The 55,582-nt window shown below is 68.6% G+C and carries 57 protein-coding genes and 2 pseudogenes (1 of these 59 running past the window's edge); 30 read left to right on the top strand and 29 right to left on the bottom strand.

Annotated elements, in window-relative coordinates:
* The 3 genes from N415_RS01140 to N415_RS01130 form a co-directional block, all read right to left on the bottom strand.
* A protein-coding gene (locus N415_RS01140; RefSeq protein WP_068176105.1) for a GNAT family N-acyltransferase crosses the window boundary here: on the bottom strand, positions 1 to 664 show its 5' portion. 185 nt of this gene lie to the left of the window's left edge; the window shows 664 of its 849 coding nt (coding positions 1–664); the start codon lies at positions 662 to 664; the stop codon falls past the left edge of the window.
* Between the two features lie 246 nt (positions 665 to 910).
* Entirely contained in the window at positions 911 to 1,867 is a 957-nt protein-coding gene (locus N415_RS01135) for an electron transfer flavoprotein subunit alpha/FixB family protein (protein WP_068176102.1), read from the bottom strand.
* Positions 1,868 to 1,908: 41 nt separating this feature from the next.
* On the bottom strand, positions 1,909 to 2,709 hold the full coding sequence (locus N415_RS01130) for an electron transfer flavoprotein subunit beta/FixA family protein (RefSeq protein WP_068100173.1): 801 nt from the start codon (positions 2,707 to 2,709) through the stop codon (positions 1,909 to 1,911).
* 228 nt (positions 2,710 to 2,937) lie between these two features.
* On the opposite strand from N415_RS01130, the gene N415_RS01125 reads away from it, so the two are divergent.
* The 4 genes from N415_RS01125 (at position 2,938) to N415_RS01110 (ending at position 8,047) form a co-directional block, all read left to right on the top strand.
* Entirely contained in the window at positions 2,938 to 3,756 is an 819-nt protein-coding gene (locus tag N415_RS01125) for a class I SAM-dependent methyltransferase (protein ID WP_068176099.1), read from the top strand.
* 20 nt (positions 3,757 to 3,776) lie between these two features.
* Positions 3,777 to 5,339, top strand: coding sequence for a glycoside hydrolase family 57 protein (locus N415_RS01120; protein ID WP_068176097.1), 1,563 nt, complete (start codon positions 3,777 to 3,779; stop codon positions 5,337 to 5,339).
* A gap of 97 nt (positions 5,340 to 5,436) precedes the next feature.
* Positions 5,437 to 6,681, top strand: a complete 1,245-nt coding sequence (locus N415_RS01115) for a glycosyltransferase family 4 protein (protein ID WP_068176094.1) — start codon at positions 5,437 to 5,439, stop codon at positions 6,679 to 6,681.
* A 10-nt stretch (positions 6,682 to 6,691) separates the two neighbouring features.
* Entirely contained in the window at positions 6,692 to 8,047 is a 1,356-nt protein-coding gene (locus N415_RS01110; protein ID WP_068176089.1) for a TIGR01777 family oxidoreductase, read from the top strand.
* Between the two features lie 9 nt (positions 8,048 to 8,056).
* On the opposite strand, the gene N415_RS01105 is transcribed toward N415_RS01110, so the two are convergent.
* The gene (locus N415_RS01105) at positions 8,057 to 8,731 is read right to left on the bottom strand and encodes a phosphodiesterase (protein WP_068176225.1); all 675 of its coding nucleotides are present in this window, start codon (positions 8,729 to 8,731) and stop codon (positions 8,057 to 8,059) included.
* A 352-nt stretch (positions 8,732 to 9,083) separates the two neighbouring features.
* Here N415_RS01105 and N415_RS01100 point away from each other — a divergent pair, with 352 nt between their 5' ends.
* From N415_RS01100 to N415_RS01050, 11 genes are all read left to right on the top strand, one after another.
* Positions 9,084 to 9,521 (top strand): STAS domain-containing protein, encoded by a 438-nt coding sequence (locus tag N415_RS01100; protein WP_068176222.1) that lies wholly within the window; start codon positions 9,084 to 9,086, stop codon positions 9,519 to 9,521.
* Positions 9,522 to 9,768: 247 nt separating this feature from the next.
* Positions 9,769 to 10,845, top strand: a complete 1,077-nt coding sequence (locus tag N415_RS01095; protein ID WP_068176220.1) for a polyprenyl synthetase family protein — start codon at positions 9,769 to 9,771, stop codon at positions 10,843 to 10,845.
* Positions 10,842 to 12,371, top strand: coding sequence for a phytoene desaturase family protein (crtI, locus tag N415_RS01090; protein ID WP_068176217.1), 1,530 nt, complete (start codon positions 10,842 to 10,844; stop codon positions 12,369 to 12,371). The genes N415_RS01095 and crtI overlap by 4 nt, the downstream gene beginning before the upstream one ends.
* Positions 12,368 to 13,309 carry a phytoene/squalene synthase family protein gene (locus tag N415_RS01085; protein WP_068176088.1) on the top strand — a complete coding sequence of 314 codons (942 nt, stop codon included), beginning with the start codon at positions 12,368 to 12,370 and terminating at the stop codon, positions 13,307 to 13,309. The genes crtI and N415_RS01085 overlap by 4 nt, the downstream gene beginning before the upstream one ends.
* Positions 13,306 to 13,629: a lycopene cyclase domain-containing protein gene (locus tag N415_RS01080; RefSeq protein ID WP_068176212.1), complete on the top strand. Its 324-nt coding sequence runs from the start codon at positions 13,306 to 13,308 to the stop codon at positions 13,627 to 13,629. The genes N415_RS01085 and N415_RS01080 overlap by 4 nt, the downstream gene beginning before the upstream one ends.
* The gene (locus N415_RS01075) at positions 13,626 to 13,937 is read left to right on the top strand and encodes a lycopene cyclase domain-containing protein (protein ID WP_068176085.1); all 312 of its coding nucleotides are present in this window, start codon (positions 13,626 to 13,628) and stop codon (positions 13,935 to 13,937) included. The genes N415_RS01080 and N415_RS01075 overlap by 4 nt, the downstream gene beginning before the upstream one ends.
* A complete protein-coding gene (locus N415_RS01070) occupies positions 13,924 to 14,649 on the top strand; it encodes a class I SAM-dependent methyltransferase (protein WP_068176083.1) in 726 nt (241 codons plus the stop codon). Before N415_RS01075 ends, N415_RS01070 begins: the two co-directional genes overlap by 14 nt.
* Positions 14,646 to 16,154 carry an FAD-dependent oxidoreductase gene (locus N415_RS01065; RefSeq protein WP_068176079.1) on the top strand — a complete coding sequence of 503 codons (1,509 nt, stop codon included), beginning with the start codon at positions 14,646 to 14,648 and terminating at the stop codon, positions 16,152 to 16,154. Before N415_RS01070 ends, N415_RS01065 begins: the two co-directional genes overlap by 4 nt.
* The gene (locus tag N415_RS01060; protein WP_068176214.1) at positions 16,151 to 17,143 is read left to right on the top strand and encodes a DUF5914 domain-containing protein; all 993 of its coding nucleotides are present in this window, start codon (positions 16,151 to 16,153) and stop codon (positions 17,141 to 17,143) included. Before N415_RS01065 ends, N415_RS01060 begins: the two co-directional genes overlap by 4 nt.
* Positions 17,144 to 17,226: 83 nt before the next feature.
* Positions 17,227 to 17,622 (top strand): DUF2784 domain-containing protein, encoded by a 396-nt coding sequence (locus tag N415_RS01055; RefSeq protein ID WP_239645414.1) that lies wholly within the window; start codon positions 17,227 to 17,229, stop codon positions 17,620 to 17,622.
* A 52-nt stretch (positions 17,623 to 17,674) separates the two neighbouring features.
* On the top strand, positions 17,675 to 18,217 hold the full coding sequence (locus N415_RS01050; RefSeq protein WP_068176074.1) for a MarR family transcriptional regulator: 543 nt from the start codon (positions 17,675 to 17,677) through the stop codon (positions 18,215 to 18,217).
* Here the strand turns inward: N415_RS01050 and N415_RS01045 are convergent.
* From N415_RS01045 to N415_RS01030, 4 genes are read right to left on the bottom strand one after another with little or no spacing between them, the layout of a single operon-like run.
* Entirely contained in the window at positions 18,182 to 19,444 is a 1,263-nt protein-coding gene (locus tag N415_RS01045) for a glycosyltransferase (protein WP_068176071.1), read from the bottom strand. The genes N415_RS01050 and N415_RS01045 overlap by 36 nt on opposite strands.
* A gap of 10 nt (positions 19,445 to 19,454) precedes the next feature.
* Positions 19,455 to 20,480, bottom strand: a complete 1,026-nt coding sequence (gene fni, locus N415_RS01040) for a type 2 isopentenyl-diphosphate Delta-isomerase (protein WP_193376376.1) — start codon at positions 20,478 to 20,480, stop codon at positions 19,455 to 19,457.
* A gap of 17 nt (positions 20,481 to 20,497) precedes the next feature.
* Positions 20,498 to 21,001 (bottom strand): TspO/MBR family protein, encoded by a 504-nt coding sequence (locus tag N415_RS01035; RefSeq protein WP_068176065.1) that lies wholly within the window; start codon positions 20,999 to 21,001, stop codon positions 20,498 to 20,500.
* Between the two features lie 2 nt (positions 21,002 to 21,003).
* Positions 21,004 to 21,582, bottom strand: a complete 579-nt coding sequence (locus N415_RS01030; protein ID WP_068176061.1) for a heme-binding protein — start codon at positions 21,580 to 21,582, stop codon at positions 21,004 to 21,006.
* 202 nt (positions 21,583 to 21,784) lie between these two features.
* On the opposite strand from N415_RS01030, the gene N415_RS01025 reads away from it, so the two are divergent.
* Entirely contained in the window at positions 21,785 to 24,028 is a 2,244-nt protein-coding gene (locus tag N415_RS01025) for an MMPL family transporter (protein WP_068176057.1), read from the top strand.
* Here N415_RS01025 and N415_RS01020 read toward each other — a convergent pair.
* Positions 23,979 to 24,452 (bottom strand): MarR family winged helix-turn-helix transcriptional regulator, encoded by a 474-nt coding sequence (locus N415_RS01020; protein WP_068176054.1) that lies wholly within the window; start codon positions 24,450 to 24,452, stop codon positions 23,979 to 23,981. The two genes, N415_RS01025 and N415_RS01020, sit on opposite strands and share 50 nt — an antisense overlap.
* A gap of 92 nt (positions 24,453 to 24,544) precedes the next feature.
* Here N415_RS01020 and N415_RS30390 point away from each other — a divergent pair.
* From N415_RS30390 to N415_RS01005, 4 genes and pseudogenes are all read left to right on the top strand, one after another.
* Positions 24,545 to 24,694 (top strand): annotated as a pseudogene (locus tag N415_RS30390) (MMPL family transporter); the annotation flags it as partial.
* Positions 24,691 to 25,170, top strand: a complete 480-nt coding sequence (locus tag N415_RS01015) for a TspO/MBR family protein (protein ID WP_068176051.1) — start codon at positions 24,691 to 24,693, stop codon at positions 25,168 to 25,170. The pseudogene N415_RS30390 and the gene N415_RS01015, both read left to right, overlap by 4 nt.
* A 3-nt stretch (positions 25,171 to 25,173) precedes the next feature.
* Entirely contained in the window at positions 25,174 to 26,505 is a 1,332-nt protein-coding gene (locus N415_RS01010; protein WP_068176049.1) for a deoxyribodipyrimidine photo-lyase, read from the top strand.
* Between the two features lie 83 nt (positions 26,506 to 26,588).
* Positions 26,589 to 27,131, top strand: coding sequence for a DUF4333 domain-containing protein (locus N415_RS01005; protein WP_068176047.1), 543 nt, complete (start codon positions 26,589 to 26,591; stop codon positions 27,129 to 27,131).
* Positions 27,132 to 27,137: 6 nt separating this feature from the next.
* Here the strand turns inward: N415_RS01005 and N415_RS01000 are convergent, their stop codons facing one another.
* Positions 27,138 to 27,875, bottom strand: a complete 738-nt coding sequence (locus N415_RS01000) for an acyltransferase (RefSeq protein ID WP_068176044.1) — start codon at positions 27,873 to 27,875, stop codon at positions 27,138 to 27,140.
* Positions 27,876 to 28,015: 140 nt separating this feature from the next.
* On the opposite strand from N415_RS01000, the gene N415_RS00995 reads away from it, so the two are divergent.
* Together N415_RS00995 and N415_RS00990 are read left to right on the top strand one after the other, a co-directional pair.
* Positions 28,016 to 29,287 (top strand): PQQ-binding-like beta-propeller repeat protein, encoded by a 1,272-nt coding sequence (locus N415_RS00995; protein WP_161630262.1) that lies wholly within the window; start codon positions 28,016 to 28,018, stop codon positions 29,285 to 29,287.
* Positions 29,284 to 29,622 carry a hypothetical protein gene (locus N415_RS00990; RefSeq protein ID WP_068176040.1) on the top strand — a complete coding sequence of 113 codons (339 nt, stop codon included), beginning with the start codon at positions 29,284 to 29,286 and terminating at the stop codon, positions 29,620 to 29,622. Before N415_RS00995 ends, N415_RS00990 begins: the two co-directional genes overlap by 4 nt.
* Positions 29,623 to 29,705: 83 nt before the next feature.
* Here N415_RS00990 and N415_RS00985 read toward each other — a convergent pair whose 3' ends face one another.
* The 8 genes and pseudogenes from N415_RS00985 to ctaD all read right to left on the bottom strand — a co-directional run bounded on the left by N415_RS00985 (position 29,706) and on the right by ctaD (position 38,138).
* The gene (locus N415_RS00985; RefSeq protein WP_068176037.1) at positions 29,706 to 30,401 is read right to left on the bottom strand and encodes an esterase; all 696 of its coding nucleotides are present in this window, start codon (positions 30,399 to 30,401) and stop codon (positions 29,706 to 29,708) included.
* A gap of 57 nt (positions 30,402 to 30,458) precedes the next feature.
* On the bottom strand, positions 30,459 to 31,655 hold the full coding sequence (locus N415_RS00980) for a class I SAM-dependent methyltransferase (protein WP_239645413.1): 1,197 nt from the start codon (positions 31,653 to 31,655) through the stop codon (positions 30,459 to 30,461).
* Positions 31,656 to 31,694: 39 nt separating this feature from the next.
* Complete coding sequence (locus N415_RS00975) at positions 31,695 to 32,678, bottom strand: class I SAM-dependent methyltransferase (RefSeq protein ID WP_068176033.1); 984 nt, start codon at positions 32,676 to 32,678, stop codon at positions 31,695 to 31,697.
* A gap of 31 nt (positions 32,679 to 32,709) precedes the next feature.
* Positions 32,710 to 33,372 (bottom strand): annotated as a pseudogene (locus tag N415_RS00970) (enoyl-CoA hydratase); the annotation flags it as partial.
* Positions 33,369 to 34,202, bottom strand: coding sequence for an NUDIX hydrolase (locus N415_RS00965; protein WP_068176031.1), 834 nt, complete (start codon positions 34,200 to 34,202; stop codon positions 33,369 to 33,371). The pseudogene N415_RS00970 and the gene N415_RS00965, both read right to left, overlap by 4 nt.
* Positions 34,199 to 35,074, bottom strand: a complete 876-nt coding sequence (locus N415_RS00960) for an ABC transporter ATP-binding protein (protein ID WP_068176028.1) — start codon at positions 35,072 to 35,074, stop codon at positions 34,199 to 34,201. Before N415_RS00960 ends, N415_RS00965 begins: the two co-directional genes overlap by 4 nt.
* A gap of 52 nt (positions 35,075 to 35,126) precedes the next feature.
* Positions 35,127 to 36,362 (bottom strand): phosphoserine phosphatase SerB, encoded by a 1,236-nt coding sequence (gene serB, locus N415_RS00955; RefSeq protein WP_068176024.1) that lies wholly within the window; start codon positions 36,360 to 36,362, stop codon positions 35,127 to 35,129.
* Between the two features lie 15 nt (positions 36,363 to 36,377).
* The gene (gene ctaD / locus N415_RS00950; RefSeq protein ID WP_068176206.1) at positions 36,378 to 38,138 is read right to left on the bottom strand and encodes a cytochrome c oxidase subunit I; all 1,761 of its coding nucleotides are present in this window, start codon (positions 38,136 to 38,138) and stop codon (positions 36,378 to 36,380) included.
* A gap of 142 nt (positions 38,139 to 38,280) precedes the next feature.
* Between ctaD and N415_RS00945 the strand changes: the two genes are divergently transcribed.
* Both N415_RS00945 and N415_RS00940 read left to right on the top strand, forming a co-directional pair.
* On the top strand, positions 38,281 to 39,372 hold the full coding sequence (locus N415_RS00945) for an iron-siderophore ABC transporter substrate-binding protein (RefSeq protein WP_068176020.1): 1,092 nt from the start codon (positions 38,281 to 38,283) through the stop codon (positions 39,370 to 39,372).
* Between the two features lie 78 nt (positions 39,373 to 39,450).
* A complete protein-coding gene (locus N415_RS00940) occupies positions 39,451 to 40,491 on the top strand; it encodes an NAD(P)-dependent alcohol dehydrogenase (protein WP_068176017.1) in 1,041 nt (346 codons plus the stop codon).
* Here N415_RS00940 and N415_RS00935 read toward each other — a convergent pair.
* Together N415_RS00935 and N415_RS31245 are read right to left on the bottom strand one after the other, a co-directional pair.
* Positions 40,480 to 40,896 carry a DUF3349 domain-containing protein gene (locus N415_RS00935; RefSeq protein WP_068176204.1) on the bottom strand — a complete coding sequence of 139 codons (417 nt, stop codon included), beginning with the start codon at positions 40,894 to 40,896 and terminating at the stop codon, positions 40,480 to 40,482. The genes N415_RS00940 and N415_RS00935 overlap by 12 nt on opposite strands.
* Before the next feature lie 215 nt (positions 40,897 to 41,111).
* Positions 41,112 to 41,324, bottom strand: a complete 213-nt coding sequence (locus N415_RS31245; RefSeq protein WP_068176014.1) for a CsbD family protein — start codon at positions 41,322 to 41,324, stop codon at positions 41,112 to 41,114.
* A gap of 151 nt (positions 41,325 to 41,475) precedes the next feature.
* Between N415_RS31245 and N415_RS00925 the strand changes: the two genes are divergently transcribed.
* Entirely contained in the window at positions 41,476 to 41,712 is a 237-nt protein-coding gene (locus N415_RS00925; protein WP_068176010.1) for an ANTAR domain-containing protein, read from the top strand.
* 67 nt (positions 41,713 to 41,779) lie between these two features.
* Here the strand turns inward: N415_RS00925 and N415_RS00920 are convergent, their stop codons facing one another.
* From N415_RS00920 to N415_RS00905, 4 genes are all read right to left on the bottom strand, one after another.
* Positions 41,780 to 42,268 carry a hypothetical protein gene (locus N415_RS00920; protein WP_152531188.1) on the bottom strand — a complete coding sequence of 163 codons (489 nt, stop codon included), beginning with the start codon at positions 42,266 to 42,268 and terminating at the stop codon, positions 41,780 to 41,782.
* Positions 42,269 to 42,306: 38 nt separating this feature from the next.
* Positions 42,307 to 43,344, bottom strand: coding sequence for a GGDEF domain-containing protein (locus tag N415_RS31240; RefSeq protein WP_068176005.1), 1,038 nt, complete (start codon positions 43,342 to 43,344; stop codon positions 42,307 to 42,309).
* A gap of 296 nt (positions 43,345 to 43,640) precedes the next feature.
* The gene (gene nrdF, locus N415_RS00910; protein WP_170929045.1) at positions 43,641 to 44,615 is read right to left on the bottom strand and encodes a class 1b ribonucleoside-diphosphate reductase subunit beta; all 975 of its coding nucleotides are present in this window, start codon (positions 44,613 to 44,615) and stop codon (positions 43,641 to 43,643) included.
* Between the two features lie 112 nt (positions 44,616 to 44,727).
* Positions 44,728 to 45,342 (bottom strand): TetR/AcrR family transcriptional regulator, encoded by a 615-nt coding sequence (locus N415_RS00905; protein ID WP_081664994.1) that lies wholly within the window; start codon positions 45,340 to 45,342, stop codon positions 44,728 to 44,730.
* Positions 45,343 to 45,435: 93 nt separating this feature from the next.
* Here N415_RS00905 and N415_RS00900 point away from each other — a divergent pair, with 93 nt between their 5' ends.
* From N415_RS00900 to N415_RS00890, 3 genes are read left to right on the top strand one after another with little or no spacing between them, the layout of a single operon-like run.
* The gene (locus N415_RS00900; protein ID WP_068176002.1) at positions 45,436 to 47,016 is read left to right on the top strand and encodes an NAD(P)/FAD-dependent oxidoreductase; all 1,581 of its coding nucleotides are present in this window, start codon (positions 45,436 to 45,438) and stop codon (positions 47,014 to 47,016) included.
* Between the two features lie 33 nt (positions 47,017 to 47,049).
* On the top strand, positions 47,050 to 47,496 hold the full coding sequence (locus N415_RS00895) for an SRPBCC family protein (RefSeq protein ID WP_068176000.1): 447 nt from the start codon (positions 47,050 to 47,052) through the stop codon (positions 47,494 to 47,496).
* On the top strand, positions 47,480 to 48,028 hold the full coding sequence (locus N415_RS00890) for a TetR/AcrR family transcriptional regulator (protein WP_068175998.1): 549 nt from the start codon (positions 47,480 to 47,482) through the stop codon (positions 48,026 to 48,028). The genes N415_RS00895 and N415_RS00890 overlap by 17 nt, the downstream gene beginning before the upstream one ends.
* Here the strand turns inward: N415_RS00890 and N415_RS00885 are convergent.
* The gene (locus N415_RS00885; protein WP_068175995.1) at positions 48,000 to 48,572 is read right to left on the bottom strand and encodes a TetR/AcrR family transcriptional regulator; all 573 of its coding nucleotides are present in this window, start codon (positions 48,570 to 48,572) and stop codon (positions 48,000 to 48,002) included. The genes N415_RS00890 and N415_RS00885 overlap by 29 nt on opposite strands.
* A gap of 101 nt (positions 48,573 to 48,673) precedes the next feature.
* Between N415_RS00885 and N415_RS00880 the strand changes: the two genes are divergently transcribed.
* The gene (locus N415_RS00880; RefSeq protein WP_068176199.1) at positions 48,674 to 49,582 is read left to right on the top strand and encodes an SDR family NAD(P)-dependent oxidoreductase; all 909 of its coding nucleotides are present in this window, start codon (positions 48,674 to 48,676) and stop codon (positions 49,580 to 49,582) included.
* Here N415_RS00880 and N415_RS00875 read toward each other — a convergent pair.
* From N415_RS00875 to N415_RS32450, 3 genes are all read right to left on the bottom strand, one after another.
* Positions 49,544 to 51,085 carry an NAD(P)/FAD-dependent oxidoreductase gene (locus tag N415_RS00875; RefSeq protein WP_152531193.1) on the bottom strand — a complete coding sequence of 514 codons (1,542 nt, stop codon included), beginning with the start codon at positions 51,083 to 51,085 and terminating at the stop codon, positions 49,544 to 49,546. The genes N415_RS00880 and N415_RS00875 overlap by 39 nt on opposite strands.
* Before the next feature lie 127 nt (positions 51,086 to 51,212).
* Complete coding sequence (locus N415_RS00870) at positions 51,213 to 51,944, bottom strand: TetR/AcrR family transcriptional regulator (protein ID WP_152531186.1); 732 nt, start codon at positions 51,942 to 51,944, stop codon at positions 51,213 to 51,215.
* Between the two features lie 63 nt (positions 51,945 to 52,007).
* On the bottom strand, positions 52,008 to 52,985 hold the full coding sequence (locus N415_RS32450) for an AraC family transcriptional regulator (protein ID WP_068175990.1): 978 nt from the start codon (positions 52,983 to 52,985) through the stop codon (positions 52,008 to 52,010).
* A gap of 260 nt (positions 52,986 to 53,245) precedes the next feature.
* On the opposite strand from N415_RS32450, the gene N415_RS00860 reads away from it, so the two are divergent.
* Entirely contained in the window at positions 53,246 to 54,028 is a 783-nt protein-coding gene (locus N415_RS00860; RefSeq protein WP_068175987.1) for an alpha/beta hydrolase, read from the top strand.
* Positions 54,029 to 54,141: 113 nt separating this feature from the next.
* On the opposite strand, the gene N415_RS00855 is transcribed toward N415_RS00860, so the two are convergent.
* Complete coding sequence (locus N415_RS00855; protein WP_204366802.1) at positions 54,142 to 55,545, bottom strand: FAD-binding oxidoreductase; 1,404 nt, start codon at positions 55,543 to 55,545, stop codon at positions 54,142 to 54,144.
* Between the last annotated feature and the right edge of the window lie 37 nt (positions 55,546 to 55,582).

The raw sequence follows: 55,582 nt of genomic DNA, 5'->3' as shown, positions 1-55,582 counted from the left end.
CCGAGGGCCGCGGCGGCGCGGGGATGTCGTCGAGGGCCCGCCCGGCCACCCGGACGGGGCGGTGGGGGTGCACCCGGTACTCCGGCGGCGCGGCGTGGCGGTTCAGGATGAAGTCGCGCACCCCGCGCAGTTGGCTGCCGGGAGTGTCCCCGTCCGACTCGTCGCCGATCGGCACCGACACGCAGCCGGTCACGTAGTCGTAGCCGTAGCGGTCCAGGTAGGCCAGGATGCCTGCCCACATCAGCAGCACGACGCCACCGTTGCGGTGACCGTCGCGAACCACCGCACGTCCCATCTCCACCAACGACGGCCGCAGCGGGTCGAAGGCGCGGACGTCGAATTCCGTTGCGGTGTAAAGCCCTCCGGCCGCGATGGCTCCGGTGGGCGCCAGCATCCGGTAGCAACCCACCAGCTCGCCGGTGTCGTCGTCGCGCACCAGCAGGTGGTCGCAGTATTCGTCGAACCTGTCGACGTCGAGGCCCTCGGCACCGGCGGTCGGCAGGGCGAAACCCGGCGTGCTGGTGAATACGTCGTACCGGAGCCGCTGCGCCGCCTCGATCAAGGTGGGATCGGTGGACAGCAACAGCGAATAGCGCGGCCCGGCCGAGCTGGTCGCCGCGCCGTCCGGCGCGTCGGCGGCTATCAGGACAGAAGCAATGCTCATGGGAAACAACGTGGCGCAACCGATGAGCTAGTCGGCATCGACGCTGTGACGTGTCGGTGCACGTCAGATGACGAAATATCGCGAAATTTGGCCCTAATTGACCGCGCGGTTAACGGACGCAGGACCGCGGGTGCCGCCGCAGCGGCACGAATTACTCGTCACCGCAAGCGAAACGCCGGGCGTCATCCCGGGATCGCTTGCCGCGCTTAGGTTCTCGGCCGGGGATGGACCCGGCCGCGGGCGAAATCAGCCCTTGCGCGCCTTGATCGCGTCGGTCAGCTGCGGGGCGACCTTGAACAGGTCGCCCACCACGCCGTAGTCGGCGATCTCGAAGATCGGTGCCTCTTCGTCCTTGTTGACCGCGACGATGGTCTTCGAGGTCTGCATGCCCGCGCGGTGCTGGATCGCCCCGGAGATGCCCAGCGCGATGTAGAGCTGCGGCGACACCGTCTTGCCGGTCTGGCCGACCTGGAACTGGCCCGGGTAGTAGCCGGAGTCGACCGCGGCGCGCGACGCGCCGACGGCGGCACCCAGCGAGTCGGCCAGCGCCTCGACCACGCTGAAGTTCTCCGCGCTGCCGACGCCGCGACCGCCAGAGACCACGATGGTGGCCTCCGTCAGCTCCGGGCGGTCACCGGCAACCGCGGGCTCGCGAGAGGTGACCTTGGTGGCGTTCTCCGCGGGCGCGGGCACCTCGACGGTGACCTCTTCACCGGCGCCGGCCTGCGGCTCGGCGTCGACCGCACCGGCACGCACCGTGATGATCGGGGTGTCACCGTTGGCCTGCGCCTCGACGGTGAACGCGCCACCGAAGATGGAGTAGGTGGCCTTGTTGCCTTCCTTGACCTCGACCACGTCGACCAGCAGGCCGGAGCCGAGCCGGGCCGCGAGCCGGCCAGCGATCTCCTTGCCGTCGGCGTTGGCGGCCAGCAGCACGGCCGCCGGCGAACTGGATTCGGCAATCGACGCCAGCACGTCGATGACCGGGGTGAGCAGGTACTTGTCGACGTCGTCGGATTCGGCGACGTAGATCTTGGCGGCGCCCGCCTCCTTCAGGCCGTCGACCAGCGGCGCCGCCGTGCCCGGCGCGCCGACCACGACGGCGGAGGGCTCGCCCAGCACGCGGGCGGCGGTGATCAGTTCGGACGTGACCTTCTTCAGCGCGCCTTCGGCGTGCTCGACCAACACCAGTACTTCAGCCATGGGTTATTTCGCTCTTCTCGTCTGTGGGTTTCGTGCTCGTGCTAGATGATTTTCTGGGCGACCAGGTACTGCGCGACCTGGTTGCCGCCCTCGCCCTCGTCGGTGACCTTCTCGCCCGCGGTCTTCGGCGGCTTCGGCGTCGACGACAGCACGGTCGAGCCGGCGTTGGCCAGGCCCACCTCGTCGCTCTCGACGCCGATCTCGGCCAGGGTCAGCACCGTGACCTCTTTCTTCTTGGCGGCCATGATGCCCTTGAAGGACGGGAAGCGCGGCTCGTTGATCTTCTCCGTCACGCTGACCACCGCGGGCAGTGTCGCCTCAAGCGTGAACACGCCGTCGTCGGTCTCCCGTTCGCCGGTGACCTTGCCGCCCTCGATGGACAGCTTGCGCAGGTGGGTCAGCTGCGGCAGGCCGAGGTACTCGGCGATGACGGCCGGCACCGCGCCGCCCGTGCCGTCGGTGGCCTCGTTGCCCGCGATGACGAGCTCGGTGCCCTCGATGGTGCCCAGCGCGCGCGCCAGTGCCCAGGCGGTCTGGATCAAGTCCGAGCCGTGCATGCCGTCGTCCTTGAGGTGGACGGCCTTGTCGGCGCCCATCGAAAGGGCCTTGCGGATCGCCTCGGTGGCCCGCTCGGGCCCGGCGGTCAGCACGGTCACGGACCCGTCGACGCCGTCGGCGGTTTCCTTCTCCCTGATCTGCAGCGCCTCTTCCACGGCGCGCTCGTTGATCTCGTCCAGCACCGCGTCGGCGGCCTCGCGGTCCAGCGTGTAATCGCCGTCGGTGAGCTTGCGCTCCGACCAGGTGTCTGGGACCTGCTTGATCAGGACCACGATGTTCGTCATGAGTCTGGTTCGTCCTCCTCGAAGGGGTCACACAGCGCTCGACTGCGGACCTCGGCCACGCACATTAAAAGACTGCACGGCGTGTTACCGGCGGGTAACTTTGTGCGGTCTGCTCTCACACCATAGCGGGTCGTAGTGCAGGTTCTTTCGGCCCGTCTGTCCATCTCGGCCGGGGTGCCCACTTCGCCGGTTCGCGAATCGGACACTTCGCGTTAGCCTGCCTATTCAATGAGCGCATTCCTCCCCGACGTCCCCTCGGACGCGCCCGGCCCGCAGGCATCGGGCCCTGCAGCGGTCGACGCGGTATTGACGCTGACGGGCGAGCGCACCATCCCGGACCTGGACATCGAGAACTACTGGTTTCGCCGGCATCAGGTCGTCTACCAGCGGCTTGCGCCGCGCTGCGCGGGCCGGGAGGTGCTCGAGGCGGGCTGCGGCGAGGGTTACGGCGCCGACCTGATCGCGGCCTTCGCGCGCCGGGTCGTCGCGGTGGACTACGACGCGGCCGCGGTGGCCCACGTCCGCAACCGCTACCCCCGCGTCGAGGTCATGCAGGCCAACCTCGCGGAGCTGCCGCTGCCCGACGCGTCGACGGATGTTGTGGTGAACTTCCAAGTCATCGAGCACCTGTGGGATCAGCCACAATTCGTCGCCGAGTGCGCCCGGGTGCTGCGGCCTTCGGGGCTGCTGATGGTGTCCACCCCCAACCGGATCACGTTCTCACCCGGGCGCGATACCCCGGTCAACCCGTTCCACACCCGCGAACTCAACGCCGACGAGCTGACCGAGCTGCTCGTCGACGCGGGCTTCCGCGATGTCGCGGTCCGCGGGCTGTTTCACGGCCCGCGCCTGCGCGAAATGGACGCGCGCCACGGCGGGTCGATCATCGACGCGCAGATCCGGCGGGCGGTTGCAGACGCGCCGTGGCCGCCCGAACTGGCCGCCGACGTCGCCGCGGTCACCTGTGACGACTTCGACCTCCTCGACGCCGGCGACCGCGACATAGATGAAAGCCTGGACCTGATCGCGATCGCGGTGCGGCCGTGAGCGCCCCGCACGTTCCCGGCATGTTCACGCTGGTGCTGCACACCCACCTGCCGTGGCTGGCCCACCACGGCCGCTGGCCGGTCGGCGAGGAATGGCTCTACCAGTCCTGGGCGGCGGCCTACCTCCCGCTGCTGCGGGTGCTGCGCCCGCTGGCCGACGAGGATCGCCACCGCCTCGTCACGCTGGGCGTCACGCCGGTGGTCAACGCCCAGCTCGACGACCCGTACTGCCTCGACGGCATGCATCACTGGCTCGCGAACTGGCGGCTGCGGGCAACCGAAGCCGCCAGCGTGCGCACGGCCCGCGGCTCGAAGTCGGCGGACTACCAATCCTGCACCCCAGAAGCGTTGCGGGCCTTCGGAATTCGCGAATGCGCCGAGGCCGACCAGGCGCTGGACGACTACGCCACCCTGTGGCGGCACGGCGCCAGCCCGCTGCTACGCGCCCTGATCGACGCGGGCACGGTGGAGTTGCTCGGCGGCCCGTTGGCCCACCCGTTCCAGCCGCTGCTGAACCCGCGGCTGCGCGAGTTCGCGCTGCGCGAGGGCCTCGCCGATGCGCAGCAGCGCCTGGCACACTTCCCGACCGGCATCTGGGCCCCCGAATGCGCCTACGCCCCCGGCATGGAACACGACTACGCCGCCGCCGGGGTCACGCACTTCATGGTCGACGGCCCGTCACTGCACGGCGACACCGCCCTGGGCCGGCCCGTCGGCGACACCGACGTGGTCGCGTTCGGGCGCGACCTGCAGGTCAGCTACCGGGTGTGGTCGCCGAAATCCGGCTACCCCGGCCACGCCGCCTACCGCGACTTCCACACCTACGACCACCTGACCGGCCTCAAGCCGGCCCGGGTCACCGGGCGCAACGTGCCGTCGGAAGGCAAGGCGCCCTACGATCCCGAGCGCGCCGACCGCGCCGTCGACGCCCACGTCGCCGACTTCGTCGAGGTGGTCCGCAGCCGGCTGTGCAGCGAATCCGAGCGCATTGGGCGCCCCGCCCACGTCGTCGCCGCCTTCGACACCGAGCTGTTCGGCCACTGGTGGTACGAGGGCCCCACGTGGCTGGCGCGGGTGCTGCGGGCCCTGCCCGCCGCCGGCGTGCGCGTCGGCACGCTGAGCGACGCGATCGACGGCGGATTCGTCGGCGACGCGGTCGCGCTGCCGCCCAGCTCGTGGGGCTCGGGCAAGGACTGGCAGGTGTGGGCCGGCGAGAAGGTGGCCGACCTGGTGCAGCTCAACAACGAGGTGGTCGACACGGCGCTGAGCACGGTCGACAAGGCCTTGTCACAAACGGGGTCGCAGCCGGCGTCGCTGGACGGCCCAGTGCCCCGCGATCACGTCGCCGACCAGATCCTGCGCGAGACCCTGCTCACCGTGTCCAGCGACTGGCCGTTCATGGTCAGCAAGGACTCGGCCGCCGACTACGCCCGCTACCGCGCGCACCTGCACGCGCACGCCACCCGCGAGATCGCCGGCGCGCTGGCGTCGGGCCGGCGCGACACCGCGCAGCGGCTGGCCGACGGCTGGAACCGCGCCGACGGCCTGTTCGGTGCCCTGGATGCGCGTAGGCTGCCCCGGTGAGCGCCTCCCCTTGCCGCGAGGGTCCCCAAATGTACGGCGACACGCCGGTGTGTGCGGCATTTTGGGGCCCCTCGCGCCACCGAAGGGGGGCCCACGCGTGAAGATCCTGCTGGTGTCGTGGGAATACCCGCCGGTGGTGATCGGCGGGCTGGGGCGGCATGTGCATCACCTCTCGACCGCGCTGGCCGCCGCCGGCCACGACGTCGTCGTCCTGTCGCGCCGGCCGACGGGCACCGATCCCAGCACCCACCCGTCCTGCGACGAGATCAGCGAGGGCGTCCGCGTCATCGCGGCCGCACACGATCCGCACGAATTCACGTTCAGCAACGACATGATGGCCTGGACCCTGGCGATGGGTCACTCGATGATCCGCGCCGGGCTGTCGCTCAAGAAATACGGCAGCGACCGGCCGTGGCGTCCCGACGTCGTGCACGCGCACGACTGGCTGGTCGCCCACCCGGCCGTCGCCCTTGCCCAGTTCTACGACGCGCCAATAGTTTCCACGATTCACGCGACCGAGGCGGGCCGGCATTCGGGCTGGGTCAGCGGCGCGATCAGCCGACAGGTGCACGCGGTCGAGTCGTGGCTGGTGCGCGAATCCGATTCGCTGATCACGTGTTCGGCGTCGATGGCCGACGAGATCACCGAGCTGTTCGGTCCCGGCCTGGCCGAGATCACGGTGATCCGCAACGGCATTGACGCGGCGCGCTGGCCCTTCGCGCCCCGCCGGCCGCGCACCGGCCCGGCCGAGCTGCTCTACCTCGGGCGCCTGGAGTACGAGAAGGGCGTGCACGACGCCATCGCGGCACTGCCGCGGATCCGGCGCAGCCACCCGGGCACCACCCTGACCATCGCCGGGGAGGGCACCCAGCAGGACTGGCTGATCGAGCAGGCCCGTAAACACCGGGTGCTCAAGGCGATCCGCTTCGTCGGACACCTCGAGCACGCCGAGCTGCTCGCGCTGCTGCACCGGGCCGACGCGGCTGTGCTGCCCAGCCACTACGAGCCGTTCGGGCTCGTCGCCCTGGAGGCCGCGGCGGCCGGCACTCCGCTGGTGACCTCGAACATCGGCGGCCTCGGCGAGGCCGTGATCAACGGCCAGACCGGGGTGTCGTTCCCGCCCCGCGACGTGGCGGCGCTGGCCGCGGCCGTCCGCACCGTGCTCGACGATCCCGACGCCGCGCAGCGGCGGGCCCGCGCGGCCCGCGAACGGCTCACCTCCAACTTCGACTGGCGGACGGTGGCAACGGAGACCGCGCACGTCTACCTGGCGGCCAAGCGCGGCGAGCGGCAGCCGCAGCCGCGCCTGCCCATCGTGGAGCACGCACTGCCGGACCGCTAACGTTCGAGCGATGGGGCTGCAGTATTCGAGCGTCATCGACGCACCGCGCGACGAGGTGTTCGCCTGGCACGCCAGGCCGGGTGCCTTCAACCGGCTCTCGCCGCCGTGGCAGCCCATGCGCATCCTCACCGAGGCCGACTCGCTCGAGAACGGGCGCGCCACGCTCGCGCTGCCCGGGGGGCTGCGCTGGGTGGCCGAGCACCAAGCCGACTCCTATGATCCGCCAAGACGATTCGTCGACGCCATCGCCGGCGGCGGGCCGGCGGCCCTGCCGGCGCGGATCGCGGTGCGGTGGCGACACACCCATGACTTCGAGGATGTCGGCGGCAACCGCACCAAGGTCATCGACCGGGTCGACACGCCGGTGCCGGGGTCGTTGCTGCGTCCCATGTTCGCCTACCGGCACCGCCAGCTGGCCGACGACCTGGCCGCGCACCGGCTGGCCCGCGAGGCCGGTCTCGGCGCCGCAACCTTTGCCGTCACGGGGGCGTCGGGGCTGGTCGGTTCGGCACTGACCGCGTTCCTGCGCACGGGCGGCCACCGCGTCATCACGCTGGTCCGCAGGACTGCCGGCGGCGGCGACGAGCGTCGGTGGAATCCCGACGACCCGGATCCGAACCTGCTGGACGGGGTCGACGCGGTAATCCATCTCGCCGGCGCCTCGATCGCCGGCCGGTTCACCGACGCCCACCGAAATGCGATTCGCGACAGCAGGATCGGCCCGACCCGGCGATTGGCCGAACTGGTGGCCCGAACCCACCCCGCGCCCGCCGCATTCGTCTCGGCTTCGGCGATCGGGTTCTACGGCTACGACCGCGGCGACGAATCCCTGACCGAGGACAGCGATCGCGGGGACGGGTTCTTGGCGGACGTCGTCGCCGAGTGGGAGGACGCGACGGCGCCCGCGGAGGCGGCCGGTGCGCGGGTGGTGCGGGTGCGCACCGGCATCGTGCAGTCACCCCGCGGCGGCACCCTGAAGTTGATGCGTCCGCTGTTCGGCGCGGGATTGGGCGGACGGCTCGGCGACGGCCGGCAGTGGTTGTCCTGGATCGCGATCGACGATCTGGTCGACGTCTACCACCGTGCGGTGTGGGACACCGGCCTGTCGGGCGCGGTGAATGCCGTTGCGCCGCAACCCGTCCGCAACAGCGAGTACACCCGCACCCTCGCCCATGTCGTGCGCCGGCCGGCACTGCTGCCCGTGCCATCCCTGGGGCCGCGCCTGCTGTTGGGCGAGCAGGGCGCCCGCGAACTCGCGTGCGCCAGCCAGAAAGTGGTTCCCCACAAGCTCACGGCGGCCGGGCACCGGTTTCGTCAACCCGACCTCGACACCGCCCTGCGGCACCTGCTCGGGCGCGTCCGGTAGTTCAGGGCCTCACTCGGCGTCCCTGCCGTCGCGGCTGCGCCGGTAGGCGCGGCCCCGCAGATCGGCGAGCCAATCGGGGTAGAGGCTCACCCCGGGCGCGGTGTTGGCGACCGGATCGAACGACACGTCCGGCTCGGGGTCAAGGACGCCGGTCAAGCTCAGCCGCGCCAGTGGCGTGAAATCGCCCCGGCCGCAGGCCTGGTCAATCGCAAAGTCGATGCCGGTATTGCCGATGGCCTGCTCGACGGTGTCCAGCGACAGTCCAAAGCCATTGACATCACTGATGATTCGCGCCCTCAGCCACCAGACGCTGCCCTGATAGCGAAAGGGCATCAGGCTGGTCAGGGTCTGGCCGGACCAGGACGTGGTCGGGCGCAGCGCCACGGCCCGGGCCAGCACACCCGAACCCGCCGAGACCAGCAGGATGTCCCACGGTGACGCCGCCACCTGCTGGGGTGCGACGCGGAGCGCCAGGCCGATGAAGTCGGGCAGCACCCCTGGGGTGCCGGCGGCTTTGGAGATTCGGGCGACAACGCGGGAGGACGGGACGGGCAGGCCGTCGGCCGCGGGGGCGACACGTTCGAGCGAGCCCTCGGCGAGTACGCCGACCGGATGGAAAAACCGGCGACCGCGCAGTGCGGATCCCCATTGAAAGGGCTTGGCCAGAAGATCAGAAACGTCCACCGGCGCCGGGTTCCCGTTCTTGCCGGCGAGAAACCCCGGCCGCAAGGGGCCCGAAAGCGAACGGGAGGCGGATGCATCCCGGCCAGAAAACGAATGTTCAATGCAGGTTGCCGCGCCACGTCCCCCGTCCCACCTGGCCCGCGGGCCGGCCCCGAAAACCCGCACTCCCATTTCGCCACGGCTGTGCGCCGCGGCGGCTAGCATGTAAACCAGGTTGAGTTCACAGCTTCTTTTTCGAGCGCGGTGCACGGCGCACCTGCCGCTCCCCCTCACCAGCCGATTGGTGCACGAGATGACTGCTCACCGTTCCATGGATCTACCCCAGAACAAACAACCCGCCAGCTGCCGCTACATGGCCGACTTCGACGGCGCGCGGCTCTACGTTTATGCGCGCAGCCTGGGCACCGTCCTGCGCGTCGATGGCGAGATCGACGCGTCGAATGCCGACCAGTTCGCCCAGACGATCCGTCGTTTCTCCCGCCTGAAAACCCCGTTGATCCTCGACCTGAGCCAGCTGGAATTTTTGAGCCTCGACGGTTTCCGGGCGCTGCTGTCGCTCAACCACGAGCATCGCCAGGCGCGGGTGCACTGCAGCGTGGTCGCCGGCCCTGCGATGCGCCCGCTGCTGCACATCATCACCGACCACGGTTTGCAGGTGGTGGGATCGGTGGCCGAAGCCCTGCAGCTCCTCGACGACATCGTCAAGGCCAGGCGCCAGTTGCTCTCGGGCATCGTCGCGGATCGGCGACACCGGCACGAGCCGGCGCAACCCGCCGCCATCCCCTCCTGAGGCCATAACGGCGTCGGGCGACGCACCTCACCGCACGGGCTAGCGACAGCACAGCGCATGTCCGCCAGCACTGGCGTACCGCTCGATCATTCAGTAAGTTAATGTTTCAATAACTTAACTGAGCGGCGCCGGCCGAGTCGTTGGCCGTCGCCCGGTGTTTGTTTCGTCACCAGAGGGGTATCAACGCGTGAATCCGAGCCTTTCGAGCCGGCGGCTGACGGACGTTTCGTGGGAGGCGGTCGGCCCGATGTGCCTGCCCGACAAAGACCAATTGGACGCCTGGCGTACGAGTCTGCGGCGGGCGGTGCTGGATCAAGTCACCGGATTCGTCGCGGAGCGATGCCACGACGCCCTGGGTGACTGCGGGGTCGACGTGGCCGGCGACATCTTGCTGGAGTTCGTCAACGGCGGCAAGTGCCTGCGGTCGATGTTCATGTATCTGGGCTGGTTGTGCGGCCAACGGCCCAGCCATGCGGCACTGTCGGCTACCGCCAGCCTCGAGTTGCTGCACGCGTTTGCGCTGCTGCAAGACGATGTCATGGACAATTCGCCATCGCGGCGAGGGCGCCCGGCCGCGCACCTGCAATTCGCCACCTGGCATCGCCGCCGCGGACTGTCCGGCTCCTCACGGCGGTTCGGCGAATCGGCCGCCGTCCTGCTCGGCGATCTGTGTTTGATCTGGGCCGAGCAGATGCTGCGCGACAGCGGCCTCGAGCGCCACCACCTGCTCAAGGCGTGGCCACGCTACGACGCCATGCGTACCGAGCTGGCGGTGGGCCAGTTCGCCGACCTGGCAACCGATATGCGGGACCTACCGACGATGCAGGCCGTTCTGGAGGTGGCGCGGCGCAAGTCCGGTAACTACACCGTGCGCCGACCGCTGGAGATCGGCGCCGCGATGGCCGGGTGCGACGTCCGGGTGCTCGACGCGTTAGGCGACTACGGCACCGCCATCGGCGAAGCCTTCCAGCTGCGCGACGACATCCTGGGCATCTTCGGGTCGCCCGCGGTGACCGGGAAGCCCAACGGTGGGGACCTGATCGAGCGCAAGGCCACCAGCGTCGTGGTGGCCGCGCACGAGTTGGCCGACGCGTCGACCCGTCGGCAGTTTCGCCAATTCATGAGCGGTGATCGGCTCGACGATTCCGCACTGGACCAGTGGCGGAACCTCATCCTGGCCACCGGGGCGGTGCGGCTGATCGAAGAACTGATCGCCGATCGCGTCGAGGCGGCTCTCAAGGCATTGGACGGCAACATCGTCGACGGCGCGCTCACCGCCGCGCTCGTCGACATGGCGGCCCTGTGCACCCGGCGCGCCGCATGAGCATCCGCACGGTGTCCGGGCGCACCGACCACGTCGTCGTGGTCGGCGCGGGATTCGCGGGGCTTGCCGCCGCGCTGCACCTCGCCGGCCGAGGCCGTCAGGTCACCGTGGTTGAGCGCCAAGCCTGGCCCGGCGGCCGGGCAGGCCGGCGCGATGTCGACGGCTACCACATCGACACCGGCCCGACGGTGCTCACGATGCCCGACATCATCGACGAGGCGTTCGCCGCAGTGGGCGAAACCGCCTCGGACAGAGTCGAATTGCTCCCGGTCGACCCGGCCTACCGGGCGCTGTTCGCCGACGGCAGCGCCATCGACGTGCACACCGACGCCGACCGGATGGCCGCCGCGGTGAGCGAGTTCGCCGGACCACAGCAGGCCGACGGCTACCGGCGGCTGCGCGACTGGTTGAACCGGCTGTATCGCACGGAATTCGACGGCTTCATCGCCGCCAACTTCGACTCCCCGCTGTCGCTGCTGACTCCCCAGCTCGCGCGGTTGGCCGCACTCGGCGGGTTCCGCCGGTGGGACACGATGGTCAAGCGCCACATCAGCGATCCCCGGTTGCGCCGGGTGTTCACCTTCCAGTCGCTCTACGCCGGTGTCGCGCCGCAACACGCCCTGGCGGTGTATGCGGTGATCGCGTACATGGACACGGTCGCCGGGGTGTTCTTCCCGCGCGGGGGCGTGCGGGCGCTGCCAGATGCCCTGGCGGCCGCGGCCGCCGACGCCGGGGTGCGGTTCCGCTACGGGTCGACGGTCACCCGGCTGGAGCGCAGCGGACAGCGGATCACCGCCGTCCACACCGACCGGGATGCGCGCATCGACTGCGACGCGGTGGTACTGACGACCGAACTGCCGCAGGCGTACCGCCTGCTGGGCCGGCAACCGCGCCGGATCCTTCCACTGCGCGCGGCGCCCTCGGCGGTAGTGCTACACCTGGGCTGCCGCGCCGTGGCGTCGCAAAACGCCCACCACAGCATCCTTTTCGGCTCGGCGTGGGAGCAGACGTTCACCGACATCATCCGCGACGGCCGGCTGATGGCCGACCCCTCGCTGCTGGTGACCCGGCCGACGGCCGGCGACCCGAGTCTGGCCCCCGCCGGCCGCGATTTGCTCTACGTGCTGGCGCCGGCCCCCAACCTGTCGCGCGGTGAGATCGACTGGTCGGCCACCGGGGGCGCATACGCGGACTCCCTCCTCGACATCGTGCAGGACCGGCTCTTGCCGGGCGTGCGCGACGACGCCCAGCTGCTGCACGTCGACACCCCGGCCGACTGGGCCCGCCAGGGCATGGCGGCGGGCACGCCGTTCGCGTGGGCCCACACGTTCGCCCAGACCGGGCCCTTCCGGCCGGCGAACACCGTGCGCGGCATCGAGAACGCGGTGCTGGCCGGGTCGTCGACCCTGCCCGGGGTCGGCGTGCCGACCACGCTGATCTCCGGGCGGTTGGCCGCCGACCGCATCACCGGCGCCGCAACGCGGACGACGACCCGAACGCTCGACCTGAAAGCGGGATCGCGATGATCCGGACCGAATTGGACGCCGCCGGAATCGACGAAGACCGGCTGCGCGCGGCCTATCGGCGGTGCCGGCGGATCGCCGCCGAGAACGGCCGCACCTACTTCCTCGCCACCCGGTTGCTCGCCCCCGACCAGCGCCCGGCCGTGCACGCGTTGTACGGCTTCGCCCGCCACGCCGACGACATCCTCGACGAGCTCAACCCGGCCCTGGACGTCTCCGAGCGGGCGGACCGGCTGCAGCGGCTATCGGATCGCTTCTTCGACGGGGGCGACCACCACGACGAGCCCATCCTCGCTGCCGTCACCGACACCGCGCGTCGCTACGGGATTCCCGCGGACCTGTTCGCGGATTTTCTGGACTCCATGCGCATGGATCTCACCGTCACCGACTATCCCGACCGGGCGGCGTTGAACCGATACATGCGTGGCTCCGCGGAAGTCATTGGCCTGCAGATGCTTCCGGTGCTTGGGACCGCCGGCCCGGCCGTCACCGCCGACGACGCCGCGCCGTACGCGGCGGCGCTGGGCCGCGCGTTTCAGCTCACCAACTTCCTACGCGACGTCGACGAAGACTTGGCGCGGAACAGGATCTACCTGCCGACCGACGAACTCGCCGCCTTCGGCGTGGACCGCGACCTCATGATGTGGTGCCACGTGCACCGGCGCACCGACGCTAAAGTCCGCTCCGCCCTGGCGGCTCAGCACCAGATCACTCGCGAGATCTACCGTTTCGCCGCCGACGGGATCGCCCTGCTGGCGCCCCGGTCCCGGCCGTGCGTGGCGACCGCGTTGACGCTGTACTCCGAAATCCTGGATCGCATTGAGGCCAGCGATTTCTCGGTGTTCACGCAGCGGGCCACCGTCGGCACGGCGCGGCGGCTTCGGGTCGCCGGTGGCGCGCTGGTGCGGTCGTGGCGGGCCCGGATGAAGACCGCGTCATGAGCGACCGTTGGCAGTACCTGATCGTCCTGGGCCTGTGCCTCGCGATCACCGCGCCGCTCGAGCTGTTCGGCGCCGGTGTCTACCGCCAACCGCGCCGCCTGGCCCGCGCGGTCATTCCGGTCGCGGCGGTGTTCCTCGTCTGGGACGCGGTGGCCGTCGCCAACGGCGTGTGGACGTACAACTGCGAATACATCACCGGCCTGCACATTCCGTTCGGGGTGCCGATCGAGGAAGTGCTGTTCTTCCTGGTGATTCCGGTGTGCGCCGTGCTGACCTACAACGCGGTGACCACCATCCTCGAAAGGGGCAGACGCCGATGACCGGGCTCGGCTATACGGTGCCGGCCGTGGCGGCCGTCCTGGTCGTCGTCGCGCTGGAGTTTGCGCTGTTGCGCACCAACCTGTTTCGGCGGCCGGCCTACTGGGTGTCGATGGTGATCGTGCTCGGCTTTCAGGTTTTGGTCGACGGTTGGCTGACGAAACGCAGCGCCCCGATCGTGATCTACAACGAGCGGCACACCGGCGGTGTGCGGTTTCCGTTCGACATTCCCGTCGAGGACTTCTTGTTCGGCTTCGCGCTGGTCACCGCGGTGCTGCTGCTGTGGGAGCGACAACGTGCGCGCCGATAAGGCGGGTCTGCCCCGCAACGAGGTGCCCGGCGCCTTCGACGCCGGCGCCGCGGCATACGACCGGCTGGTCGGCGCCAACCCGTACTACCACGCGAACCTGGCGTTGTCGGCGCGCCGCATGCGGCTGCCCGGACGCGGCCGGGGCCTACGTCTGCTCGACGCGGGCTGCGGCACCGGCGCGTCGACGGCCGCGCTGCTGGCGGCGGCGCCCGAGGCGGAGATCGTCGCGGTTGACGCCGCGAACGGAATGCTCGATGTGGCACGGGCGAAGGCGTGGCCGCCGTCGGTGCGGTTCGTGCACGCGCGCGTCGAAGAACTGGAGGAATGCGGCGTCACCGGACCGTTCGACGGCATCCTGGCCGCCTACCTGCTGCGCAATCTCGCGGATCCGGACGGCCAGCTGCGAGCGTTTCGCGCCCTGCTCGCCCCCGGCGCGACACTGGCGATGCACGAATACTCGGTGCGCGATTCGATCGCGGCGAGGTTGGTCTGGCACGCGGTGTGTTGGGGCATCATCGTCCCCGCCGGCTGGTGGCATACCCGGGACACGGCGCTCTACCGGCACCTGTGGCGCAGCGTCCTCGCGTTCGACGGGGCGGCGCGGTTGCGGCGCCGGATGCGCGACGCCGGCTTCACCCGGGTGCGCAGCGAGACGATGCCGGGCTGGGAGCGCAACGTCGTCCACACGTTCCTCGGGGAGGCGCCGCGATGACCGACCGGAGACGGCGCGTTCACCCCGCCACAGCCGGCCTGGCCGACGCGGGCGCGCTGTCGTCGCGGCCGCGCGCCGTCGTGGTGGGCGCCGGGATCGCCGGCCTGACGGCCGCCACCGCGCTCGCCGAACGCGGCGTCTCGGTGGACGTCGTCGAACGCGAGGACTACCTGGGCGGCCGGGTGGGCGGCTGGACCGAACACCACGACGGCGCCGAGTTCGCGATGAACCGCGGATTCCACGCCTTCTTCCGCCAGTACTACAACCTGCGCGCGCTGCTCCGCCGGGTCGATCCGCGGCTGCGCATGCTCGCCCCGGTCAGCGACTACCCACTGATCGACGGCGCAGGACGGCGCGACACCTTTCGCGGACTGCCACGCACCCCGCCCTGGAACGCACTGGCATTCGCATTGCGCAGCCCGACATTTTCACTCGGCGACCTGGTGCGCATCAACGGCCGGGCCGCCGCGCCGCTGGCGGCGGTGTCGGTGCCCGACATCTACCGGCGGCTCGACCACATCGACGCGGAAACCTTCCTGAAGAGCATCAACTTTCCCGAGTCCGCGCGCCACCTGGCGTTCGAGGTGTTCTCCCGCAGCTTCTTCGCCGAGCCGGCACAATTGTCCGCCGCGGAGCTGGCGACCATGTTCCACATTTATTTCCTCGGTTCCAGCGAGGGCCTGATCTTCGACGTCGCCACCGCGAACTTTCAAGTGAGCCTGTGGAATCCGCTGGGGGACTACCTGCGCGAGCGGGGAGTTCGGATGCACCTCGGCACGCAAGCGTCCTGTGTCACGCCCGGAACCACGAAAACCTTTGACGTCCATACCGAGTCGGGCGATCGCTACGACGCGGACGCGGTGGTGCTGGCGCTCGACGTGGGCGGCCTGCAGCGCGTGGTGGCGGCGTCTGCCGGCCTTGGCGACGATCCGTGGCGCGCCCGGATACGCCGGTTGCGCACCGCGCCGTCCTTCGTGGTGCACCGGCTATGGCTGGAGAAGGCCGTCGATTCGGACCGGCCCGCTTTTCTCGGCACGGCCGGTCATCCGCCCGTCGACAACATCAGCGTGCTGGAGCGTTACGAACGGGAGGCCGCGGTGTGGGCACGCCAACACCGCGGGTCGGTCGTCGAATTGCACTCTTACGCGGCCAGTTCCCAATCCCCCGATCGGGCCGCGATCGGCCGGCTGCACCAGTTGTATCCCGAAACGGCCGGGGCCCGGGTCGCTTACGAACGCGTGCTGCGCCGCGACGACTGCCCCCTGTTCGCACCGGGAACCTTCCCGCAACGGCCGACGGTGGCCACCCCGCAGCCCGGGCTGGTGCTGGCCGGCGACGGGATCCGTGTCGACCTGCCGGTCGCGCTGATGGAACGGGCGGCCACCACCGGATGGTCGGCCGCCAACCAGCTGCTGGCATCGTGGGGCATTGCCGGCCACGCGCTGTGCACCGTCCCCACCCGCGGGCGGTCCGCGCTGCTGCGGTCACTGGCGCGGCCGCGATGAGCGTCGGCGACCGCTTGCGCCGGCGCTGGAAAGACTGGCCGGTCGGCGTAATCCCGCGTGTCTCATGGACACAGCAGCGCCCGACTTACCGCGACGCGCAGCCGGGCATCATCAACGCCGCGTTGGCGCGGTCGGGGCGCCGGGCGACCGGAAACTGGTTCGCGTTTGCCGCGAGCCGCGACGTGCGCACCGGTCACGCCCACGGGGCGCGGGTCGGCGGCATTGACCTGGTTGCCTGGCGCGACGAGCACGGCCGGCTGCTGGTCGGTCCCGCAACCTGCCCGCACCTGGGCGCCGACCTGGCGACCGGCCTGGTGCGCAAGGGCGTCCTGTACTGCCGATGGCACGGGCTGGCGCTCGACGGCAAAACATGCGAATTGCGTTGGCAGCCGTTTCCCAGCCACGACGACGGCGCGCTGGCGTGGGTGCGTCTCGATTCGGTTGGTGCAGAGGCTCCGACGGATCGGCCGGTCGTGGTGCCTAGGCCTTCCGTTGACACCTTGACGGCGGTCACCCGCGTGGTCGGTCGCTGCGAACCGTCCGACGTCCTCGCCAACCGGCTCGATCCCTGGCACGGTGCGTGGTTCCACCCCTACTCGTTCACCCGACTGGAGGTGCTCACCACCCCGACCGAGGAAGACGACCGCTTCCTGGTCTCGGTCACCTTCCGGATGGGTCGCCTCGGCGTGCCCGTCATCGCCGAATTCACCACCCCCGACGCGCGCACGGTCGTCATGCGCATCATCGAGGGCGAGGGGACGGGAAGTGTCGTCGAAACCCACGCGACGCCAATGGGTTTGGGACACGACGGCATGCCGCGCGTTGCCGTCCTGGAGGCCACTGTCGCGACGTCGCAACGCCCGGGTTTCAAGACGGCGCGCCGGGCGGCCCCGTTGATCACACCGCTGATGCGCTACGCCTCGAACCGGCTGTGGCGCGACGACCTGGCCTACGCCGAACGCCGGTATCGACTTCGCACGGGTGGCTAGCATGGACCTACCTCAGCACGGGCCGCCAGCGGAAGTCCGAACCGACGATGACGAAAGCGCATTTCGCCTGCTTTAAGTGCCTCGTGACGCTCAGCGTGGGCGCGCACTTCGCCTACCTCTGCTACGTGCCCTGCGGTGGTTTCCTCGCGCTGCGGTGGCCCCGCACCATCTGGCTGCACCTGGCGAGCGTGTGCTGGGGCGTGGCGGTCGTGACGCTGCCCGTGCCGTGTCCGCTGACTTCCCTGGAAGATTGGGCACGATTACGAGCCGGCATGACGCCACTGCCCAGCACCGGGTTCGTCGACCGTTACGTCGCGGGTGTGGTCTACCCGGCCGGCCGAACCGGTACCGTGCAGACCATCGCCTTCCTCGCCGCCGTGACGTCATGGATCGCCCTGGCGAAAAGGCGGCGGAACTCGAGAAGTGGTCATGCGACGGCTCGGGTAGGTTCTTTTCCGGCGCGCAGCACGTCGCGCTAGGTCCCCGACAGGGGCACGGATACGCTGGTGGTCTGATGAAGGATGCGGGTAGGTGAGCAAGCGCCGCGCGCAAGATCCGCCGCCCGGCCGGGCTGAGCTGGAAAGACAGTTGTCGGCCGACATGCGAGCGATCACGGCGCAATCGGATCGCATCGGCCGCCACTTCGCGCGCACGAACGAGGTCGGCAGCAGCGATTTTCACGCCCTCCTGCACATCATGGTCAGCGAGACCGCGGGAAAACCGTTGACCCTGGCCGAATTGCGGCAGCGCATGGACGTCTCCCCCGCGGCGATCACCTATCTCGTCGATCGGATGATCGAAGCGGGCCACATTCGGCGCGAGGCGGACCCTGAGGACCGACGAAAGTGGTTGCTGCGCTACGAGGAAAGCGGCATGACGCTGGCGCACGCTTTCTTCCGGCCGCTCGGTCTTCACCTCAGCAAGGCCATGGCGGACCTGAGCGACAAGGATTTGATCGCCGCTCATCGGGTTTTCACGGCGATGATCGGGGCGATGTCGACATTCGAGGATGAGCTTTCCGACCGGCCGGCCAGACCGTCAGCGGCCGCCCGGCGGCAAAAGGCCGCGCCGTAGCACCCCGTGCAGTAGCCGCTGTTCGATGAGGTCCGCACCACGGGCCACGCCGCCGGTCGCGGCGAAACCGGCGGCCACCCGGCGCGCGCCCGCCGCCATGGCCGTCGCCTCGCGCACGGCGAAGCGCAGGCGCGCCGCGGTCAGCCTCTTGGCCGGCAGTCGCGTCCCGCAGCGGGCCACCTGTACGCGGCGCGCCACTTCGGCCTGATCGCGGGCGAAGGGCACCGCGCAGACCGGGACACCCCGGCCCAGGGCCTTCACCGTGGTGCCCATCCCGCCGTGGGTGACGGCGCAGACCGCACGGTCGAGGACCGCGCCGTGGGGCGCAAAGCGGCACACCGTGGCGTTGGAGGTTTGCGGGAGCCCGTCGGGCACACCCGCGGGGAACGTCGCGACGACGTGGACCGGTTCAGCGGCCAACGCCTGCAAGGCGATTCGGCCCAGTTTGGCGTCGGCCTGTGCGATCGAGGAGGTGCTGACCAAAACGATGGGCCGGTCGATGCCGGTGATCCACTCCGGCGCGGCGGCGGGGGCGGGCTCGAACTCGCACGCACCGATGAAATGCACGTGGCCCCAATCGGGATGCGGATACTCGAACGGCTCGCCACCGACCGCCAGCATCAGCGGCGCGCGGCGCATCAGCCCATCCACCGACTTCACCCGCGGCAACCCGAGTTCCGCGCGGACGGCGTTGACCCGGGGCACGATCCGGCGGTCGAACAGGTGGCGCACGAATGGGCGCATGGACGCGTCTCGGACCATCCCGACCGGGCCGGGCAGCGGGCGCAGGCCAGGGCCGAACGGCGGCGCCGAGCGAGACCTCAGGTAGGGCGTGAACGGCGAAAACACCAGCCACGGAACGCTACTCGCCTCGGCCATCGCCATGGCTCCCCAGCAGTTCGCGTCGACCAACACCGCGTCGGGACGGACCCGCGCCAGCGCGCGACGAAGATCATCGACCTCGATCACCGCGCGTCGGCACAGCACCTCGATCGTCTCCTTGAGGACCCCTAACGCGTTGGGCGCCAGCCAATCCCGGCCCGCGATGGCCTCGATTCGCGAATCAACGGCCTCGGCGTCGATGCCGGCGGCGCGCAGGGCGGAAACCCCGCCGGCCAGGGTCAGCAGGTGAACTCGATGGCCCCGCCCGACCAACTCGGTCAACAGCGCCGCCATGGGGTACGCATGACCGAGCGCGGGCGATCCGTACGCCAGTATCACCGCCATGCCGTCGCCGCTACGAAAGAGGCGTCAGGCCAACGTCTCGCAGCGCCTTCACCTCCGCCGCGCCGCACCCGTGCAGGCAGATGCGGAACTCGTCGATGAATCGCTGCAGCCAGGCGGTCGCCGCGGCCGCCGACTCGATCGCCGCCGGCAACAGCGGCCGGGCGACGGCCACCACGTCGGCGCCCAGCGCCAGCGCCTTGGCCGCGTCCATGCCGGTCCGGATACCGCCCGAGGCGACCAGCGGGATCTCGGGCAGCGCCGCGCGCACCTCCCCAATCGCCTGCGCGGTGGGTATGCCCCAGTCCGCCAGGTCGGGGTAGCGCACTTCGCCGTACCGGACCAATTGCTCGACGCGCGACCACGAGGTGCCGCCGGCGCCGGCCACATCGATGGCCGCCACCGGCAGCTCCCCGGACGAGCGCAGCAGCTGGCCGATCGCGGCGCCGCCAATCCCGTGACCGACCTCCTTCAACAGCACCGGGTAGCCCAGCATGCCGGCCACGTCGTGCAACCGGTCCAGCGATCCGGCGAAGTCCGTGTCGCCATCGCGCTGGATGGCCTCCTGCAGCGGATTGGTATGCACCGCAAGCGCATTCGCCCCCACCCGGTCGAGAGCTCGAACGATGTCCGGCACCGCGTCCTTGGTGAACTGGGAAAGGCCGATGTTGCCCAGCAACAGCACGTCCGGCGCCATGTCGCGCACGGTGAAGCTGGAGGCGGCCTGCTCCCCCAGCGCGCTGTCCAGCATCACCCGCTGCGAGCCCAGCATCATTCCGATGCCGAGCCGTTGCGCGGCCGTGGCCAGGTTGCGGTTGATGGTGCCAGACAGCTTCGCCCCGCCGGTCATGGCGCCGATCAGAATCGGGGCCCGCAACCGCGCGCCGAGAAATTCGGTGCGCAGGTCGATGTCGGCAAGGTTGGTCTGGGTCAGGGCGTTGTAGGGCAGGGCGTAGCGTTCCAGGCCGGTCGTCAGGCCGTGATAGCCGACGTCGCCGTCGAGGCACACGTCGATGTGGCGGCGCTTGCGGGTGGCCATCTCGCCGCGGTCGGCCGTCACGGCGCGTCGATCCTGCGGCGGCGATTCAGCAGCCAGATGTGGGCGGACAGGGCGAAGGCGAACGCGCACCAGGCGGGATACGCCGACAGCCACACCGCGCGCCGCCCGCGCACGGCGATGGCGCGCCGGGTCAGGTCGGCGCTGCTCGCGGTCAGCGCGGCGTTCACCGCGACCGCAGCCCCGAGGTGGCGTCGATTGAAGAACACCCATGACCAGCCGGCATTCAGCAGGAGGTTGATCACCAGAGCACCGAGGTAGGAGCGGGCCGCCGGCGCGTTCCCGCCGTCGCGCAGCCGGTCGAGGGTGACCGCGGACACCGCCGCGATGTCGGCGTACAACGCCGGCCAGATGACGGGAAACACCGACCGCGGCGGCTGATAGGTGGGTTTGCGCAGTTGGCGGTACCACACCGACTGGGCCGCCGGGCGGGTCGCGAGGCCGCCCACCGTTGACGTCGCGATCACCGCCGCGGCGGAGGCAAGAAGTGTCGATGGGCGCATGGTCAGGCCGTCGGCTCCACCGGGACGGCAATCTCGTTGCGGCGCAGCGCCGGAACGGTCCAGGGCGGATCGTAGAACCAGGCGGTCGGCGTGTCGACGGCGGCGAATCCGGTCTCGCGCAGCGCGGTCAGCAATCTGGCGGTGTGCGCAGCGACGGCACGCCGGCTGCGGCTGCCCGTGAAGCGGTGCACCGCAACCGTCTCCGGCGGCACGGTCGCCAGCCTGACTTCTCCGTCGTCAGGCTGGGGCAGTGAGTCCAGCGTCTTTTCGGCAGGCATGAAAAATCGGATCACCCAACGGCGCTCGCCCGCCGCCTCCTGGGCCACCGGGGCGGTCATGGCGATCTTCTCGTGGACGCGGTTGCCACCGAATATGTAACCGGCGAGTCGGCGAAACCCGGCATAGCGGGCGGCCTCTTCGTCCGCGACGACGGTCGTCTCCGCGGCGATCCGGGCACCGTAGTGCCGGAGCTCGACATCCCGGGTCAGCGGCTCCGCGGTGTAGTCCGGCTCCTCGGTGCGGTGGCGGTAGCCGACCACCGACCCCGCCGCATCGATCACCCCGCCGATCATGGCTCCCATCGACCCGAACACACTGCTCACCTCGTTCCTTGCTTATCGGGTGGTACCCAGGCCCACGCCGGTCAATCCGCCATTTCCCGGCCGCCAGCCTAGTGCAACTTCCGAATTTATTTAAGTACTTGAATGGTTAAGAATCTTAACGTAATCTCGAGTAGGGAGCGCCGGCCCACGCCATTCAGCGCGGATCACCATGAGGCGGTAGATGCTAACGCGAATCGCCCGACTCGCCGTCACCGCGCCAAGACGGATCATCGGCATCACCGTCGTATTCGTGATTGCCGCAGCGGTTTTCGGCATACCGGCCGCATCCAGGCTGTCCGCCGGAGGATTTCTCGATCCGGCATCCGAATCGGCCCGCGCCGCCGCGACGCTGGCCGAGAAGTTCGACCAGGGCGGCATGGATTTGGTTCTGCTGGTGAGTTCGTCGGACGGCGCCAGAGACGGGGCCGCACAGGCCGTCGGCACCGACATTGTCCAGCAGCTTTCCCAATCGCCTTTCGTCGCACAGGTGACCTCACCCTGGGCCGCGCAGGCCAATCCGGGCTTGTTCAGCGCCGACGGAAAGACCGCGATGATCCTGGCGGCACTCAAGGGCGACGAAAACAGTGCACCCGACCACGCCCGGACGCTGGCGGAGCGTTTCACGCGCGACCATCAGGGCGTCACGGTGCGAGCGGGAGGGTCGGCGCTGGTTTATCAACAAGTCAACCAGCAGACCGAAAAAGACCTGCTGCGGATGGAAATGATCGCGATACCGCTGAGCTTCGTCGCGCTGGTGTGGGTCTTCGGCGGAATACTCGCGGCGGCACTGCCCGTGGCGGTGGGCGGAGTCGCGATCTTGGGTTCGCTCGCCATGCTGCGCGCGATCGCCCTGGTCACCAACGTGTCGATCTTCGCTCTCAACGTGACGGCGGCGTTGGGATTCGCCCTGGCCGTCGACTACACGTTGCTGATCATCAGCCGGTACCGGGACGAGCTGGCGCAGGGGGTAGGCCACGACGAGGCGCTGGTGAAGACCGTGACGACCGCCGGCCGCACCGTCCTGTTCTCGGCGATCACGGTGGCCCTGGCATTGGCCGCAACCGCGCTGTTCCCGATGTACTTCCTCAAGTCGTTCGCCTACGCCGGCACCGCGGTGGTCGCGTTTGCCGCCTTGGCGGCGACGGTCCTGGCGCCGGCGACGATCGCGTTGCTCGGTGACCGTCTGGACGCGCTCAACATGTGGACGCTGGGCCGCCGGCTCCTCCGGCGCCCCGCACCCCCGGCGCGGACCTTGGAACACAGCTCCTGGTATCGGATTGCCAAAGCGGTGATGCGGCAGGCAATCCCGGTCGGTCTGGCGATCAGCGCCGTCCTGCTCGCCCTCGGCGCACCGTTCCTGGGCGTCAGGTGGGGCTATCCGGACGATCGGGTACTGCCGACGTCCTCGTCGGCGCGGGCCGTGAGCGACCGAATCCGCAGCGACTTTCGCACCGGTAATGAGATCAAGGTTGTCCTGCCCGACGCAGCCGGCCTCACCACCAGCGACCTGGACGACTACACCATGCGGTTGTCCCTCGTTGCCGATGTCGCGGCGGTATCCGCGCCGACCGGCACCTTCGTCGCCGGGAAGCCGAGCGGCCCGCCGTCGGCCCCGACCGGAATGGCAACCGGCAGCGCCTATCTGACCATTGACAGCGCCGCGCCCCTTTACACCGAGGCGTCCGAGGCGCAATTGGACCGGCTGCACGCGATCGAACCGCCGCGAAACCAACCGGCGCGGTTCACCGGGATGGCCCAAACGAATCGTGATTGCGTGCGCGGCATTACGAGTCGCTTGCCGTTGGTGTTCGGATTCATTGCCGTCGTGACGCTGGTGCTGCTCTTCCTCCTCACCGGCAGCGTGCTGCTGCCGATCAAGGCGGTACTGCTCAACATGGTCTCGCTGACGGCCGCGTTCGGCGCCCTGGTGTGGATCTTTCAAGACGGGCACCTGGGCGCGGCCGGCACCACGCCGACCGGCACGCTGGCGGCGAACGTCCCGGTGCTGATGTTCTGCATCGCGTTCGGGCTGTCGATGGACTACGAAGTCTTCCTGCTTTCCCGGATCCGCGAGTACTGGCTGGACTCGCCCCGAACGCGCGCGGACAACGACGAAAGCATCGCGCTGGGGCTGGCGCGCACCGGCCGGGTGATCACCGCCGCGGCGTTGCTGATGTCGATCTCGTTCGCGGCCCTGACTTCCGCCGGGGTGTCCTTCATGCGCATGTTCGGACTGGGCCTGACCATCGCGGTCCTGGTCGACGCGACGCTGGTGCGGATGCTGCTGGTGCCGGCCTTCATGCACGTGCTCGGCGGCCGGAACTGGTGGGCGCCCGACTGGCTGGCGCGATGGCACCGTCGAACGTTCAGTGAGGTCAACTCAATTCGCTCTGAAAGTGGCGCATCGCGGCAATCAGCGCAGTGAAAACCCGGTGGGCCGCGGCCAAATCCTCGTCGGGCAGGTCGTTGAGCGCGGTTCGGGTGTGCAGTCCCAGTGGGGTGAAGAACGAGCGGGCGGTGTCCAGCCCGGGATCCGAGTAGCGCAGGATGACCTTTCGGCGGTCCTCGGCGTGGGTGTCGCGGCGGATGTGCCCGGAATTAATCATCCGCTCCACCAGGTAGGTGATCGCCGCTGCCGACAGGCCCATCTTCTGACGTAACTCGCCCGAGGTCAGCGGGGCTCCCGCCGTTTCGGCCACCAGAATATGCAGCAAGGCGCGAAAGTCGCTGGGGCCCAACTGGTGCGCCGCGGCGAAGACGCGACCCATCTGGTCGGATTCGGCGGTCAGGGCACGCGCGTCGGCCGCGATCAGCGCCTCGAGCCGAACACGGTCGGTGGTGGCTTCCATCAGAATCGCAGCATACCGCGCCAAACCAAGATTGTTAACTTGATTAATGGTTAAATCACTGAAATACTTGTAGCGTGAGTTGGGACGATCCGCTGACGCAGCTGGGCATCATCGTCGGCCTCGGCATCCTGCTCGACGCCTTCGTCGTGCGCACCCTGGTCATCCCCGCGCTGTTCACCCTCATCGGCGACCGCATCTGGTGGCCCACCGATCCCACCCAATCGAAAGGAAGCAGAGCGTGAAACCGTCGATCGTGGCCGCGACCACCCTCGCCGTCGCCGTTGCCGCCGGCACCGGAAGCGTCGCCAGCCCAAGCCGCGTGCCCGCCTGGTATTCCCGGCTTCGCAAGCCGCCCTATCAGCCGCCCGGCGTCGCCTTCCCCGTCGTCTGGACCGCGCTCTACACCGATATCGCGGCGACGTCCGCGGTGGTCATCGACCGGTTGCGCGCGTCCGGGCGGCACGACGAGGCGCGCCGCTACGCCGCGGCGCTCGGGCTGAACCTGTCGCTGAACGCCGGATGGAGCTGGCTGTTCTTCCGCTATCACAAGCTCGGCGCCTCCGCGCTCGGCGCCGCGGCGCTGGCAGTCAGCAGCGCCGACCTCGCGCGCCGGGCCGCGCAGGCGGACGGAAAGGCCGGCGCCGCCCTGGCCCCCTACCCGTTGTGGTGCGCCTTCGCCACCGCCCTGTCCACCCACATCTGGCGGCTCAACCGCTGAATCATGCCGACGCTGTTATGGTTTCGCCGCGACCTGCGGTTGCGCGATCACCCCGCACTGGCCGCCGCCGCCCAAAGCGGCGAGGAAGTGCTCGCCTGCTTCGTCCTCGATCCGAGGCTGGAGGCCTCGTCGGGGCGGCGCCGGCTGCAATTCCTGGGTGACTCGCTGCGCCGCCTGCGCGACGACCTCGACGGTCGGCTACTAATGACCCGCGGACGGCCCGAGACGTGGATCCCGCGCATTGCCAAGGAGATCGGCGCGTCGTCGGTGCACATCTCGGAGGATTTCGCGCCCTATGGAAGGCGCCGCGACCAACGTGTCGGCGCCGCACTGGATTCCGTGCCGTTGGTGGCGACGGGCTCGCCGTACCTGGTTTCACCCGGGCGCGTCACAAAGCAGGACGGCTCCCCCTATCAGGTGTTCACCCCGTTTCTGCGCCAGTGGCGCGACGTCGGCTGGCGGGCGCCGGCGAAATCGGGCGCCGCCTCCGCGCGCTGGCTCGATCCGGGGCGGCTGGGGATCGAGCAGTGCCAGATCCCCGACCCCGGCGCCGCGCTCGACGTGGCAGCGGGCGAGGCATCGGCACGCCGGCTCTGGAAGTCGTTCTTGGACAACGGATTACAGCGCTACGGGCAGGACCGCGACCGGCCGGACCGGGCGGGCACCAGCCGGATGTCGGCGTACCTGAAATTCGGCTGCATCCATCCCCGCACCATGGTCGCCGACCTCGACCTGCGTGATGCCGGCGCGCAAGCCTTCCTGCGGGAGTTGGCATTTCGCGACTTCTACGCCGACGTGCTGCATCACCGGCCGGCCAGCGCGTGGCACAACTGGAACGGCCGGTTCAACGACATCCCCACCGACACTGGGCCCGACGCCAAGCGCCGCTTCGAGGCCTGGAAGGCCGGCCAAACCGGGTTTCCCTTCGTCGACGCCGGGATGCGTCAGCTTCGCGAGACCGGCTTCATGCACAACCGGGTGCGGATGATCACCGCGTCGTTTCTGGTCAAGGACCTTCACCTGCCGTGGCAGTGGGGCGCCGAATGGTTCCTGGATCAGCTCGTCGACGGCGACATGGCCAACAACCAGCACGGCTGGCAGTGGTGCGCCGGATCGGGCACCGACGCGGCGCCGTACTTCCGGGTCTTCAACCCGACCACGCAGGGCGAGAAGTTCGATCCGTCCGGCGACTACATCCGGCGCTGGGTTCCAGAATTGCGCGGAGTCGACGACCCGCACCTGAGGAAAGGCGAACGGCCGCAGGGATACCCGGCACCGATCGTCGACCACGGAGCCGAACGCGCCGAAGCGTTGCGCCGCTATCACAGCATCTGAGCGATTCCTTGGACCCGAAGCTGGTTGGCATGCAATTATCAGCCGACTCACAGTTGTCGTCGATTTCGCCCACGGGAGGCGCCATGGCTCGCTCGATCGTTCGGACGTTGTTGGTGGCGGGCGCGGCCGTCGGGCTCATGGCCAGTGCCGGCGCCTGTTCGTGTTCGGTGTCTTCGAAGCACGCGGTGAGCAAGGGCGACGTCGCCAACCAGATCACCGCCAAGCTGACCGACGCCGCCGGCAACAAGCCCGAATCGGTCGACTGCCCGAACGACCTGCCGGCCTCGGTCGGCGCGCAGCTGAACTGCACGATGAAGGTCAAAGACCAGACCTTCAATGTCAACGTCACCGTGACCAGCGTCAACGGCAACGACGTCAAGTTCGACATGGTCGAGACGGTCGACAAGAACCAGGTCGCGAAAATCCTCAGCAACAAGCTGACCCAGCAAGTCGGCCGCAAGCCCGACTCCGTGACGTGCCCGGACAACCTGAAGGGCGTCGAGGGCGCGACGCTGCGCTGCGAGCTCACCGACGGCACGCAGAAGTACGGCATTGCCGTCACCGTCACCGGCGTCGACGCGGGCGACGTCAGCTTCGACTACAAGGTCGACGATCATCCCGAATAAAGCGGGCTAACGCGCCGCCTTCTTGCGTTCGATATCGGCCAGCGCGGCCGCCAGTTCGGCGCGCTGCGCGGCCGAGCTCTCCCAGGACAGCTGGCGGTTCTTGACCACCTTGGCCGGTGCGCCGACCGCGATCGAGTAATCGGGGATGACGCCGCGCACCACCGCGTGCGACCCCAGCACACAGCCGCGCCCGATGGAGGTGCCGCGCAGCACGGTGACCTTGACCCCGACCCAGGTGTCCGGCCCGATCCGGACCGGGGACTTGACGATGCCCTGATCCTTGATCGGCAGGTTGATGTCGTCCATCCGGTGATCGAAATCGCAGACATAGCACCAGTCGGCCATCAACACTGAATCGCCGAGCTCGATATCGAGGTAGGTGTTGATGACGTTGTCGCGGCCGAGCACCACCTTGTCGCCGAACCGCAGCGAGCCCTCGTGCGCGCGGATGGTGTTCTTGTCGCCGATGTGCACCCAGCGGCCGATCTCCATCTCCGACAGTTCCGGTGTCGCGTGGATCTCCACGCCCTTGCCCAAAAACACCATCCCGCGGGTGATGATGTGCGGGTTGGCCAGCTTGAATTTCAGCAGCCGCCAGTAGCGCACCAGGTACCACGGGGTGTAGGCCCGGTTGGCCAGCACCCACTTCAGCGAGGCCAGCGTGAGGAACTTGGCCTGGCGGGGGTCGCGCAGGTTCGATCCACGCCAGCGGCGGTGAAGCGGAGCATTCCACATGCTCGTCATGGCCGGAAAGCCTATCGGAGCCGTCAGGGGTTACCCTCACCTGTACTCGCTCGCTGCCCCCGCAACGTAGAAGGACTTGGAAACCCGAGGTGCTTGCCCGACATCTCCTGCGTGGGCTTCGGCGTGGCTCGTGCGCCGCCTTGGCGGCCGGGCTCGCGGTCGGGCTCGGCGGCTGCGGCAACACCGACTCGTGGGTGGACGCCTCGCCAGCGCAGGGCTGGCCGGCGCAATACGGCGACGCCGCCAACAGCAGCTACACCGCGACCGGCGGCGCGACCAAGCTGTCGCTGCAGTGGACGCGGTCGGTCAAGGGCAGCCTCGGGTCGGGCGCGGCGCTGAGCGCGCGCAGCTATCTCGCGCTGAACGCGCAGACCCCGGCCGGCTGTTCGCTGATGGAGTGGGAGGCCAATGACAACGGCCGCCAACGCTGGTGTGTGCGGCTGGTGCAGGGCGGCGGCTTCGCCGGCCCGCTGTTCGACGGCTTCGACAACCTGTACGTCGGCCAGCCGGGCACCTTCTTCTCGTTTCCGGTGACCCAGTGGACGCGGTGGCGCCAGCCTGTGATCGGGATGCCCACCACCCCAAGGTTTCTGGGCCACGGCCAGCTGCTCGTCACCACGCACCTGGGCCAGGTGCTGGTTTTCGACTCGCACCGCGGCGAGGTGGTCGGCAGCCCACTCGATCTGGTGGAGGGCGTCGACCCCACCGACGCGACCCGCGGGTTGGCCGATTGCGCGCCCGCCCGGCCGGGCTGCCCGGTCGCCGCGGCGCCGGCCTACTCACCGGTCAACGGGACCGCGGTGCTGGGCGTCTGGCAGCCCGGCGCCCCGGCCGCCGGGCTGGTCGGGCTGAGGTACCACCCGGGCCAGACGCCGCTCCTCACCCGGGACTGGACCAGCGACGCCGTCGGCGCCGGTGTCATCGCCAGCCCGGTGCTGTCCGCCGACGGCTCGACCGTCTACGTAAACGGCCGCGACCAACGGCTGTGGGCCCTGCACGCGGCCGACGGGAAACCGAAATGGTCTGCGCCACTTGGCTTTCTGGCGCAGACGCCGCCCGCGGTCACCCCGCAGGGGCTGATCGTGTCGGGCGGCGGCCCCGACACGCGGCTGGCGGCGTTCAAGGACGCCGGGGATCACGCCGACCCGGCGTGGCGCCGCGACGACGCGACGCCGCTGTCGTCGTCGAGCCTGGCCGGCGGCGGCGCCGGATATGTGGTCGTCGGCGGTCCACCCGCGGACGGCGCACCCGGGATGTCGGTGCTGGTGTTCGATCCGGGCAACGGGCACACGCTGGGCAGCTATCCGCTTCCGGCGGCCAGCGGGTATCCCGTCGGCGTGTCGGTGGGCAACGATCGCCGGGTGGTGGCCGCCACCAGCGACGGTCAGGTCTATGGATTCGGGCCGGCATGAGCGCGCGCAGCCGCCCCGCCGACGTCGTCGCGACCGTCGTCCTGCTCATCGTCCACGGATTCCTACTGGCGGCGACTTATGTGCTGCTGGGCCTGTTCGTAATGGGCACCGACCCGTGCGGCGCCGTCAAGTGCGGCGACCCCGCCTGGATCGACCGCGCCATGATGCTGGGGGTCTGGGGTGGCGCCGCCGTCCTGGTCGCCGACGTCGCCGTCGCGGTGGCCCTGCTCCTCCGGCGCCGAACGGCCTTTTTCGTCCCGATCGTCGGTTGTGTGGCGCAGGTCGGGCTGGCGATCGGCGCCGCGGCGATCGAGACGCTGGCCGGGCCCGTCTGAGCCGGCTACGCGTCTGAATGTGAATTCGCGGCTTTGCTTTGTGCGGCTGGGGCGGAGCTCGTCGGCGTGTTGCCGCCCAGGACTCACACGGCGAGCGGCGGGATGGCGCTGCGCGGCACCTGCGCCTGGGTGGGGCCGCCGAACGACGGCAGCATCTCGCCGGGGGCGAAGTAGAAGATCAGCTGGTCGTCGGTGATCGCGAAGTTCTGGTAGTGCGACGGGTCAAGCCCGGTCGACGGCAATATCACTGCGCCCAGCGGGTTTTGCCGGTTCAGGTCGCGCTGGACGATGGGAAAGATGCTGTCCAGCGGCGTCGTGCCCGGGGCGAACAGGTTGTCGAACGTGATCGGCTGTTTGGTCCCTAGGTTGTAGTTGAACGCCTTGTACCAGGTGGTCGGCCGGGAACCGCCCAGGTCCTGGAAGAACTTCAGCACGACGCTGCGGGTGTTGTGCGGCGGCTGTCCGGCGGTGTGTTGCTCGGTGGTGGCCTCCATTTGGTATGGCTGGTCGCGCGTGCCGGACCCCTGCGCGACGTTGACGAACCCGTCGCGGTTCTGCGTGATGTAGTCGACCAGCGCCTGCTCGTCGGGGTAGTCGGCGGGGAACGTCATGTTCAGCATGTAGGTGGGGCCGGTGGCGTGCACCTGACACATCTGGCCGGCCTCCACGGTGCCGCCCAGGCTGGCGCACGACGCCGGTTCTCCGCCCGCCGGCCAGCCCGCCGGGACCATAAAAGCCACCGCGGCAGCCAGCACCGCGGCCGCTATCAGGTAACGCATCGTGAATTGTCCTCGCGGATTTAGGGCGGGGCGCCTACCAGGTGTGACGCAGCCAGCCTACCGGGACGCCCGGCAGACGAAGGCCGTCGCACGGCCGGCGGCCCCGGCGCCGATGCGCGTGATGATTACCGATAGCGGCCGGTCTCCGCGCGGACGCAGCCGGCGCCGCAGCGCGTCGGGGTCGACGCGCACCCCGCGGACCAGGATCTCGAGCGGCCCGCAGCCCAGCGCCGCCAGGGCCTGCCGCAGCCGGCGCTCGTCGAACGCCAGCTGCTCGAGCACCTCGAAACCCCGGACCCCCGGCGGCAGCCGATCCCCGGACAGGTACGCGATGTCGGGGTCGAGTTGCCACAGCCCGTGCCGGGCGGCGTAGTGGCGCACCAGACCGGCCCGCACGACGGCTCCGTCGGGGTCGACGATCCACCGCCCGGGCGGGCCCACCGGGCAGTCGTCCGGTTCGGCGTCGGTCAGCTGTTCCCCGCGATCGAGGACGCTCGCCCGCCGGCGCACCCCCGCCCGCGACAGCCCGGCCGACCACAGGCACGCTTCCCGCACCGACCCCTGATACGACGTCACCTCGATTTCGCCTACGAAACCGAGACGGCTCAGTTCGTCGAAATCTATTCCGGGGGCGCACTTTACGACGAGGTCGCGGTCGGCGTAGGTGTCCAGCACCCGGCCCAGGGCGGGTGCGTAGTCGTCGACGCGCATCTGCCGCCGTCCCCCGAGGCGGCGCGCCGGGTCGACCAGCACCACCGCGTCGCGGGTCACCGGGTGCAGCGCGTCGGCGCGGCACAGGGCGGTCGCCGCGCCCAGGTTGTGCCGCGCCATCGCGAGGCGCACCGCGTCGGTGTCGCTGCCCACCGCGCGCACGCCCGCGGCGCGCAGCGCGGCCAGCTCGGTGCCGATCGAACAGGTCGCGTCGTGCACCGTCACGCCCGCCTGGGCCAGCCGCGACGCCCGGTGCAACGCCACCGGCGCGGCGGTGGCCTGCTGCAGCGCTTCGTCGGTGAACAGCCAGCCGGAGACCTCCAGCTGCCCGAGTTTGTCCAAGGCGCGCCGGCGCAGCAGCGTCGTCTCGACCAGCACCGGCGCCCGGTCGCCGAAGCGGGTGCGCACGGCCGCGATGTCCGCGACCCGCGTCGCGTCGGTCAGCTCGAATTCGGCGACGGCGGCCAGCGCCGCGGCACCCGGTTCCGAGCGCAGGTAGCTGACGTCGTCGGTGCTGATTCTGATCGCCCGACTCCTCCTCACGCCGCTGCGCGGCCTGCATCGTCGCCGGGCGGCGCCCACTCAGGAGGGTTTGACCCCGGTGACCATCACGTTGTAGAACCAGCCCTTCGGCACCACGTGCCGCCACACGTTGGCGTCCACCCAGCTCAGCGTCTTCCACCCGTTGAAGGCGAATTTCGCCCAGCCCCAGCCCAGCCGCCCCGGCGGGACCGCGCACTCGAACGTGCGAAGCGGCCAGCCCAGCATCGCGGCGGTGAACTCGACGGTGGCGGTCCGGACGTCGACGGCGCCGGCGCCCTCCGCCATCCGCTCCAGGTCTTCCGGCGCGAACGTGTGCAGGTCGACGAGCGCCTCCAGCGCCGCCGCGCGCGACGACTCGTCCAGCTCGGTCTGCGGGCGCCGCCAGCCGCCCAGGCCGGGCAACCGGGTGACGTTGGTGACGACCCGCCAGGTCAGCGTCGAGAGGGCACGGGCGTAGACCTCGCCGGCATTGCTCGGCTCACCGGCGAAGACGAACCGGCCGCCGGGACGCAGCACCCGGACCACCTCGCGCAGCGAGAGCTCGACGTCGGGGATGTGGTGCAGCACCGCGTGGCCGACGACCAGGTCGAAGGTGTTGTCCTCGTACGGGATGCCCTCGGCGTCGGCGACGCGGCCGTCGATGTCCAGGCCCAGCGATTTGCCGTTGCGGGTCGCTACCTTGACCATGCCGGGCGACAGGTCGGTGACCGACCCGCGCCGCGCCACCCCGGACTGGATCAGGTTGAGCAGGAAAAAGCCTGTCCCGCAACCTAATTCGAGCGCCCGATCGTAGGGCAGCTCCCTGAGCACCTGGTCCGGCACGGTGGCGTCGAAGCAGTCCCGGGCGTACTCGACGCACCGCTGGTCATAGGAGATCGACCATTTCTCGTCGTAGTTCTCCGCTTCCCAGTCGTGGTAGAGAACCTGGGCCAGCTTGCTGTCATGCCGCGCCGCCTCCACCTGCTCGGCGGTGGCATGCGGGTTGGGAACGGCGTCGCCTGAGATCCCGGTACTCGTCGTCATGCAGGGCAGCCTAATCGGCGTCGGGTAACCGATCGAAAACGGCGTTGATTCTGGCCTTGGCCACAGCGATCGCCTGCGCCGGCCCGTCGAGGAAGCGGCGCGCCCACGCCGCCGCGGCGTCGTAGACGTCGTCGGGGGCCACCATCTCGTCGATCAGGCCCAGCGCCAGGGCCTCCTCGGCGTCGAAGAAGCGACCGCTGAACACCAGCTCCTTGGCGCGGCTCGCGCCGGTGACGCGGGCCAGCCGGGTCATCGCCCCGCCGCCGGGGACCAGGCCGGCCAGGATCTCGGTGGCGCCGAACTTGACGTTGTCGCCGCTGACCCGCCAGTCGGCGACCAGGGCCAGGGCCAGGCCGGCGCCCAGCGCGTAGCCGGTGATCGCGGCCACGGTCGGCTTGGGGATCGCCGCGACGGCGTCCAGGGCTTCCTGCCGCACCCGGGCCGCGGTCTCGGCCTCGGCCGCGGTCAGCGTTTGCAGCTCGGGCTCGTCGTCGCCGGCGGAGAAGATTTCGTGGCCGCCGAACAGGATCACGACGGCGACGTCGTCGCGGCGCCCCAGCTCCTCGGCCGCGGACACGATCTCGCGGTAGACCTGCCGCGTCATCGCGTTGGTGGGCGGCCGCGACAGCAGCAACATCGCCAGGCCGGCGTCGCGCGACCCGTCGCTGACCACGACGCTGACGAATTCCCTCAATGCCGCCACCCCATGCCGCCCGCCTCGCGGGCCTGGTGGTAGCGGTCGGAGTCGAAGAACTCGAAAATCCAGTTGTCGCCCTGGATTTCGAGGTGCGGCTGCACCGTGACGATCTGGCGCTCGACGGCCAGCACGTCGGCGACCGTGCGGCCGGCCAGCGAGTCCAACTGCGTCCAGGTCGGCGGCAGCAGAAAGCACCGGCCGTGGGCGAAGTCGTCGATGGCGGCCTGCGGCGTCGTCCAGCCCGCGCGGTCGGACTCGGTGTTGCGCCCGTCGGCCCGCTGCCCCTCCGGCAGCGCCCCCACAAAGAAGTAGGTGTCGTAGCGGCGGGTGCGCTCGGCCTCCGGGGTCACCCAGTTGGCCCACGGCCGCAGCAGGTCCGATCGCAGTTCCAGGTTCTCGCGGCGCAGGAAGTCGGCGAAGGACAGCGTGCCGTCGGCCAGCGCGCGGCGCGCCTCGCCGTACACCGAGGCGTCGCCCACGATCCCGTCCGGGTCTCCGGCCGGCCCCGCAAACAGCACCCCCGATTCCTCGAACGTCTCCCGCGCGGCGGCGCAGACCAGCGCCTCGGCCAGGTCGGGTTCGATGCCGAACCGCTGCGCCCACCACTGCGGCGACGGCCCCGCCCACGCGATATCGGCGTTGCGGTCGCGGTCGTCGACGCCGCCGCCGGGGAACACCATCGTCCCCGCGGCGAACTCCATCTTGGCGTGCCGGCGCATCAGGAAGACCTCTAACCCGGTTTCTGAGCCCTTCGGGTCATCGCGGACCAGCATCACGGTTGCCGCCGGTCGCGGGACCAGCGGTGGCGGATCCTGCGGTGTACTCATAGCTGCCTCCGGTGGGCCGCGCGGGTGCGGACTCGCCGAGCGAAATAGCGCCCGTCGACGACGTCCAGGGCGATCGACTGGCCGAACGCCGCGGACAGGTTCTCGGCGGTCAGCACGTCGGACAGCAGACCCGCCGCGACCACCCGGGCCTCCGACAGCAGCATGCAGTGGCTGAAGCCGGGCGGCACCTCCTCGACGTGGTGGGTGACCAGCACCAGCGCGGGCGCATCGGGGTCGGCGGCCAGATCGGCCAGCCGGGCCACCAGCTCCTCCCGGCCGCCCAGGTCCAGGCCGGCGGCGGGCTCGTCGAGCAGCAGCAGTTCCGGGTCGGTCATTAAGGCGCGTGCGATCAGCACCCGCTTGCGCTCCCCCTCCGACAGCGTGCCGTAGGTGCGCTCCGCGAGGTGCTCGGCGCCAAGGCTTTCCAGCATGTCGATCGCCCGGCGGTAGTCGACGTCCTCGTAGCGCTCGCGCCAACGACCCAGCACCGCGTAGCCCGCCGAGACGACGAGGTCGCGCACGACTTCGTCGGTGGGGATCCGCTGCGCCAACGCCGACGAGCTCAGCCCGATCCGCGACCGCAGCTCCGACACGTCGACCCGGCCCAGCCGCTCGCCGAGCACGAACGCCACACCCGACGACGGGTGCTCGCTCGCGGCGGCGATGCGCAGCAACGACGTCTTGCCGGCGCCGTTGGGCCCGATGATCACCCAGCGTTCGTCGAGTTCCACGGCCCAATCCAGCGGTCCGACCAGGGTACGTCCATCGCGCTGCAGCGAGACGTTCCTGAAGTCGATCAGCAGATCCGGGTCCGCCGCCTCGTTAGCTTGGTCGGTTCCACCCTCGGATTCTCTCGAATCCTCGGGCTTCACCTCCGATTTCCGTTTTCGGGCACCCGCTCATCGTGCCGTACCGCGGTCACCACTAATCCGGCGGGATCTCCACGCGGCGCACCTGGCCGTCGACCGCGTCGGCGGCCTCGATCTCGCTGCGCGTCACGCCGAGCAGAAACAGCACCGTGTCCAGGTAGGGGTGGCTCAACGACGCGTCGGCGACCTCGCGCAGCGCGGGTTTGGCGTTGAACGCCACCCCCAGCCCGGCCGCGGCAAGCATGTCGATGTCGTTGGCGCCGTCACCGACCGCGACGGTCTGCTCCATCGGCACCCCGGCCTGCTGCGCGAATTCCCGCAGGGCCTGCGCCTTGCCGGCCCGATCGATGATCGGTCCGGTGACCCGCCCGGTGAGCGTTCCGTCGACGATCTCCAGCTCGTTGGCGGCGACGTAGTCCAGCGCCAGCTCCTCCGCCAGTGGCTCGATGATCCGCCGGAACCCGCCGGAGACCACCCCGCAGCGAAAACCCAAGCGCCGCAGCGTGCGCAGCGTCGTGCGGGCGCCGGGCATCAGCTCCAACTGGGCGGCGACCTCGTCGATCACCGTGGCGGGCAGGCCTTTCAGGGTCGCCACCCGCTGCTCGAGCGACTGCGCGAAGTCGAGCTCGCCGCGCATGGCGGCCTCGGTGATCGTGGCGACCGCGCCCTGTGCGCCCGCCCGCGCGGCCAGCATCTCGATGACCTCACCCTGAACCAGCGTCGAGTCGACGTCGAACACGATGAGCCGCTTGGCGCGCCGCTCCAGGCTGTAGCCCTCGACGGCGATGTCGACGCGCTCGTCGCCGGCGACGCGCGACAGCGTGTTGCGCAGCGGCCCGTCGGCGCCGGGCGGCACCGACACCCGCAACTCCAGGCCGGTCACCGGGTAGTCGGACACACCGCGAATGAGGTCGATGTTGACGCCCAGCGCCGCCGCCTCCCGCGCCACCGCGCCGAACGCCCGGGCCGTGATCGGACGGCCGAGCACGAAGATGGTGTGGGTCGACGGATCCCGGATGATCGGGACGTCGTCGCTGGGTTCGATGCTGACGTCGAGACCCTTTGCGCGAATGGCGGATTCGACGTCATCGCGCAGCCCCGGGCCGTCGGCGACCTCGGGCGGACAACACAACAGGACCCCGAGCGTCAGGCGCCCGCGGATCACCACCTGTTCGACGTTGAGCAACTCCACCCCGTGCCGCGACAGCACCTCGAACAGCGCCGACGTCACGCCTGGCTGATCCACGCCGGTGACGGTGATCAGTACCGACACCTTGAGTGGTGAGTTCACTCCCGGCAGCCGCCGCTACTGGTCGGCGGTCGAGCGATCGGGTTCGGTCCGCGGACCGAAGCCCTTCGGCGACTCGAGCGCCGTCGCGTGGCGGCCGACGTGCGCCTCGGCGCGCAGCCGCTCCACCATGTGCGGATAGTGCAGCTCGAATGCCGGGCGCTCCGAACGGATTCGGGGCAGCTCGGTGAAGTTGTGCCGCGGCGGCGGGCAGCTCGTCGCCCACTCCAGCGAGTTGCCGTAACCCCACGGGTCGTCGACGGTCACGACCTCGCCGTAGCGCCAGCTCTTGAACACGTTCCACACGAACGGGAACATCGACGCGCCCAAAATGAAGGCGCCGATCGTCGAGATCACGTTGAGCGTGGTGAAGCCGTCGGTGGGCAGGTAGTCGGCGTAGCGGCGCGGCATGCCCTGATCGCCCAGCCAGTGCTGGACCAGGAACGTGGTGTGGAAGCCGATGAACGTCAGCCAGAAGTGCAGCTTGCCCAGCCGCTCGTCCAGCAGCCGGCCGGTCATCTTGGGGAACCAGAAGTAGATGCCGGCGAAGGTGGAGAACACGATGGTGCCGAACAGCACGTAGTGGAAGTGCGCGACCACGAAATAGCTGTCGCTGACGTGGAAGTCCAGCGGCGGGCTGGCCAGCAGCACGCCGGTCAGGCCGCCCAGCAGGAACGTGACCATGAAGCCCATCGAGAACAGCATCGGCGTCTCAAAGGTCAACTGGCCCTTCCACATCGTGCCGATCCAGTTGAAGAACTTGATCCCGGTGGGCACCGCGATCAGATACGTCATGAACGAAAAGAACGGCAGCAGAACGGCTCCGGTGGCGAACATGTGGTGCGCCCACACCGCGACCGACAGCGCCGCGATCGACAGCGTCGCGTACACCAGCGTGGTGTATCCGAAGATCGGCTTGCGGGAGAACACCGGGATGATCTCGCTGACGATGCCGAAGAACGGCAGCGCGATGATGTACACCTCGGGGTGGCCGAAGAACCAGAACAGGTGCTGCCACAAAAGGACTCCGCCGTTGGCCGGGTCGTAGACGTGCGCGCCCAGGTGGCGGTCAGCGGCCAGACCGAACAGCGCCGCCGTCAGCAGCGGGAAGGCGATCAGCACCAGGATCGACGTCACCAGGATGTTCCAGGTCATGATCGGCATCCGGAACATCGTCATCCCCGGCGCGCGCATGCAGACCACCGTGGTGATCATGTTGACCGCGCCCAGGATGGTGCCCAGACCGGCGACCGCGAGGCCCATGATCCACAGGTCACCGCCGGCGCCGGGCGAATGGATCGCGTCGGACAGCGGGGTGTAGGCGGTCCAGCCGAAGTCCGCCGCCCCGCCCGGCGTGATGAACCCGGCGGTCGCGATCAGGGCGCCGAACAGGAACAGCCAGAACGAAAACGCGTTCAGCCGCGGGAAGGCGACGTCCGGCGCGCCGATCTGCAGCGGCAGCACCAGGTTGGCGAAGCCGAACACGATCGGGGTCGCATAGAACAGCAGCATGATCGTGCCGTGCATGGTGAACAGCTGGTTGAACTGCTCGTTCGAGAAGAACTGCAGGCCCGGGGACGCCAACTCGCTGCGCATCAACAGCGCCAGGAACCCGCCCAGGAAGAAGAAGATGAAGCAGGCGACGCAGTACATGATGCCGATCATCTTGTGATCGGTGGTGGTGATCAGCTTGTAGACGAGGTTCCCTTTGGGACCCGTCCGGGCCGGGAACGGACGGACGGCCTCGAGTTCTCCCAACGGGGGGGCTTCGGCTGTCAACAGCTCCTCCAAACATCCGTATCGGACAGGGCCCGAACCGAGTATTGCTCCGAATCTTAGCCTTCCGACAACTCGCCGTCAGGGGCAGTCCTACAAACTGTCGTAAATGGCTGCGAAGTCGCCGGATGTTAGCGTCGGACCCGTGCTGGGAAGGCGATCGACCGTGGCCGCAGCGGTTCTGGCCGTGGCCGTCCTGGCCTGCGGCGCATGCGGTGCCGGCGGCTCGGGCAGCAACGCATCGACCCGGTCCTTGATCACGCCCACCACCCAGATCGCGGGCGCCGGTGTGCTGGGAAACGACCGCAAGCCCGACGAGTCGTGCCCGCGCGACGCCGCCGCGGCCGATCCCGGGCCGCCCACCCGCCAGGCCCGCAACGCCGCCGGCGTCACCCCCGACACGGTCGCCGTCCCCGCGGAGCCGCAGCGCATCGTGGTGCTCTCCGGTGACCAGCTCGACGCCCTGTGCGCGCTCGGCCTGCAATCGCGGGTGGTCGCCGCCGCGCTCCCGGACGGGTCGTCCGGCCAGCCGTCGTACCTCGGCGGTGCGGTGCACGGCCTGCCGGGCGTCGGTACCCGCACCAATCCCGACCTGGGCGGCATCGCCGCCGCCCACCCCGACCTGATCCTGGGATCGCAGGGCCTGACCCCAAAGCTCTACCCGCAGCTCGCCGCCATCGCCCCGACCGTGTTCACCGCGGCGCCCGGCGCGGCTTGGGAGGCCAACCTGCGCGGCGTCGGCGCCGCCACCGCGCGCACCGGCGCCGTCGACGCCCTGATCGCCGGGTTCACGCAGCGGGCCACCCAGATCGGCACGGCGCACGACGCGTCCCACTTCCAGGCGTCGATCGTGCAGCTGACCACCACCGCCATCCGGGTGTACGGGGCCAACAACTTTCCGGCCAGCGTGCTCGGGGCCGTCGGGGTGGACCGGCCGGCCGCCCAGCGGTTCACCGACAAGCCCTACATCGAGATCGGCGCCACCGACGCCGACCTCGCCAAAAACCCGGATCTCGCCGCCGCGGACGCCGACGTGGTCTATGTGTCATGCGCCACCCCGGCCGCCGCGGATCGCGCCGCCGCCGTCCTGGATAGCAACCCCTGGCGCAAGCTGTCCGCCAACCACGACAACCGGGTCTACGTCGTTAACGACGAGGTATGGCAGACCGGCGAGGGCCTGATCGCGGCCCGCGGCATCGTCGACGACCTGCGCCTGCTCAACGCCCCGATCAACTAGCCCGCCCGCCAATTGGCCCGAGAACTTTACCTTAGCTAAACTTCTGTAGGACGCATCGAAACTCGAAGAGGGATATTCATGAGCACTGTTTCGGCGTACGCCGCCACCTCGGCGACCGCACCGCTGACCAAGACCACCATCGAGCGCCGCGAGCCCGGCCCGCACGACGTCGCCATCGACATCAAGTTTGCCGGGATCTGCCACTCGGACATCCACACCGCCAAAGGCGAATGGGGCGTGCCGAATTACCCCGTGGTCGTCGGCCACGAGATCGCCGGCGTGGTGACCGACGTGGGCGCCGAGGTCACGAAGTACAAGGTGGGCGACCACGTCGGCGTGGGCTGCATGGTGAACTCCTGCGGCCAGTGCAGCAGCTGCAAGGCCGGGCTCGAGCAGTACTGCAAGCCGGGCGCGACCTTCACCTATAACTCCATCGACAAGGACGGCACGCCGACGCAGGGCGGCTATAGCCAGGCGATCGTCGTCGACGAGAACTTCGTCCTGCGCATCCCCGACTCGCTGCCGCTGGACAAGGCCGCGCCGCTGCTGTGCGCCGGCATCACGCTGTTCTCGCCGCTGCGGCACTGGAAGGCCGGCAAGGACACCCGCCTGGCGATCATCGGCCTCGGCGGCCTGGGGCACATGGGCGTCAAGCTGGGCGCCGCGATGGGCGCCGAGGTGAGTGTGCTGTCCCAGTCGCTGAAGAAGATGGAGGACGGCCTTCGTCTGGGCGCCAGCCACTACTACGCGACGGCCGATCCCGACACCTTCCGCAACCTGCGCGGCAGCTTCGACCTGATCCTGAACACGGTGTCGGCGAACCTGCCGCTCGACGACTACGTGAACTTGCTCGACGTCGACGGCACGCTGGTCGAGCTCGGCATCCCCGAACACCCGATGCAGGTGCACGCTTTCCCATTGGCGCTGGCGCGGCGCAGCCTGTCCGGTTCCAACATCGGCGGGATCGCCGAGACGCAGGAGATGCTGGACTTCTGCGCCGAGCACGACGTGACGCCCGAGATCGAGGTGATCGAGGCGGCCTACGTCAACGAGGCCTACGAGCGGGTGCTCGCCAGCGACGTGCGCTACCGCTTCGTCATCGACATCTCAACCCTGTGATGCGGCCTCTTCTCGCCGGCAGGCGACCTCCTCGGCGGCCTCCCCGTGCTCGTCGCCGGGGCAAACTTCGCTGACGTCGATTCCGGCCAGCGGCCAGCCTGCGGCGGCCAACGTGGCCGCCACCCGGATGATGTTCTCCCGGCCGGGGTCGTGGTGGGTGGTCTTGGTGATGAACTCGGAGATCTCGTCCTTGCTGATGGGCCCGTCGCCTTCGGCGCGGTGCTTGGCGATGACGTTTTCCACCACTTCCTCCAGCTGATCCTGGGTCAGCGGTGTGCTCCTGAGCAGGGCGAACAGGGCCACCTGGTCCGGCCCGGGAACGCCCTGCGGGTACCCGACGTCCAGCCAACGGATCACTGACTTGAGAAACTTGGCGTGCTTGTGGTTCGCGTGGGTTGAAGTCACCCAATAAGTCTCACGTTGGCGCGCTTCGGGGGCGTCGCAGCCGACCCACAATTCATGCGCCGTTCACGACGCGAACATCTTGCCCTTTCACTCCACTTTTTATGGGGCCTCGACGGGGATGGCGTTTTCGCAGTCGAGGTACGAATGGGAGTGCGCGATGGTGCAGCCGGGTGCGTGGTATCAAGAACCGACGCGCGCCAGCGACGCCGATCGCGCTAGACCTGCCGACGCCGTCGCACCGTCGCCCGACGGCGTCGCGGTCGGAAGGCGTCCTTGACCTTTTCGCCGGCGTCTCGCAGGTGGGCCGCGCGCTGATCGGCCCTGCCCTCGGCTTCCAGCGCTGGATCGTTCATCACACGGCCGATTGCCGCCTTGGCCTTGCCGGTGATCTGGTCGACTTTGTTCCGGGCTTTATTCGCACCGCTCACTGGCGTGTCCTTACTCTTCCAGGTTTCCGAATCGTGCGCTAAGACGCGGTTACCCCTTTTCGGTCCGGCCCACCCGGGGCTTCCATTCGTGACATCGGCAGAGGACAATGGGGTGTCTGCAGGGGCGGCTTTGAATTGATTGGTCAACTTAATGATTGCCACCGCCCACCCGCGCCCGGTCTGGCCCGCGGATTCCGTTGTCTGGCAGGCGACGGGCATCATCATGAACCGCTTCGATCTCGACACCGAGCAAGCCCTGGACGTGCTCCGCCGAATGTCGCAGCGCTGCAAGCTGCCCATGTGGCAGGTCGCCGAGGAGGTAGTCCGCCATAACGACCCCGTGCGGGCCTTCCAGCGCCTTGAAGAGGACGGGCTGAACCCCGATTGATCCCTGGCGCTCGCTCTCGGTTACGTTGCGCGCCAGCGGATTTAGAAGTCCCAGTCCTCGTCCTAGGTCAACTGTTCTCCTCGCGCAGGGCTTGCATCGCCAAGTTGTTGATCAACTGGCGGCCGGCAGCTGTGCGTAACTGAGGCAGCATCGCGGAGACGACACCGGCGGCGGTGAGCGCGAGGCGTACCAGACCGTCGGGCGCCGTGGCGGCGTCGCGGAGCACCGCATACTCGGCGTTGGGATCCCCCGAATGTTGTGCCATGGACATCCGGGCCACGAGCCGGTTGTCACGGTCGAGACCGATCTCGTCGTCGGTCGACGCCAAGGCCAGGGTTTCGCCGATTTCCGCGACTTCGTCCGGGTCGCAGAGCTGAGCCACCAGTTGCCACAGGATCGACACGGTGGCCCGGATCAGCTGTGGCAGCCGGCCAGCCGGGATGACCTCATCGTCGACGATGACGCGCATGCCCGCTTCGTCGCCGCGCTCGCCGTGTTGGATGAGCGCCAATGCGCGACGGAAGTCCGCCGCGCCCACACTGTCGTCACTGCTCATTCCACACATTCTGCCGACCGCGACCAGGGCCTTGCCGATCACGCACCGCGAGCCGGAGCCGCCGACGAAGTGGCGCTTCGCGTCGGACGGGCCGTGCTCGGCCCGGCTACCCGGCTCGCGTGGCGAGCCTGGTTCCCGCCGCTGCGTTTGGCGGCGTACATCGCGCCGTCAGCGATCGCGATCAGCTCCTCGATGCGGGCGTGACTCTCGCGAACGCTCAACGATGTCAACTCGGCGCTGGCAGTGCCGATGCTCGCCGTCATCTTCGGGGAAAGGCCCGTCAGGGCAGCGCAAATCCGCGCCGCCAGCGGTTCTATCTCGGAAGTCTCGCACGTCAGCGCGATGAGAAACTCTTCGCCGCCGGCGCGGCAGACGACGGCGTCGGGAGGGGTGTGCTCGATCAGCAGCCCGCTCACCGCTCGGAGCGCATCGTCGCCAACGCAATGACCGTGGGTGTCGTTGATGCGTTTGAAGTTGTCGAGATCGAGCATCACCACGGTCAGATGGGTGTGCGCACGCGACGGGTTCGCAACCCGATTACCGACCGTCTCGACGAATGCGCGCCGGTTCAGCAGGCCGGTGAGCGCATCCTCTTCCGAGCGCTGCGCGTACCCTCCCATCGCCTGCGACATGCCCCAAGCGCCAAGCACCGTAGACACATTGACGAATGTGATCAGCCAGAACGCCGCTATCGCCGCGGCGATGCCGACGTCACCGGCCAGCCGCGCCAGCGCCGCCAGCGCGACTGCGACTGCCACCGCGGAATGGAACACCACCACCTTTTGACGGTGAAAGATTGCGCTGTAGGCCCCCGTGACCGTCGTGGCGGTGCAGGCCAGGGCGGAGAGCGCCGCAGTGGGCTGGACCAAGCTCCATCCGCCGACCAACAGCACGCCAGCGGCGGCGACGGCCTCTGACTGCCGTCGCGTTGGCCAACGCGTCAGCCAGAAAGCCGTCATGCCGATGGCAAACGCGGCGGTGAGCACGCCTATGACCACCGCGGCTGCGCTCGGCCGGCGCTGGCTGATCAACACGGTCAACGGCGGCAACGCCGCCGCCGCGCAGACAACGGCCATGATCCGCTGTGCGGCGCGTAACCGTCCCCGCTGGCATAGCAAGGCCTTGATCCGCTCGTACTTGTCGGGCCTATTCGGCCGATACCTCGCCCCGGACATCGGTCGGCAAACCCCCCAAAAAACGTCGCCGCTCACAGCGCGAGAAGTCGTAGGAGAACTTTGGGCCCGACGTCATGAGTAGACCAGATAAAGGAGGGCAAAAGTTTGTTTTTGGGGAGTTTTAGTTGACTCCAACCCCGTGAACTTTTGGGGCCTTGTGGGCCTCGCAGCGTCGCCGTTTCGCTGACAACGCAGCTCTAGAAGTCCCAGTCCTCGTCTTCGGTGACGACGGCCTTGCCGATCACGTACGACGAGCCAGAGCCGGAGAAGAAGTCGTGGTTCTCGTCGGCGTTGGGCGACAGCGCCGACAGGATCGCCGGGTTGACGTCGGTCTCGTCGCGCGGGAACAGCGCCTCGTAGCCGAGGTTCATCAGCGCCTTGTTGGCGTTGTAGCGCAGGAACTTCTTGACGTCCTCGGTCAGCCCGACCTCGTCGTAGAGGTCCTGGGTGTACTCCACCTCGTTGTCGTAGAGCTCGAATAGCAGCTCGTAGGTGTAGTCCTTCAGTTCGGCGCGCTTGGCCTCGTCGACCAGGGCCAGGCCGCGCTGGAACTTGTAGCCGATGTAGTAGCCGTGCACGGCCTCGTCGCGGATGATCAGCCGGATCATGTCGGCGGTGTTGGTCAGCTTCGCCCGGCTCGACCAGTACATCGGCAGGTAGAACCCGGAGTAGAACAGGAAGCTCTCCAGCAGCGTGGAGGCCACCTTGCGCTTCAGCGGCTCGTCACCCCGGTAGTACTGCATGACGATCTCGGCCTTGCGCTGCAAATTGGGGTTCTCCTCCGACCAGCGGAAGGCGTCGTCGATCTCGGCCGTCGAGCACAGCGTCGAGAAGATCGAGCTGTAGCTCTTGGCGTGCACCGACTCCATGAACGCGATGTTGGTGTAGACGGCCTGCTCGTGCGGGGTCAGCGCGTCGGGGATCAGGCTGACCGCCCCGACCGTGCCCTGAATGGTGTCCAGCAGCGTCAGCCCGGTGAACACCCGCATCGTCAGCTGCTTCTCGCCGGCGGTCAGCGTGCCCCAGGACGGGAGGTCGTTGGAGACCGGCACCTTCTCGGGCAACCAGAAGTTGCCCGTCAGCCGATCCCAGACCTCGGCGTCCTTGTCGTCTTGCAGCCGGTTCCAGTTGATCGCCGACGTCCGATCGATCAGCTTCATGTTTTCGGTCACCAGAACCCCACTTCACCAGCCGGTTTTGACTTCGATGTCTAGGCCACAAACACTACCCCTGGGGTCCGACAACCCGCGGCAACACAATAAGTTGTGTTTGCGTGTCGCGCCGTCAGTCCAACCCGACCTCCCGCAAAGTATGCGTGAGGCCGTCCTCGAGGGCCCGCAACGCGATGTCGGTGAGGCGACTGAGTTCGTCTTGTTCTAGGTCCGAGCCGTCTCCGCCGTTGCTCATCCAGGCTTCGAGCGACGCGAACACGGCGGTGGCCAGGCTGTGCGCGGCGATGTCGGCGATCATCGCGCCGTCCGCGGTGGGCGCCGATCGTTCGTGGATGAAGCGGGCGATCTCGTCGGCGACCTGATCGCGCATCCGGCGAATGTGCGTGGTGATGATGTCCTGGTCGAGGTCCCGCGACCGGATGGTGGCCGCTTCGCGGACCATCGCGAAATCAAAGGGGAAGGCGTCCACGGCTTTTCGCACCGACGCCGTGATGGGTTCGCCGTGGGGGCGCAACGCCAGCGCGCGGGCGAACCATTCGAAGCCGATGTCGTAGTCGGCGAAGATCACCGCGTGCTTGGACGGGAAGTGCCGATAGAAGGTTCGCTCGGTGACGCCGACGTCGGCGGCGATGTCCGAGACGCTGGTCTGGTGCACGCCATCGGCGACGAAGCGCTTCATCGCCGCCTGTTGCAGCGCCTGGCGTGTGCGCTGGCTCCGAGATTGCACGCTGTAAGCAGACACCAAATGTCACCATTGACGCAAATATGTCACATGTGACATTGTGCCTTCTGTCGACGGATCACCACCGAAGGAGCCGGCATGTCGGACTACGACGCGATCATCATCGGGGCCGGCCACAACGGTCTGGTCGCCGCCAACGTGCTGGCGAAGGGCGGCGCGAAAGTGCTTGTCCTGGAACGGGCACACTTCCTCGGCGGGATGGCCGCCACCCGCGAACTCTTCGACGGATACAAGCACAGCGTCGGCGCATGGGCCGTGCTGATCTGGCGGCAAGAGATGACCGAACGGCTCGAGCTCACCAAGTGGGGCTTCGAGCTGATGGATCAGTGGACCTCGACGTGCACGTTCGGCGATGCCGCGGACACCCCGTTCGTGATGTACAACGACCTCGAGCGCATGGCGCGCCACCTGCTCGACGACCACGGCGCCGACACGGCGGCGGCGCTGGGGTCCCTGTTCGCCCACATCGGCCGGTTCGCACCGTATTTCGTCGACTCTGCGTTCGGCCCGCCGCTGGACATCATCGAGGTGATCGCCTCCCAGCCGACGCCGGAGGACCGCCACGATTTCGCCCAGATGTGGTACGGCAGCACGATGGACACGGTCCGGCGATTCCTGGCGCCCGACCAGGCCCGCTGCATCCAGGGCTCGCTGGCGGCGATGTCGATCGACGCGTTCGACGGCGGACCCTGGACCCCCGGTTCGAACGCGTCGACCTTGTACCACTACCTGATCGGCGGCGGCAACGTCGAATACATCATGCCGCGCGGGGGCATCGGCTCGCTGAGCGCCGCGCTGTGCCGGCGCGCCGAGTCACTGGGCGCCGAGGTGCAGATGAAGCAGCACGTCAAGGACATCCTGGTCACCGACGGGCGCGCCACTGGGGTCCAATTGCGCGACGGCACAACGATTTCCGCCGATGCGGTGCTCTCGTCGCTCGACCCGTACACCACCTTCGTGAATCTGGCCGGGGCGCAGAACTTTCCGCCCGACTACATCCGCAAGATCAAGGAGATCAACTTCAACCTGGGTTACATCCAGGCGCATCTCACCATCGACCAAGCGCCCCAATGGATCGAGCGGCTGCAGCCCTACATGCACGACAACGGCCAATGGTGTCCCACCGTCGCCTATGCCCCGTCGCCGGAGTACATCAGCGACGCGTGGGAGCAATACCGCAAGGGGCAGCTTCCCGACGCGCCGCCCACCTACCTGTACATCCCCAGCATGGTCGACTCGTCGCTGGCGCCGGCGGGCAAGCACAGCGCGACCATCTTCACCCCGTACTTCCCCACTGGCCTGGACGCCGACGAAAACCGAAGCTGGAAGGAGCAATACGCCGACACCTGCGTACGCATCTTCGACAGCTTCGCGCCCGGGTTCGCCGACTCCGTCACGAACCGCGTCGTGTTCTCCAACCGCTACTTCGGCAGCACCTTCAGCGCGCACGCCGGCGACTACTCGCACGGCCTGCTGCAGCCCAACCAGCTGTGGACCGGCCGCGTCGTCGAGGGCGCCGACAAGTTCGCCACCCCGGTCGACGGGCTCTTCCTGTGCGGCCAGTGCACGCACCCCGGGCCGGGGGTGACGGGCATCCCCGGCTGGAACGGCGCCGAGGCTGCCCTCAAGCACCTCAACGCCCGCGTCGCAAGGGCATAGGCAAAGCCGGAACTAACATGTACCATTTGGTACATGTTTACCGAAGACAGCATTGAGATCGACGCGCCGCCGCAGGTCGTCTGGGACGTCTTCAGCGACGTCGAACGCTGGCCCGAGTGGACCGCGTCGGTCACCTCCCTGACCGGGCGCGACGGTTCCGCCCTGGCCGCGGGCAGGCGGTTCGCGATCAAGCAACCCGGCCTGCAGAAGCTGATCTGGAAGGTCGCCGAGATCGATCCCGGCACCTCCTGGACCTGGGTGACCCGCTCCCCCGGCGTGCAGGTGACCGCGCGCCACTACGTCACCGCCCTGCCCGGCGGCCGCACCCTGGTGCGCCAGGAACTCGACCAGCGGGGCTTCCTCGGCACGCTGGTCGGGCGGTTGACGGTCAAGCGGACCCAGCGCTTCCTCGAGATGGAGGCCAAGGGCCTCAAGGCGCGGTCTGAACAGGTCAGCCGCGCCAATGGCCCGCACGCCTGACCGTCAGCGGCGCCGCGAACTACTGGATGCGCTCTTCGACGAGTTCGCCGCGAACGGCATCGGCGATCGGTCGCTTCGCGATGTCGCCGCCGCAATCGGCACCAGCCACCGGATGCTGTTGCACCACTTCGGTTCTCGCGAAGACCTGCTGATTGCGATCGTCGAGGAGGCCGAGCGTCGCCAGATGGCCCTCGTCCCCGACCTGCCGCAGAACCCGGCCGAGGGCTTCGCCGCGATGTGGGCCGACCTCCGTCGACCCGAATTGCGCCAACTGGAGCGCCTTTTCTTCGAGTGCTATTCGCGGGCCGCCCAGGGCGAAAAGCCTTTTACGCGAATGGTTCCCGGCGCCGTCGACGGCTGGCTGCGCGAGGTGGAATCGGCCGCCGCCGGTGTTGCCTACGACGGCGCGATGGCGAGGCTCGGGCTGGCCGTCACCCGTGGGCTGCTGCTGGACCTGGTGGCCACCGAAGACGAGGCCGGCGTCGACGCGGCCGCGCAAGCGTTCATCGAGCTTTTGGCAACAGCGCGATGAGCGTGTCGACGAGTTCCTCGGCGTTGGTGTGCCACTTGTCCAAATCCATGTGGCCGCTCAGATCCAGGCCAGTGATGCCGTGGGCGCTGGTCAGCACCAGGGCACCATAGCGGCGCGCCTGCTGTGGTCCGACAATGCGGCCCATGATGTCGAGGAACAGATCCTGCGCGCGTTCGGCCGCCCGCATCGCCGCGGCCGGATCACCCGCCGGCGGGGTGAACATCAAGCGATACAGGTGAGGCCGGGTTCGGCCGATGGCGATCAGGGAAAGCAGGCCGGATCGCAACGACTCCTCCGGCGGGTCCCCGCTGTTGGCCAACGCCTCCAGCGCATCGCCCAGGTCGGTCAAGGCGTTGGTCGCGACAACCGCGAGCAGAGCCTCCTTGTCGGCGAAGTGGCGATACGCCGCCGAACGCGACACGCCGCTGCGCGCACCCACCTCGCGCAGCGTCACCGCCTCGACTCCGCCGAGATCCAGCAAGACCTCGGCGGCCTCGAGCAGCGAACGACGTGTCGCCGCAGCGCTCTCCGCTCGACTCGTCACCCGCAGAGCATAAGCCCGACGCCCAGTTGACAATGTCAACTCAAACGCCTAGCTTCAGTTGACAACGTCAACTCAGATGCATTCACCGGATGGAGACAGCCATGAATTCCTCGAATCGCGCCGACCGCAACGAGCTGATCGTCGTCACCGGCGCGTCGACGGGGATGGGCGCGGCGACGGCTCGTGAACTGGCGCGCAAGGGTTTTCACGTGCTCGCCGGCGTACGCCGCGAAGCCGACGCCGTAGCGCTGGCGGCCGACGGGCTGGAGCCGCGCATCCTGGACATCACCGTCGAATCGGACGTCGCCGCGATCGCCGAACGCGTCGCGAACGATCCGCTGCGCCGTCCGCTGCGCGCGCTGATCAACAACGCCGGGATCGCGATCAACGCCCCGGTGGAAGCGCTGCCAATGGACCAGTGGCGCAAGCAGTTTGAGGTCAACCTGTTCGGCCACATCGCGATGACCCAGGCGTTGTTGCCGGCGCTGCTGCTCAGCTCGGGCACCGTCGTGAACATCAGTTCCATCGGCGGGAAGGTCGTGTTGCCGACGTACGGCGCATATGCCGGCTCGAAGTTCGCGCTGGAGGCGGTCAGCGATGCCCTGCGCCGAGAGGTCGGCGAGCTCGGTATCAAGGTCGTCGTCGTCGAACCCGGCGCCGTCAAAACCGAGATGGCGGAGCGTGGGATCGCCACCGCGGAGGGGCTGATGGCCAACATGACCGCCGCACAGCTCGCACGCTATGAGGATCTCGCCGCGGCCGTCACCGCCCAAGCCCGATCGTTCGGCGAGGACGGCGTTTCGGTCGAGCACGCCGCCAAAGTGATCGTCAAGGCCGCGACTGCGTCGCGCCCGCGGACTCGCTACACGATCGGCCGGGACGCCGCGGTCCTGCTGCGGATCAGCCGTGTCGTATCGGACCGGGTCCTGGATCGCATTGTGCGCCTGAACCTTCGGTCCTTCGCAAAAAGCTCAGCCCCCAACGGCCGCCGCGCGGCGGTTGGCGCCTGAGCCCGTCTTGACCCCGAAGAACTGGTATTCCTCCGGCTTCACCGCGCGGGTCGCTCGCCAGTACTCCCAGGTGTAGCCGCCCCACAGCACGGTGTTCTTGCCATGCTCATCGAGGTACCAGCTGCTGCAGCCGCCGCTGTTCCACACCGACTGCGAAAGCCTTTGCTGCAGTTCGTCGTTGAACCGGTCCTGCGCGGCGCGGGTCGGGGCCAGCGCCTGGGCGCCCAGCTTGTCGCATTTCGCGATCGCGTCGGCGACGTAATGGATCTGGGATTCGATCATGAACACCACAGAGTTGTGGCCGAGCCCCGTGTTGGGCCCCAGCAGGAAGAACAGGTTCGGCACGTCGGCCACGGTGATGCCCCGGTGCGCGCCGATGCCCTCCCGGTTCCAGCGGTCGACCAGGTCCTCGCCGTTCCGCCCCTTGATCTGGACGTAGGTGTAAGAGTCGGTGACGTGGAAGCCGGTGCCGTAGACGATCACGTCCACCTTGCGCTCCTTGCCGTCCGCCGTGACGATGCCGTCGCGCGTGATCCGGGTGATGCCGTCGGTGACCAGCTCGGTCTTGGGGTCGGCGACCGCGCCGTAGTACGTGGAGGAGTTCAGGATTCGCTTGCAACCGATCCGGTAGTGCGGGGTCAGCTTGCGGCGTAGCTCGCGGTCCTTGACCGAGCGCCGGATGTTGTATTTCGCGTAGGCCTCGATGATCTTCAGCGCGTTCGGCCGCTTGGTCATGCCGAAGGCCAGCGCCTCCTGGCCCCAGTAGATCGCCAGGCGTACCGCCGCGCGCAGGCCGGGAACATTCTCCATGGCCCGGCGTAGCGCCACGGGCAGCTCGGGGTTGGACCGCGGCACCACCCACGGCGGGGTGCGTTGGTAGAGCTGAAGTTCGGCGACCTTCCCGACGATCTCGGGCACGATCTGGATCGCGCTGGCGCCGGTGCCGATCACGGCCACCCGCTTGCCGGTCAGGTCGACGCTGTGGTCCCACTCCGCGGAATGGAAAGCGGGACCGGCGAATTCGTCGCGGCCCTCGATGTCGGGGAACGACGGAATATGCAGCGCGCCGGCCCCGGAGATCAGGAACTGCGCGACGTACTCGCGCCCGTCGGTGGTGAAGACGTGCCAGCGGTTCTCGTCGTCGTCCCAGTGGCCCCGGTCGACCAGCGAGTTGAACACGATGTGGCGGCGCAGGCCGTATTTCTCGGTGACCCCCTTGAGGTAGTCCCAGATCTCGGGCTGATACGAGAACGGGTTCTTCCAGTCGGGCTTGGGCTCGAAGGAGAAGGAGTACAGGTGCGAGGGGATGTCGCAGGCACAGCCGGGATAGCTGTTGTCGCGCCAGGTGCCGCCGACGTCGTCGGCCTTCTCCAGGATGACGAAGTCCACGCCCTGCTGTTGCAGCTTGATGCCCATGCCCAGGCCGGAGAATCCGGTCCCGATGATCAGGGCGCGGGTGTGCACCGGCTCCTGCGCCTGTTGTGTCGGATCGGCTTGTGTCATGGCATCGGTCACGGCGGATCGGTCTTCCTGTTGGTTAGCGCAAATACCCAGTACCCAGGGTATCGGATAGGGCGAGTGTTGACGATCGCCGGGACCATGTCAACGTGGCAGAGTCCTCCAGCGGTCTTCAGCTGGCGGCGGGGTTGCTGGGCACCACGCTGTGAATCGGCTGGTCGGGGTCCATTGCGATGCCCAGCGCGTCGGCCGTGCCGACGAGGACGCCCATCATGATGGTCGTCAGGTGGGCGACGAACTGCTCGCGCGGCATGCGCCGCGGGCTGTCGGCGTCGGGGCCCAGCCACCATTCGGTGGCCGACGCGGCCGATCCGAAGGCCGCGTGCCCGGCCAGTTCGATCGCCGCGTGGTCCAGCTCCATCTCCCGCAGCTCGTTGTCGAACATGTCGGCCACGGCCAGGGTGATCCCGCGGCCCTCCTCCAGGATCTTGGGGCTCGCCGCGGACCGGCCCTGGATGAAGACCCGCAGCACGTTGGGGTGCTGGTCGACCAGGTTGACGTACTCCTCGACGGCGCGGCGGATCACCTCGCGGGCCGAATCGGTCTTGAGGTCGATCGACGGGAAGATCGCCGCCCACAACATGTCGCGCAGCCGCTCGCCGATCGCCTGAAACAGATCGGATTTGTCGTGGAAGTGCCGGTAAATCTTGGGCTTGGCGGTGCCGGCCTCCTCGGCGATCTCCCGCACGCTCAGCTCGGGGCCCAGGCGGTCAATGGCGCGGAACGCGGCGTCCACGATTTCACCGCGCACCTTCTTGCGGTGTTCGCGCCACCGTTCGCTGCGCGCGTCGACCTTCACCCCGGGCTTCACGCTCGGATGGGGGGGTCGAGGAATTCTCACCACATCAAGCACCATACCGCGTGATGCCTGCTGACCTGGGCAGACCGCTGCGAGGGTCACCACTTGTCAGGACAGTGCGCGCAGTGTCTCGCTGGGAGTGCGGCCAAACTCCCGGCGGTAGTCGGCCGCGAAACGGCCGAGGTTGGCGAACCCCCAGCGGTACGCGACGGCTGCCACGGTCGCTCCGTCCTCGGCGGACGCCCGGCACAGGTCGGCATGTGCGCGCGCGAGACGGATCGACTTCAGATAGGCCATCGGGGTCGTGTCCAAATGGTTACGGAACGCCTCCTGGAGGGCGCGGGTGCTCACCCGTGCTGCGGCCGCCACGTCGTGGATCCGGACGTCCTCGGCCGCCCTGTCCTCGAGGTAGGCGATTGCACGACGCACGGCCGGGGGTCTTACGCGGCCGCGGAGTTCATCCTCGGCCGCGCGATGAACCGCAGGGTATGCCTCGACGATGCTTGCTATCAAAATGCGACGCATCTGGGCCGACACTAGCGGTCCGGACGCCAAGAGGCCGTTCGGACCGGCATTTCGGAGCAGCACGTGCATCGCCTTCGCCACGGCAGCCGCACCCGGCTTGGATGGACGCCAACTCAGCGGGAAGCGAACGGAATTCAGCTGACTCGCGCCGGTGAACTCAGCGACCGTCGTCTCGAGTGCCCTACGAGGGATCCGCGCGTGGAAGATGCTGCAGTTCTCCTCCCAGCGCAGTCGATAGGCGGTGTGGGCATCCAACACAATGTGCTCGCCGGGCACCAGCAACCGTTCGCCGGTGTCCGTGCTGACCAGCAACCGACCGCTGACTTGTTGGGACACCAGCACAAAGTCATCGAAGGCAAACGAGTCCAGCACCGTAGTCCCCGCACCGTAAGTCAGCGAGTAGACGCCGAGCCCGCTGGTACCCCCTTCGGCATGCCTGGCACGGAAAGAGGCCTTGCCGCCTTCGAGGGTGAGCCGGTGGGGACAGTAGAGAGCGGCCATGCGGGTGCACGCGTGATCGGGGTCCGACGTGTCGAGACGGATACGCAGCACGTCGATCATGCGACTGTGGCCCGATGGTGGGGCGGCAGCGTACGACTCATTCGATACCTTTCATCGAGTTATGGCGTTCGATAAGGACAACGACGACCCCACGTCGCGTGTGCCGCCTGAAAGCCGAGGCGTCGGTTTCCGTGGAAAAGATGGCGCATTACGAGCGATAGACAGATGTTCGGAGTCTGCCTACTCGGCCATGGCGCATTCTGTGGGAATCAAGGCACTATGTGCAGGCGTCCAGAAAAAGCGGCGGTGTTGCATTCGACATGACTACCGTGATCTCCCCCGACGGAACGCGGATCGGTTATGAATCGGTCGGTGCCGGGCCACCCTTGCTGCTTGTGCACGGCAGCACCGGCACGCGTGCCCGCTGGTCCCCGCTACTACCGGCGCTGGCGAAACACTACACCGTCCACGCGATGGACCGCCGCGGCCGCGGGCTGAGCACCGCCGAGGTCGAGCCTTACAGCCTGGCCCGCGAAGCCGAGGATGTCGCAGCCGTTGCCGAAGCCCTCGGCGGAAACGTCTACGTGTTCGGCCATTCCTACGGCGCCCTGGCGGTTCTCGAAGCGGCCTTGATCACACCGGCTTTCCGCCGGGTGATGCTGTACGACCCACCGATATCGTCGCCAGGCTTCGACGTCGTCTCGCCGGAGGGCATGGCCCGCATTACCAGGACGTCCGACCCCCGCGACATCCTCGAAGCGTTCTATCGTGTGACGCTCCACCTGTCCCCGTCAGACATCAAGGACCTTGCGGATCGCGAGTTCTCGTATCTCGCCGACTCGATCGGACATACCGCCGGCCGCGAACTCGCGGAAGCCAGCACCTACCGCGCGACAGAGCGGCTCGCCAAGATCACCGTCCCGGTCCGTCTGTTGCTCGGGACCGAGAGCCCCGCGTATTTGCGGGCGGCCACTCAGGCCGTCGCTGCGCGAATAACCGGCGCTACGGTCGTCGCTTTGCGCGGCCAGGGGCACCAGGCGGTCGACTACGACCCTCAACAGATCGTCCGGGCGGTACTGGATTTCGACTCCGATGTTCGCTAGCCAGCGCCGGCGATTGTGACGGGGCCCCGCCCAGTGAACATATCGCTGCGACGACCGGGCGCACGCGGCCGTAGCGAGCACCCGGCATGTCGCATCCAGACGACCGTCGGTGCTCAGCCGGCGGGCACCACGTTGTGGTTAAGGCGGAACATGTTGGTCGGGTCGTACGCCTTCTTGACACGCGCCAGGCGCTCGTGGCATTCGGGGCCATAGATCGCTAGGGTGTCCGTTGCTTCTTCGGGGGCGAGATTGTTCACCAGCAGTCGGTCGCCCCGCCATGGCGCCATGCCGTCAAGCAAGGCAGCGATCGACTCCTTGAGCCGCCGTTCCTCCGACAGCGGTCCAACCTCGACACCCAACAGGACATACGGCAGGCCTCGGGTCGCCACGGCGTTGGGCACCAACGGATCTCGGTCCCAGGCTCCGCCAAGGGCCCGCATTTCGGCGATCCACATAGTGGTGTCGGATCCAGGGCCGACTAGTTCGACCAGCTTGTCCTGCGCCTCCAGGGGGAACTCCCGCAGCATGATGCTGCGCTCGTAGTACGGCAACGGTTCGGTCGGCTCGTCGTGGATCGATGCGACCGCGGCGTACGGCATGTCCGCCACGGTGTCCAGGATTGGCGGCGCCACTTCCCGCAGCGGTGCGATCATCCGTTCGCCGTCGTCAGTTGTGCCGTTGTAGGCGATCCGCACAGCCACCGTGAACACGCCGCGAAGCGGTTCGGGTAATTCGGGCAGCGGCGGCAGCCGCAGCGCCGCGAATGAAGAGACCATGGTTTCCGGCGTGTTCGGGTGCCAGGCAGTCCAGGCTCGCAGCACGTCGGTCATTCGCTCACCGGGGAAGTAGAGGCCACCGCCGTAGAGGCGAGCAACCGGGAACAAGTCGAATTCGAGCGTCGTGACCACCCCGAAGTTGCCCTTGCCGCCGCGTAACGCCCAGAACAGTTCGGGCTCGGATTCCGCGTCGACATGCCGCAATTCGCCGTCCGCTGTCACCACGTCGAGCCAGCGGACGTGGTCGGCGGCGTAACCGTGGGAGCGCCCGAGGGTCGGGCTGAGACCGCCACCCAGGGTGTAACCGGTGACTCCCACCGTGGGGTTCGACCCGTTCAGCGGTGCCAGCCCCGCCTCGGCTGCTTTCTGGACAACGTCGCCCCATACCGCTCCCGCGCCGACTCGGGCAGTGCGGCCGATCGCGTCGATGTCGACGTCATTCATCCGGTGGGTAGTGATCAGCACGGCACCCTGTGCCGTGCCCACGATCTGGTGGCCGGTCGTCTTCACCAGGACCGGTCGGTGCTGTGCCGCCGCGAAGGCAACTGCCGCCTTGACGTCGATTGCGCTCTGCGCCACCACAATCACCGCGGGCATGAGCTCGTGATTGAGGTTGAAGACCGCGCGTTCCTCGTCGTATCCCGCGTCACCCGTCAGCAGAACCGAACCCCCGACCGTCTTTGCCAGGGCTGCGGCATCCTCGGGCCGCACGGGCGGCAGATGCGAATCATGGAAATTCACAGCCAACATCCCCCTTTCGTAGTGCCCTCTATGGGCG

The sequence above is a fragment of the Mycobacterium sp. UM_CSW genome (genome assembly GCF_000455205.1).
In the GTDB taxonomy this organism is placed as follows: Bacteria; Actinomycetota; Actinomycetes; order Mycobacteriales; family Mycobacteriaceae; genus Mycobacterium.
The sequence above is the reverse complement of the archived record's forward strand: the minus strand, read 5'-3'. Positions and strand labels throughout refer to the sequence as shown.

Excerpts from the sequence above, each read along its gene's own strand:
- N415_RS01135 (WP_068176102.1), bottom strand. The coding sequence starts at position 1,867 with ATGGCTGAAGTACTGGTGTTGGTCGAGCACGCCGAAGGCGCGCTGAAG.
- N415_RS01130 (WP_068100173.1), bottom strand. The coding sequence starts at position 2,709 with ATGACGAACATCGTGGTCCTGATCAAGCAGGTCCCAGACACCTGGTCG.
- N415_RS01125 (WP_068176099.1), top strand. The coding sequence starts at position 2,938 with ATGAGCGCATTCCTCCCCGACGTCCCCTCGGACGCGCCCGGCCCGCAG.
- N415_RS01120 (WP_068176097.1), top strand. The coding sequence starts at position 3,777 with ATGTTCACGCTGGTGCTGCACACCCACCTGCCGTGGCTGGCCCACCAC.
- N415_RS01110 (WP_068176089.1), top strand. The coding sequence starts at position 6,692 with ATGGGGCTGCAGTATTCGAGCGTCATCGACGCACCGCGCGACGAGGTG.
- N415_RS01100 (WP_068176222.1), top strand. The coding sequence starts at position 9,084 with ATGGCCGACTTCGACGGCGCGCGGCTCTACGTTTATGCGCGCAGCCTG.
- N415_RS01095 (WP_068176220.1), top strand. The coding sequence starts at position 9,769 with ATGTGCCTGCCCGACAAAGACCAATTGGACGCCTGGCGTACGAGTCTG.
- crtI (WP_068176217.1), top strand. The coding sequence starts at position 10,842 with ATGAGCATCCGCACGGTGTCCGGGCGCACCGACCACGTCGTCGTGGTC.
- N415_RS01085 (WP_068176088.1), top strand. The coding sequence starts at position 12,368 with ATGATCCGGACCGAATTGGACGCCGCCGGAATCGACGAAGACCGGCTG.
- N415_RS01080 (WP_068176212.1), top strand. The coding sequence starts at position 13,306 with ATGAGCGACCGTTGGCAGTACCTGATCGTCCTGGGCCTGTGCCTCGCG.
- N415_RS01075 (WP_068176085.1), top strand. The coding sequence starts at position 13,626 with ATGACCGGGCTCGGCTATACGGTGCCGGCCGTGGCGGCCGTCCTGGTC.
- N415_RS01065 (WP_068176079.1), top strand. The coding sequence starts at position 14,646 with ATGACCGACCGGAGACGGCGCGTTCACCCCGCCACAGCCGGCCTGGCC.
- N415_RS01060 (WP_068176214.1), top strand. The coding sequence starts at position 16,151 with ATGAGCGTCGGCGACCGCTTGCGCCGGCGCTGGAAAGACTGGCCGGTC.
- N415_RS01045 (WP_068176071.1), bottom strand. The coding sequence starts at position 19,444 with ATGGCGGTGATACTGGCGTACGGATCGCCCGCGCTCGGTCATGCGTAC.
- fni (WP_193376376.1), bottom strand. The coding sequence starts at position 20,480 with ATGGCCACCCGCAAGCGCCGCCACATCGACGTGTGCCTCGACGGCGAC.
- N415_RS01035 (WP_068176065.1), bottom strand. The coding sequence starts at position 21,001 with ATGCGCCCATCGACACTTCTTGCCTCCGCCGCGGCGGTGATCGCGACG.
- N415_RS01030 (WP_068176061.1), bottom strand. The coding sequence starts at position 21,582 with ATGGGAGCCATGATCGGCGGGGTGATCGATGCGGCGGGGTCGGTGGTC.
- N415_RS01025 (WP_068176057.1), top strand. The coding sequence starts at position 21,785 with ATGCTAACGCGAATCGCCCGACTCGCCGTCACCGCGCCAAGACGGATC.
- N415_RS01020 (WP_068176054.1), bottom strand. The coding sequence starts at position 24,452 with ATGGAAGCCACCACCGACCGTGTTCGGCTCGAGGCGCTGATCGCGGCC.
- N415_RS01010 (WP_068176049.1), top strand. The coding sequence starts at position 25,174 with ATGCCGACGCTGTTATGGTTTCGCCGCGACCTGCGGTTGCGCGATCAC.
- N415_RS01005 (WP_068176047.1), top strand. The coding sequence starts at position 26,589 with ATGGCTCGCTCGATCGTTCGGACGTTGTTGGTGGCGGGCGCGGCCGTC.
- N415_RS01000 (WP_068176044.1), bottom strand. The coding sequence starts at position 27,875 with ATGACGAGCATGTGGAATGCTCCGCTTCACCGCCGCTGGCGTGGATCG.
- N415_RS00990 (WP_068176040.1), top strand. The coding sequence starts at position 29,284 with ATGAGCGCGCGCAGCCGCCCCGCCGACGTCGTCGCGACCGTCGTCCTG.
- N415_RS00985 (WP_068176037.1), bottom strand. The coding sequence starts at position 30,401 with ATGCGTTACCTGATAGCGGCCGCGGTGCTGGCTGCCGCGGTGGCTTTT.
- N415_RS00975 (WP_068176033.1), bottom strand. The coding sequence starts at position 32,678 with ATGACGACGAGTACCGGGATCTCAGGCGACGCCGTTCCCAACCCGCAT.
- N415_RS00965 (WP_068176031.1), bottom strand. The coding sequence starts at position 34,202 with ATGAGTACACCGCAGGATCCGCCACCGCTGGTCCCGCGACCGGCGGCA.
- N415_RS00940 (WP_068176017.1), top strand. The coding sequence starts at position 39,451 with ATGAGCACTGTTTCGGCGTACGCCGCCACCTCGGCGACCGCACCGCTG.
- N415_RS00925 (WP_068176010.1), top strand. The coding sequence starts at position 41,476 with ATGATTGCCACCGCCCACCCGCGCCCGGTCTGGCCCGCGGATTCCGTT.
- N415_RS00920 (WP_152531188.1), bottom strand. The coding sequence starts at position 42,268 with ATGAGCAGTGACGACAGTGTGGGCGCGGCGGACTTCCGTCGCGCATTG.
- N415_RS31240 (WP_068176005.1), bottom strand. The coding sequence starts at position 43,344 with ATGGCCGTTGTCTGCGCGGCGGCGGCGTTGCCGCCGTTGACCGTGTTG.
- N415_RS00900 (WP_068176002.1), top strand. The coding sequence starts at position 45,436 with ATGTCGGACTACGACGCGATCATCATCGGGGCCGGCCACAACGGTCTG.
- N415_RS00895 (WP_068176000.1), top strand. The coding sequence starts at position 47,050 with ATGTTTACCGAAGACAGCATTGAGATCGACGCGCCGCCGCAGGTCGTC.
- N415_RS00890 (WP_068175998.1), top strand. The coding sequence starts at position 47,480 with ATGGCCCGCACGCCTGACCGTCAGCGGCGCCGCGAACTACTGGATGCG.
- N415_RS00880 (WP_068176199.1), top strand. The coding sequence starts at position 48,674 with ATGAATTCCTCGAATCGCGCCGACCGCAACGAGCTGATCGTCGTCACC.
- N415_RS00875 (WP_152531193.1), bottom strand. The coding sequence starts at position 51,085 with ATGACACAAGCCGATCCGACACAACAGGCGCAGGAGCCGGTGCACACC.
- N415_RS32450 (WP_068175990.1), bottom strand. The coding sequence starts at position 52,985 with ATGATCGACGTGCTGCGTATCCGTCTCGACACGTCGGACCCCGATCAC.
- N415_RS00860 (WP_068175987.1), top strand. The coding sequence starts at position 53,246 with ATGACTACCGTGATCTCCCCCGACGGAACGCGGATCGGTTATGAATCG.